The 57671-nt window shown below is 67.1% G+C and carries 46 protein-coding genes, 1 tRNA gene and 1 pseudogene (2 of these 48 only partly in view); 29 read left to right on the forward strand and 19 right to left on the reverse strand.

Annotation, left to right across the window (positions count from 1 at the left end):
* Positions 1–114, reverse strand: partial view of a hypothetical protein gene (locus tag AB4Y79_RS11310; protein ID WP_441861578.1) — the 5' portion only. 681 nt of this gene lie to the left of the window's left edge; only the first 114 of its 795 coding nucleotides appear in the window; the start codon lies at positions 112–114; its stop codon lies beyond the left edge, outside the window.
* Positions 115–174: 60 nt separating this feature from the next.
* On the opposite strand from AB4Y79_RS11310, the gene AB4Y79_RS11315 reads away from it, so the two are divergent.
* Both AB4Y79_RS11315 and AB4Y79_RS11320 read left to right on the forward strand, forming a co-directional pair.
* The gene (locus AB4Y79_RS11315) at positions 175–723 is read left to right on the forward strand and encodes a prepilin peptidase (RefSeq protein ID WP_441861580.1); all 549 of its coding nucleotides are present in this window, start codon (positions 175–177) and stop codon (positions 721–723) included.
* Between the two features lie 30 nt (positions 724–753).
* A pseudogene (locus tag AB4Y79_RS11320) lies at positions 754–1223 on the forward strand (NUDIX hydrolase).
* A 170-nt stretch (positions 1224–1393) separates the two neighbouring features.
* Here AB4Y79_RS11320 and AB4Y79_RS11325 read toward each other — a convergent pair.
* The 5 genes from AB4Y79_RS11325 to AB4Y79_RS11345 form a co-directional block, all read right to left on the reverse strand.
* Positions 1394–3082: an MDR family MFS transporter gene (locus AB4Y79_RS11325; RefSeq protein WP_441861583.1), complete on the reverse strand. Its 1689-nt coding sequence runs from the start codon at positions 3080–3082 to the stop codon at positions 1394–1396.
* Positions 3079–3750, reverse strand: a complete 672-nt coding sequence (locus AB4Y79_RS11330; RefSeq protein WP_441861586.1) for a TetR/AcrR family transcriptional regulator — start codon at positions 3748–3750, stop codon at positions 3079–3081. The genes AB4Y79_RS11325 and AB4Y79_RS11330 overlap by 4 nt, the downstream gene beginning before the upstream one ends.
* Positions 3751–3901: 151 nt before the next feature.
* Complete coding sequence (locus tag AB4Y79_RS11335; RefSeq protein WP_441861589.1) at positions 3902–5329, reverse strand: class II fumarate hydratase; 1428 nt, start codon at positions 5327–5329, stop codon at positions 3902–3904.
* An 87-nt stretch (positions 5330–5416) separates the two neighbouring features.
* Entirely contained in the window at positions 5417–6031 is a 615-nt protein-coding gene (locus AB4Y79_RS11340) for a carbonic anhydrase (RefSeq protein WP_441861592.1), read from the reverse strand.
* Positions 6032–6040: 9 nt separating this feature from the next.
* Positions 6041–6721 carry a DUF4245 domain-containing protein gene (locus tag AB4Y79_RS11345; protein WP_441861804.1) on the reverse strand — a complete coding sequence of 227 codons (681 nt, stop codon included), beginning with the start codon at positions 6719–6721 and terminating at the stop codon, positions 6041–6043.
* A 223-nt stretch (positions 6722–6944) separates the two neighbouring features.
* Here AB4Y79_RS11345 and glpX point away from each other — a divergent pair, with 223 nt between their 5' ends.
* Both glpX and AB4Y79_RS11355 read left to right on the forward strand, forming a co-directional pair.
* Positions 6945–7967, forward strand: a complete 1023-nt coding sequence (gene glpX, locus AB4Y79_RS11350) for a class II fructose-bisphosphatase (protein WP_441861807.1) — start codon at positions 6945–6947, stop codon at positions 7965–7967.
* Between the two features lie 91 nt (positions 7968–8058).
* Positions 8059–9102, forward strand: a complete 1044-nt coding sequence (locus AB4Y79_RS11355) for a lipid II:glycine glycyltransferase FemX (protein WP_441861595.1) — start codon at positions 8059–8061, stop codon at positions 9100–9102.
* On the opposite strand, the gene manA is transcribed toward AB4Y79_RS11355, so the two are convergent.
* The 4 genes from manA to AB4Y79_RS11375 are packed head-to-tail and all read right to left on the reverse strand — an operon-like array spanning position 9099 to position 13806.
* The gene (gene manA / locus AB4Y79_RS11360) at positions 9099–10343 is read right to left on the reverse strand and encodes a mannose-6-phosphate isomerase, class I (RefSeq protein WP_441861598.1); all 1245 of its coding nucleotides are present in this window, start codon (positions 10341–10343) and stop codon (positions 9099–9101) included. The two genes, AB4Y79_RS11355 and manA, sit on opposite strands and share 4 nt — an antisense overlap.
* A 31-nt stretch (positions 10344–10374) precedes the next feature.
* Positions 10375–12018, reverse strand: coding sequence for an LCP family protein (locus AB4Y79_RS11365; protein ID WP_441861600.1), 1644 nt, complete (start codon positions 12016–12018; stop codon positions 10375–10377).
* Between the two features lie 10 nt (positions 12019–12028).
* Positions 12029–12613, reverse strand: coding sequence for a 5-(carboxyamino)imidazole ribonucleotide mutase (purE, locus tag AB4Y79_RS11370; protein ID WP_441861603.1), 585 nt, complete (start codon positions 12611–12613; stop codon positions 12029–12031).
* A complete protein-coding gene (locus AB4Y79_RS11375; protein WP_441861606.1) occupies positions 12610–13806 on the reverse strand; it encodes a 5-(carboxyamino)imidazole ribonucleotide synthase in 1197 nt (398 codons plus the stop codon). Before AB4Y79_RS11375 ends, purE begins: the two co-directional genes overlap by 4 nt.
* Before the next feature lie 172 nt (positions 13807–13978).
* Here AB4Y79_RS11375 and AB4Y79_RS11380 point away from each other — a divergent pair, with 172 nt between their 5' ends.
* On the forward strand, positions 13979–14536 hold the full coding sequence (locus AB4Y79_RS11380; RefSeq protein ID WP_441861608.1) for a GtrA family protein: 558 nt from the start codon (positions 13979–13981) through the stop codon (positions 14534–14536).
* A gap of 12 nt (positions 14537–14548) precedes the next feature.
* Here the strand turns inward: AB4Y79_RS11380 and AB4Y79_RS11385 are convergent, their stop codons facing one another.
* Positions 14549–15250, reverse strand: coding sequence for a TIGR03089 family protein (locus AB4Y79_RS11385; protein WP_441861611.1), 702 nt, complete (start codon positions 15248–15250; stop codon positions 14549–14551).
* 388 nt (positions 15251–15638) lie between these two features.
* Between AB4Y79_RS11385 and AB4Y79_RS11390 the strand changes: the two genes are divergently transcribed.
* The 3 genes from AB4Y79_RS11390 to AB4Y79_RS11400 are packed head-to-tail and all read left to right on the forward strand — an operon-like array spanning position 15639 to position 21245.
* A complete protein-coding gene (locus AB4Y79_RS11390) occupies positions 15639–16166 on the forward strand; it encodes a WhiB family transcriptional regulator (RefSeq protein ID WP_441861614.1) in 528 nt (175 codons plus the stop codon).
* A 29-nt stretch (positions 16167–16195) separates the two neighbouring features.
* Positions 16196–19558: a glycosyltransferase family 2 protein gene (locus AB4Y79_RS11395; RefSeq protein WP_441861617.1), complete on the forward strand. Its 3363-nt coding sequence runs from the start codon at positions 16196–16198 to the stop codon at positions 19556–19558.
* Entirely contained in the window at positions 19551–21245 is a 1695-nt protein-coding gene (locus AB4Y79_RS11400; protein ID WP_441861620.1) for a DUF5719 family protein, read from the forward strand. Before AB4Y79_RS11395 ends, AB4Y79_RS11400 begins: the two co-directional genes overlap by 8 nt.
* 73 nt (positions 21246–21318) lie before the next feature.
* On the opposite strand, the gene AB4Y79_RS11405 is transcribed toward AB4Y79_RS11400, so the two are convergent.
* Complete coding sequence (locus AB4Y79_RS11405) at positions 21319–21831, reverse strand: metallopeptidase family protein (protein WP_441861623.1); 513 nt, start codon at positions 21829–21831, stop codon at positions 21319–21321.
* A gap of 117 nt (positions 21832–21948) precedes the next feature.
* On the opposite strand from AB4Y79_RS11405, the gene AB4Y79_RS11410 reads away from it, so the two are divergent.
* The 4 genes from AB4Y79_RS11410 (at position 21949) to AB4Y79_RS11425 (ending at position 25486) form a co-directional block, all read left to right on the forward strand.
* Positions 21949–22335, forward strand: a complete 387-nt coding sequence (locus AB4Y79_RS11410) for a DUF3499 domain-containing protein (RefSeq protein ID WP_441861626.1) — start codon at positions 21949–21951, stop codon at positions 22333–22335.
* Between the two features lie 79 nt (positions 22336–22414).
* A complete protein-coding gene (locus AB4Y79_RS11415; protein ID WP_441861629.1) occupies positions 22415–22642 on the forward strand; it encodes a Trm112 family protein in 228 nt (75 codons plus the stop codon).
* Positions 22643–22716: 74 nt separating this feature from the next.
* A complete protein-coding gene (ahcY, locus tag AB4Y79_RS11420) occupies positions 22717–24183 on the forward strand; it encodes an adenosylhomocysteinase (RefSeq protein WP_441861631.1) in 1467 nt (488 codons plus the stop codon).
* A gap of 64 nt (positions 24184–24247) precedes the next feature.
* The gene (locus AB4Y79_RS11425; RefSeq protein WP_441861634.1) at positions 24248–25486 is read left to right on the forward strand and encodes an Ig-like domain-containing protein; all 1239 of its coding nucleotides are present in this window, start codon (positions 24248–24250) and stop codon (positions 25484–25486) included.
* Position 25487: 1 nt separating this feature from the next.
* Here AB4Y79_RS11425 and AB4Y79_RS11430 read toward each other — a convergent pair whose 3' ends face one another.
* On the reverse strand, positions 25488–26288 hold the full coding sequence (locus AB4Y79_RS11430; protein WP_441861637.1) for an RDD family protein: 801 nt from the start codon (positions 26286–26288) through the stop codon (positions 25488–25490).
* A gap of 86 nt (positions 26289–26374) precedes the next feature.
* Between AB4Y79_RS11430 and AB4Y79_RS11435 the strand changes: the two genes are divergently transcribed.
* Positions 26375–27367, forward strand: coding sequence for a stage II sporulation protein M (locus AB4Y79_RS11435; protein ID WP_441861639.1), 993 nt, complete (start codon positions 26375–26377; stop codon positions 27365–27367).
* Between the two features lie 124 nt (positions 27368–27491).
* Positions 27492–28625, forward strand: a complete 1134-nt coding sequence (locus tag AB4Y79_RS11440; protein ID WP_441861642.1) for a TIGR01906 family membrane protein — start codon at positions 27492–27494, stop codon at positions 28623–28625.
* Here the strand turns inward: AB4Y79_RS11440 and AB4Y79_RS11445 are convergent.
* Both AB4Y79_RS11445 and AB4Y79_RS11450 read right to left on the reverse strand, forming a co-directional pair.
* Positions 28616–30445: an AMP-dependent synthetase/ligase gene (locus tag AB4Y79_RS11445; protein WP_441861645.1), complete on the reverse strand. Its 1830-nt coding sequence runs from the start codon at positions 30443–30445 to the stop codon at positions 28616–28618. The two genes, AB4Y79_RS11440 and AB4Y79_RS11445, sit on opposite strands and share 10 nt — an antisense overlap.
* 67 nt (positions 30446–30512) lie before the next feature.
* On the reverse strand, positions 30513–32237 hold the full coding sequence (locus AB4Y79_RS11450) for a dolichyl-phosphate-mannose--protein mannosyltransferase (protein ID WP_441861648.1): 1725 nt from the start codon (positions 32235–32237) through the stop codon (positions 30513–30515).
* A gap of 45 nt (positions 32238–32282) precedes the next feature.
* Between AB4Y79_RS11450 and rsmI the strand changes: the two genes are divergently transcribed.
* Positions 32283–33158, forward strand: a complete 876-nt coding sequence (rsmI, locus tag AB4Y79_RS11455; protein WP_441861651.1) for a 16S rRNA (cytidine(1402)-2'-O)-methyltransferase — start codon at positions 32283–32285, stop codon at positions 33156–33158.
* Between the two features lie 184 nt (positions 33159–33342).
* A complete protein-coding gene (locus AB4Y79_RS11460; RefSeq protein ID WP_441861654.1) occupies positions 33343–34842 on the forward strand; it encodes an NAD-dependent succinate-semialdehyde dehydrogenase in 1500 nt (499 codons plus the stop codon).
* 61 nt (positions 34843–34903) lie between these two features.
* Here the strand turns inward: AB4Y79_RS11460 and AB4Y79_RS11465 are convergent, their stop codons facing one another.
* From AB4Y79_RS11465 to AB4Y79_RS11475, 3 genes are read right to left on the reverse strand one after another with little or no spacing between them, the layout of a single operon-like run.
* The gene (locus AB4Y79_RS11465; protein ID WP_441861657.1) at positions 34904–37462 is read right to left on the reverse strand and encodes a transglutaminase TgpA family protein; all 2559 of its coding nucleotides are present in this window, start codon (positions 37460–37462) and stop codon (positions 34904–34906) included.
* Positions 37459–38922 (reverse strand): DUF58 domain-containing protein, encoded by a 1464-nt coding sequence (locus AB4Y79_RS11470; RefSeq protein WP_441861660.1) that lies wholly within the window; start codon positions 38920–38922, stop codon positions 37459–37461. Before AB4Y79_RS11470 ends, AB4Y79_RS11465 begins: the two co-directional genes overlap by 4 nt.
* A gap of 9 nt (positions 38923–38931) precedes the next feature.
* Positions 38932–40032, reverse strand: a complete 1101-nt coding sequence (locus tag AB4Y79_RS11475; RefSeq protein WP_441861662.1) for an AAA family ATPase — start codon at positions 40030–40032, stop codon at positions 38932–38934.
* Positions 40033–40195: 163 nt separating this feature from the next.
* Between AB4Y79_RS11475 and AB4Y79_RS11480 the strand changes: the two genes are divergently transcribed.
* The 5 genes from AB4Y79_RS11480 (at position 40196) to AB4Y79_RS11500 (ending at position 46350) form a co-directional block, all read left to right on the forward strand.
* Positions 40196–41098, forward strand: a complete 903-nt coding sequence (locus tag AB4Y79_RS11480) for a TatD family hydrolase (RefSeq protein WP_441861664.1) — start codon at positions 40196–40198, stop codon at positions 41096–41098.
* Positions 41099–41378: 280 nt separating this feature from the next.
* Positions 41379–42545 carry a transglycosylase family protein gene (locus AB4Y79_RS11485; protein ID WP_441861667.1) on the forward strand — a complete coding sequence of 389 codons (1167 nt, stop codon included), beginning with the start codon at positions 41379–41381 and terminating at the stop codon, positions 42543–42545.
* A 109-nt stretch (positions 42546–42654) separates the two neighbouring features.
* A complete protein-coding gene (rsmA, locus tag AB4Y79_RS11490) occupies positions 42655–43527 on the forward strand; it encodes a 16S rRNA (adenine(1518)-N(6)/adenine(1519)-N(6))-dimethyltransferase RsmA (RefSeq protein WP_441861670.1) in 873 nt (290 codons plus the stop codon).
* The gene (locus AB4Y79_RS11495) at positions 43524–44486 is read left to right on the forward strand and encodes a 4-(cytidine 5'-diphospho)-2-C-methyl-D-erythritol kinase (protein WP_441861673.1); all 963 of its coding nucleotides are present in this window, start codon (positions 43524–43526) and stop codon (positions 44484–44486) included. The genes rsmA and AB4Y79_RS11495 overlap by 4 nt, the downstream gene beginning before the upstream one ends.
* Before the next feature lie 34 nt (positions 44487–44520).
* Positions 44521–46350, forward strand: coding sequence for an ABC-F family ATP-binding cassette domain-containing protein (locus AB4Y79_RS11500; protein WP_441861676.1), 1830 nt, complete (start codon positions 44521–44523; stop codon positions 46348–46350).
* Between the two features lie 11 nt (positions 46351–46361).
* On the opposite strand, the gene AB4Y79_RS11505 is transcribed toward AB4Y79_RS11500, so the two are convergent.
* The gene (locus AB4Y79_RS11505) at positions 46362–46988 is read right to left on the reverse strand and encodes a TetR/AcrR family transcriptional regulator (RefSeq protein ID WP_441861678.1); all 627 of its coding nucleotides are present in this window, start codon (positions 46986–46988) and stop codon (positions 46362–46364) included.
* A 134-nt stretch (positions 46989–47122) separates the two neighbouring features.
* On the opposite strand from AB4Y79_RS11505, the gene AB4Y79_RS11510 reads away from it, so the two are divergent.
* The 8 genes from AB4Y79_RS11510 to AB4Y79_RS11545 form a co-directional block, all read left to right on the forward strand.
* Positions 47123–47194: transfer RNA gene (locus AB4Y79_RS11510), tRNA-Gln, on the forward strand.
* Positions 47195–47297: 103 nt separating this feature from the next.
* Complete coding sequence (glmU, locus tag AB4Y79_RS11515; RefSeq protein ID WP_441861681.1) at positions 47298–48776, forward strand: bifunctional UDP-N-acetylglucosamine diphosphorylase/glucosamine-1-phosphate N-acetyltransferase GlmU; 1479 nt, start codon at positions 47298–47300, stop codon at positions 48774–48776.
* A gap of 2 nt (positions 48777–48778) precedes the next feature.
* On the forward strand, positions 48779–49759 hold the full coding sequence (locus tag AB4Y79_RS11520) for a ribose-phosphate diphosphokinase (protein ID WP_441861683.1): 981 nt from the start codon (positions 48779–48781) through the stop codon (positions 49757–49759).
* Between the two features lie 257 nt (positions 49760–50016).
* Positions 50017–50628, forward strand: coding sequence for a 50S ribosomal protein L25/general stress protein Ctc (locus AB4Y79_RS11525; RefSeq protein ID WP_441861686.1), 612 nt, complete (start codon positions 50017–50019; stop codon positions 50626–50628).
* A gap of 103 nt (positions 50629–50731) precedes the next feature.
* Complete coding sequence (pth, locus tag AB4Y79_RS11530) at positions 50732–51337, forward strand: aminoacyl-tRNA hydrolase (protein WP_441861689.1); 606 nt, start codon at positions 50732–50734, stop codon at positions 51335–51337.
* 109 nt (positions 51338–51446) lie between these two features.
* Positions 51447–54182, forward strand: a complete 2736-nt coding sequence (locus tag AB4Y79_RS11535) for a LuxR C-terminal-related transcriptional regulator (protein WP_441861692.1) — start codon at positions 51447–51449, stop codon at positions 54180–54182.
* 52 nt (positions 54183–54234) lie between these two features.
* Positions 54235–56826 (forward strand): LuxR C-terminal-related transcriptional regulator, encoded by a 2592-nt coding sequence (locus AB4Y79_RS11540; protein WP_441861694.1) that lies wholly within the window; start codon positions 54235–54237, stop codon positions 56824–56826.
* A gap of 474 nt (positions 56827–57300) precedes the next feature.
* Positions 57301–57671, forward strand: partial view of a SufS family cysteine desulfurase gene (locus tag AB4Y79_RS11545; RefSeq protein ID WP_441861697.1) — the beginning only. Its footprint extends 955 nt past the window's final position; 371 of the gene's 1326 nt are visible here — the first part of the coding sequence; it begins with the start codon at positions 57301–57303; the stop codon falls past the right edge of the window.

The raw sequence follows: 57671 nt of genomic DNA on the forward strand, positions 1-57671 counted from the left end.
AGACTGCCACTTCCAGGGGGATGACCGGCACAGATTCCGAAACGCGGCGGCCGGGTCCACGGGCGTGCCAGGAGGGTCCGGAACCGTCCGGCGCCGGGACTCCCAGGTCGACATATCCACAGTTTACGCGGCGGCGCTACGGCCGGTACGGCCGGATCCAGTAGCATCCGAGGGGTGATTGTACGACTGGGCGACCTGTGGCAGGACACCCCCGTGGCCTTCTGGCTGGTACTGGCCGCCTGCCTCTACTTTGTGGTGATGGCTGTGCGGCTCACCGTTATCGACGTCCGGCACCACCTCCTGCCCAACCGCATCGTGTTCCCGTCCTATGCCGTGGCGGGGTTCCTGCTCCTGGCCGCAGCCGCGCTGGCGGCCTGGGGCGGGGCGGCGACAGCCGCGGGGGATCCGAACGGCAACCCGGTCGTGCCCGTCGTCAGGGTGGTGGCCGGTGCGGCGATCCTCTGGCTTTTCTATTTCGTCCTTCGCTTCGTTTATCCGCCAGGGATGGGGTTCGGGGACGTCAAGCTGGCCGGAGTGCTGGGCATGTACCTCGGCTACCTCAGTTGGGGGCACCTTTTCGCCGGTACATTCCTGGCGTTCCTGCTCGGCGGCCTGTGGTCCCTGGTGCTCCTGGCGGCCCGCAGGGGAACGCTGAAGTCTTCCATTCCGTTTGGCCCGTTCATGCTTGCCGGGGCCGCGGGCGCCATGCTGCTGCCGGCCTGAGACGTTCGTGGTCTTGGGTAGGCTGGCAGTATGCCTGCACCCGAATACGTCCTGAAACTGCGCAAGAAGATCGGCAACGACCCCCTCTGGGTTCCCGGCGTCCGGGGCGTGGTGGTCGACGACGCGGGCCGGATCCTGCTGGCCCAGCGGCGGACAACCGGCAGTGGGCGCTGATCAGCGGGATGCTGGACCCTGGGGAGCAGCCCGCGCGCGGCCTGGTCCGGGAGATCTTCGAGGAAACCGCCGTGGTGGCAGAAGCCGAACGCGTGGTGTCCGTGGGCGCGGTTGGTCCGGTGACCTACCCCAACGGGGACGTCTGCGAATTCCTCGACGTCGTGTTCCTGTGCCGTTACGTCTCCGGCGAAGCCAGGGTGAACGACGACGAGTCCCTGGCCGTTGGCTGGTTCGGCCGGGACGAGCTTCCCGAGCTCATGCCCGGGCACCTCACCAGCATCCGACAGGCGCTGACACCGGCAGGAGCCGTCCACTTCGAGCCCTAAGAATGGTGGCGCCCACTGGTATAGACGCCGGGCGGGGCACTGGGGATTAGATACGGAACAGGGACGCCGCAACCCCCAAGATTGCGGCGTCCCTGCTGGTTTTCCGGTCGGCCTGGGGCGGGTGGCCCCGCACCCGCCAGGCCACCGCTGGCCCAGCCTTCCGACGACGGTCAGCGGCCCGGGGAGACCAGCTCGCCGTCGTCGTCCCTGGCATGTGCTCCGTCAGGGTCAGGGGCGGCAAGCCCGGCCCCGGCGGCAGCGGGCAGCCCGGCAGCGAGCCGTTCTGCTTCCTCTCCGCCGACCGCCTCGCCGCGTGCCACCATACCGGCGGTGTCCGACAACGGGATCTGCTTCAGCGTGAGGGCCAGCAGGAGCGCCACGGCGATGAACGGCAGAAGGTACCAGAAGACCGGTGCCAGCGAGTCCGCGTAGGCATTCACGATGGCATCGCGCAGCTGTGCCGGGAGCTGGCTCAGCGCCTGTGGGTCCAGCGTCCGGGTGGACTGCCCGGCCTGCGCGGCGGAGGCTCCAGCACCGGTGAAGGCGTTGGTCAGCGCCTCGGAGAGGCGCGTGGTGAAGATCGACCCGAAGACGGCGACGCCCATGGCGGCGCCCACTTCGCGGAAGTAGTTGTTGGTGCTGGTGGCGGTGCCGATCTGGTCCGCGGGGACGGAGTTCTGGACCACCAGGACCACCACCTGCATGATCAGGCCCAGCCCGGCCCCGAAGACGAACAGCTGGAGGCAAATGACCCAGATGGGCGTGCTCGCGGCAAGCGTCGTCATCCACAGCATGGCGCCCATGGTGAATGCGGCGCCCAGGATGGGGAACATCTTGTACTTGCCGGTCTTGGAAATCCGGATGCCCGAGTAGATGGACGTGCCCATGAGGCCGGCCATCATAGGCAGCATCAGCAGCCCGGACTCGGCAGCGGACGTGCCCGAGGACATCTGCAGGAACGTGGGGACAAACGCGATGGCGGAGAACATGCCAAGGCCCAGGGTGAAGCCGATTGCGGTGGCATTGATGAAGATCCGGTTCCGGAACAGGCTCAACGGGATAATCGGGTCTTCGGCGCGGCGCTCCACCATGACGAACGCGGCGGCCGAGACCAGCAGGCCCGCTCCAAAGGCCCAGGTGAGGGGTGAATCCCAGCCTTCATCCTTCTTGCCGCCAAAGTCGGTGAAGAAGATCAGGCACGTGGTGGCCGCGGAGAGCAGAACCACGCCCAGGATGTCGATCCGCTTGTCGGCCTTCTTGTTGGGCAGCGTCAGCGCGAACCAGGCGATGACGAACGCTGCAACGCCCACCGGGATGTTGATGTAGAACGCCCACTCCCAGCTGAGATGGTCAACGAAGAAACCGCCCAGCAGCGGGCCGGCCACGGCGGACAGGCCAAAGATGGCGCCCAGCGGGCCCATGTACTTGCCGCGCTCCTTGGCGGGCACGATGTCGGCGATGATCGCCTGGGACAGGATCATCAGTCCGCCGCCGCCCAGGCCCTGGATGGCGCGGAAGATGACGAAGCCCCAGAAATCTGTAGCCAGCGCGCAGCCCACGGACGCGAGGGTGAAAAGCGCGATGGCCACCAGGAACAGGTTGCGGCGGCCCAGGATGTCGCCGAACTTCCCGTAGATGGGCATCACGATGGTGGTGGCCAGCAGGTAGGCGGTGGTGATCCAGGCCTGGTGTTCCACGCCGCCCAGCTTGCCCACGATGGTGGGCATGGCGGTGGAAACGATGGTCTGGTCAAGGCTGGACAACAGCATTCCGGCGATCAGCGCGGAAAAGATGATCCAGATGCGTTTTTGCGTTAGCAGGAGTGGCCCTGCCGGCGCCGTGGTGGTGGCGGTACTCATGATTGTCCTTCTGCGGCGGTAGTGTCCGGAATGTCGAATGGCTGGGAGAAGAGCAGGCTGGCCGCGGAGATGTTCTCCAGGAGCAGGTCCCGGTACGGGCGTGTGTTCCCGTCGGAGAAGTAGGCCATGCTGCTCTTCCGGGCGATGGTGCTCAAGAGGACCACGGCCATCTGCACCACGGGGTGGTCCGGGGCCACTCCTTCGCGGCGGGCCACGTCCTTGGCGAACTGGGCTTCCCGCTGCTCGGTGACGCCGATGATGCGGAGGATGAGTTGCGGTTCCTTGCGGACCACGCCTATCAGTTGCCGGGTGTCTTCCTCGGATGCCGTCATGTCCTCGGCCAAACGCAAGGAAAGCCGGATCAGGTCCCGGAAGAGGGTGGGCGAAATGTCGCCGGCTGGTGAGCCTGCGCCGCCGGCCACGAATTCGTCGATGATCCCGGACGGGATGTCATCATCCGCGTGGCCGATGATGGCGTCTTCCTTGGTGGGGAAGTAGTTGAAGAACGTGCGGCGCGAGATGTCCGCGGCGTCGCATACGTCCTCCACGGTGTAGCCGTTGAGCCCGTGCTCGGCGGTCATGCTCCGGGCGGCAGCGGTGATGGCGCGCCGGGTGGCAGTCCGTTTGCGCTCACGAAGACCAGGGTCCGAAGTTGCACTGTTATTCACAAAGTGAAGTTTTGCACTAAATTTCTTACAGTGCAACTTTAGGATGCGCTGCAGCCAGGGGGCCTAAAGTGCCGCCAGGGGGCTTAAAGTACGACGGCGGCCGGCACCTTTCGCACGAAAGGTACCGGCCGCCGTCGGACGCTGTGGCTGGTTAGGCCTTGTGCGCCGGAGCTGTCATGGTGGTGACGTCCAGGGCCTTGTCCAGATCCGCCTCGGAAACCTTGCCGTCGCCCTCGCCGACGAAGCCGAGCTTCACGGTGGCCTGGCGGATGGTCAGGCCCTCCTTGACGGCCGTCTTGGCGATCTTGGCGGCGTTCTCGTAGCCGATGTACTTGTTCAGCGGCGTCACGATGGACGGCGAGGCTTCGGCCAGGAAGCGGGCGCGCTCCACATTGGCGGTGATGCCGTCGATCATCTTGTCCGCCATGACCCGGCTGGTGTTGGCCAGCAGGCGGATGGACTCGAGCAGGTTGGCGGCCATGACCGGGATGCCGACGTTGAGCTCGAAGGCGCCGTTGGTGCCGGACCAGGCGATGGCGGTGTCGTTGCCGATGACCTGGGCGGCCACCATGATGGACGCCTCGCAGATCACCGGGTTGACCTTGCCGGGCATGATGGAGGATCCGGGCTGCAGGTCCGGGATGGCGATTTCGCCGAGGCCGGTGTTGGGGCCGGAGCCCATCCAACGCAGGTCGTTGTTGATCTTCATGAAGGAGATCGCGATGTTGCGCAGCTGGCTGGAAGCTTCGATCAGGCCGTCGCGGTTGGCCTGGGCCTCGAAGTGGTCGCGGGCTTCGGTCAACGGCAGGCCGGTGTCCGTGGCGAGGAGTTCGATGACGCGCTCGGGGAAACCTGCGGGGGTGTTGATGCCGGTGCCCACGGCGGTGCCCCCCAGCGGAACCTCTGCCACGCGGGGGAGTGAGGCGTTGATCCGTTCGATGCCGTAGCGGACCTGTGCGGCGTAGCCGCCGAACTCCTGGCCCAGGGTCACCGGGGTAGCGTCCATGAGGTGGGTGCGGCCGGACTTGACGACGTCCTTGAACTCGACGGCCTTGCGCTCCAGCGACTCGGCCAGGTAGCCCAGGGCCGGGATGAGGTCATTGATCAGCGCGGAGGTGGCGGCAACGTGGACGGACGTGGGGAACACGTCGTTGGAGGACTGCGAGGCGTTGACGTGGTCGTTCGGGTGGACAACCTTGTCACTGCCGGCGGCCTTCAGCGCACGAGTGGCCAGCTCTGCCAGCACCTCGTTGGTATTCATGTTCGAGGATGTGCCGGAGCCGGTCTGGAAAACGTCGATGGGGAAGTCGCCGTCGTACTTGCCCGCGGCCACTTCGTCGGCAGCGTCTGCAATCGCCTTGGCCAGCTCGCCGTCGAGCACGCCCAGTTCTGCGTTGGCCTGGGCGGCAGCCTTCTTCACCCGGGCCAGCGCCTCAATGTGGGTGCGTTCCAGGGTCTTACCGGAAATAGGGAAGTTCTCCACTGCCCGCTGCGTCTGCGCGCGGTACAGTGCGTTCACGGGGACGCGGACTTCGCCCATCGTGTCATGTTCAATGCGGAACTCTTCAGTGGAAGTCATGGGGCTAGCTTATGGCGATCAGGCGTCCCATCGAAAACCGTTAAGGGGGCCGCACGGGCGTCCCGCGCGGCCCCCTTAAGAGTGGGGTTACAGCTCGCCGATTCCGTAAACCAAGTCAGCGCGGCCTTCCGCCAGCCGGTAGGAAAGGCCGACGACGGCGGTGCGGCCGGCCTCGATTGCGTCGGAAATCACACGCGAACTGTCCGCCAGGCGCTGGGAGGTCTGCTTGACGTGCTCCACCACCATGTCGTTTACCTCGGGCTGGTCATTGCGCAGTGAGGTCAGCACGGAGGGCGTGATGCGCTCCACGAGGTCGCGGATGAAGCCCGCCGGCATCTCGCCGGTCTCCACGGCGTCCTTGGTGGCGGTGACGGCGCCGCAGCTGTCGTGGCCCAGGATGACAATCAGGGGCACGTTCAGCACGCCGACGCTGTACTCCAGGGAGCCCAGGACGGCGTCGTCGATCACCTGGCCCGCGGTGCGGACCACGAAAACGTCGCCCAGGCCGACGTCGAAAATGATTTCCGCGGCGAGCCGGGAGTCGGAGCAGCCGAAGATCACCGCGAACGGATTCTGCGTCTCCACCAGCGATGAGCGGCGCGACGCATTCTGGTTTGGATGGGAGGACTCGCCGTTTACGAAACGTTCATTGCCTTCGCGCAGGCGGCGCCAGGCCAGTGCAGGGGTCAGGTTAGTCGTCACGGCCCCACCTTACGGCGTCGGGGCCGCCGAGGGTGAAACTGTGACGGCCGGGCTGCTGTCCAGGGAGGTCACGACGGCGGCGGCCAGGGTGGAGAATTCGTCCAGTTGGGCGGCGCCGGAGAGGATGACGGTGCTGCCCCGGTAGTTCAGGATCATGGACTTTTCCCCCTTGCCGGTATCGCGCAGTTCCCAGTCCTTGCCGCCGGCGTTCCTGGTACCCGTGACGGGGGCGTTCTTTGTCTGCTGGAGGAGCCAGGTGGGGTTGGCGCTCGTGGTCTGCACCAGGGCGATGAAGGAGGTCTTGGGAGTCAGGTAGCCGACCTCCCATGTGGGTACGCCGCTGCCCGTCCCGGCCTCCCACCGTGCGTAGTTGGCGCGGAAGGCGTTGCCGGTATCCGGTGCAACAGGTGTGAATCCGGCCACATCCGCAGCGTTCCTGGCCACCGACGCAACATCGATGTCCGGCCGGTAGCCATCACTCTTCGGCTGCGGGTTCATCAGCACCACAGGCAGGAATGCGGCAATGCTGAGCACCAGGGCAATGATCATGCCGATCACCGAGGCGTTGGCACGCTTGGCTGCCGCCGCCGGAATGACGGGCTTAACGGGGGTATCCGCGCCGGCCCCGGCGGCCTCGGGCCGGCCTTCGGGCTTTGCCTGGCCGGAGCTGGGGCTGGTGGCTTCCTGCATGTCATTCACTTCTCTATAGTCGCCCATCCCGGAGCCGGAGTTCCATTCGGCGGCATCAGGCCCCGGCGGCAGGCGTCCGGCACATTGCGCTGCCGCGTCATGGGCCGCCCGCCGCGCGGCGCCGCGACTATGATCGATACCAGAGGAATCACCGCTCTGCTGCACCGGCAAGCGGGTTCAATGATCGCCACTCGAAGAAGAGGTTCACGTGTCACCAGCGTCCATGACCCAGAAGTACTCCACGATTTCACCGTCCCTTGCGGTGGGCCACGACGAGCCGGACCGCAACCTTGCCCTTGAACTCGTCCGCGTCACCGAGGCCGCTGCCATTGCCGGCGGCCACTGGGTTGGCTTTGGCGACAAGAACACCGCGGATGGTGCGGCCGTCGATGCCATGCGCTCCTTCCTGCAGACCGTCCACTTCAACGGCGTCGTGGTGATCGGCGAAGGCGAAAAAGACGAAGCCCCCATGCTGTTCAACGGCGAGCGTGTCGGCGACGGCACCGGCCCGGAGTGCGACGTCGCGGTCGATCCGATCGACGGAACCCGGCTGACCGCCCTTGGCATCAACAACGCCCTGGCCGTCCTCGCCGTGGCCGAGCGCGGCTCCATGTTCGATCCCTCCGCCGTGTTCTACATGGAAAAGCTCGTAACCGGCCCTGAAGCTGCGGACATTGTGGACCTGCGACTGCCGGTCAAGCAGAACCTGCACCTGATCGCCAAGGCCAAGGGCGTGAAGGTGAACCAGCTCAACGTCATGATCCTGGACCGTGACCGGCACCGCCCGCTCGTGGAGGAAATCCGCGAAGCCGGCGCACGCACCAAGTTCATCATGGACGGCGACGTCGCCGGCGCTATCGCGGCGGCCCGCTCCGGCACCGGCGTGGACGCCCTGATGGGCATCGGCGGAACCCCTGAGGGCATTGTGGCCGCCTGCGCCATCAAGTCCCTTGGCGGCGTCATCCAGGGCCGCCTCTGGCCCACCAGCGACGAAGAGAAGCAGAAGGCCATCGACGCCGGCCACGACCTGGACCGCGTGCTTTCCACGAACGACCTCGTCTCCAGCGACAACTGCTACTTCGCAGCGACGGGCATCACCGACGGCGACCTGCTCAAGGGCGTGCGCTACTCCAAGGACAAGGTCCTGACCCAGTCCATCGTGATGCGGTCAAAGTCGGGAACCATTCGCTTCGTGGACGGCGAGCACCAGGCCAGCAAGTGGGAGGGCTACGCCCGCAAGAGCTGATCTTTATCCGGTAACGGATACCAAAGCCCCGGGCGCCGTGCGTGCGCGCTCCGGGGCTTTGCCGTTAACGCCTTGGTATAGGGTTTAAGCCATGATTCCTGCCGTTGTGCCCTGTAGTGACCGCGCCCTCTGGGACGAATTTGTCGACCGGTTCCAGGGCCACCCGCAGCAGCTGTGGGGCTGGGGCGAGACCAAGGCGATGCACGGCTGGTCCGTGGACCGGGTGCTCGTCAAAGCCGGTGAGGACACCATCGGTTGCGCCCAGTTGCTGGTCCGGAAACTGCCCGTCCCGTTCCGCGCGCTGGTCTACATCCCGCGCGGGCCAATGTGCTCGGCAGGGAACACCCAGGCAGTACTCAATCGGTTGGCCGAGCACGCAGCCCTCCGGCACCGGGGCGTTGCCCTCAGCATTGAACCCGACTGGGACCGTGATTCCGCCTTTGCCGGTGCGGTGGCCGCCGCGGGCTTCCGGGAATCGACCAACACCGTGCTGATCCCCAGGACGCTCATCCTGGACCTCACCCGGTCAGACGACGAACTGATGGCGGAGATGTCCAAGTCAACGCGGGCCAACATCCGCAAGGCGATGCGCAGCGACGTGGAATTCCGCAAGGTCAAGAACGACTCCGAGCTTGAGCAGGTGCTCGCCATCTACCACGACACGGCCGAACGTGCGGGCTTCGGCATCCATGAGGACCAGTACTACCGCGACATCTTCCGGAACCTGGGTGACGCTTCGCCGATCATCGCAGCGTTCGACGGCGAGCAGATGCTTGCCTTCACCTGGCTTTCCCGCAGCGGGAGCACGGCGTTCGAACTCTACGGCGGGGTGTCCGCCGAAGGACAGAGGCAGCGCGTGAATTACGGGGTCAAGTGGGCGGCGCTGCAGTCCATGCGGGAAGACGGCTGCAGCCGGTATGACTTCAACGGCCTGCTGAACGACGGTATCTCCGACTTCAAGAAGCAGTTCGCCAAGCACGAGGACATGCTCCTGGGCACCTGGGAGAAGCCGTTGTCGCCGTTCTACCCCGCCTACTCCACAGCCATGCCGCTGGCGCGCAAAGGCCTCCAGGGGGCCCGCCGGCTCGTCAAGAGCGCGGCGGCCCGGGCGCAGGCGCTGCTACAGCGCCGCTAGAGGCCGGTGGTCACCGCGAAGGCAAGGGCAGGCTCACTGCTGCCCGCCGCGCGGTGGACGTTGACGGGGGCTTCGGCTGCCGCCACGAACGCGCTGGCACCACGGGACAGTTCGAGGTCGCCCTTGGGGGAGTCCAGGTAGACGGCACCGGCCACCACAATGACCACAGCGGCGCCGGACTGGGCCAACGGGACGGGGCCGGAGTCCGGGCCCAGCTCGATGCGCTGAAGCTGGAACTCCCCGAACGGCGGCCGGTACAGTTCCTGGTCCATCATGGTCTTCTCGGCACGAAGCATCGGTACTGCCACGGGGCGGAAATCGACGGTGTGCAGGAGTTCGGGAACATCCACGAACTTCGGCGTCAGGCCGCCGCGCAGGACGTTGTCCGAGGACGCCATGACCTCCACGCCGAGGCCGTGCAGGTACGCGTGGACATTCCCCGCCGGCAGGTAGACGGCCTCACCGGGCTGCAGCGAGATCCTGTTCAGCAACAGCGAGATCAGGACTCCGGGATCGCCGGGGTATTTTTCGTTAAGGCTGATGACGGTTCTGAGTTCGGATTCGTAGGGCGCCGGCGCATCCGCTGAGAGCAGAGCTGCCACCACCAGCGCCGTATCCTCCGCCACAGCCTGGCCGCCGGCGATCAGCCGTTCAAAGGCGTCGTGGAGGCCCGCGCCTTCGTCTGCCGCGGAGAGGTCGGACAGGAGGGCCTGCAGCAGGGCAGGGCACTCGTCCGGAGACGGGAAGGTCCCGGCAATGTGCAGCAGGATCTTCCGGGTCTCCGCGGCCGGACGAAACCCACACAGCGCCTCGAAGGGCGTGAGCGCGAAGATCATCTCCGGCTTGTGGTTGTCGTCCCGGTAGTTCCGGTTGGCCGCGTGGGGGTCGAGCCCGGCGTCGTTTTCCCGTGCGTACCCTGCCCGTGCCTGCTCCAGGCTCGGATGGACCTGGAGGGACAGCGGCTGTGCTGCGGCCAGGATCTTGGCCAGGAAGGGCAGCCGGGGGCCAAAGGCGGACACTGATTCCGCGCCCAGGAAATGTTCCGGGTCGGAAGCGATCAGGTCGTCGAGCGGGCGTCGGCCGCCGTCCTCGGGCACATGGGCCACCGACGGCGAATCAGGGTGCGCGCCGATCCACAGTTCGGCCTCGGGGCGCCCGGATTCGGGGCGGCCAAGCAGCGAGGCGATCGCCGTCGTCGAACCCCATGCGTAATCCCGAAGGACGTTCTCGATCTGGTACAAGGTGTTCCGTTTCCCTAGGTGTGATGGCTGGTTACAGTGCGGCGCACTGGCCGTTGGTGGCCACGAGGTTGCGGATGGCCTGTTCGTTGCCCTGGCGCTTGAAATCGTCCAGCATCTGCTCAGTAATCGGCTCACCGTCCGGGGTGGTGGTCACCGGGGTGAAGTCCGACGGCGCCGCGGACTCCTGCGGCAGTCCTCCGGTCATGGCCCGGGAGAGTCCGGCCGGCCCTGCGGCCTGGACGTGCCCGGCACCCGCTGCCGGTGCGGTGATGGCGTCGTTGTCGGCTCCGGCTGCCTGGGGCCCTGACGCGGACGCCAGAAGCTGGTCGACGCGTTCGTGGATCTGGTCGAAATCGGGGTTGGTGGAGAATGCGGGGTCGAAGTCCGGCGGGCCGATGGTGAGCCGCTTGACCTCCTTGCCCTTGGCTTTGATGGCCAGGTCCACAAAGCTGCCCAGTTGCGTGGAGGAGATGTTGGACTCCACTACTTTGGTGCCGGCGTTGGCAATGTCCTCGAACTTGGACAGCAGGGTGGCCGGGTCCAGTTGCTTGAGCATGGCCTGCTGCACGCACTGCTGGCGGGCGATGCGGGCGTAATCGTCCACGAACTCGCGTGAACGCCCGTACCAGAGGGCATGGTAGCCGTCCAGGGTGTTGTCGCCGGCCGGTATCCAGCCCAGCGGCATGCCGTGGATGCCGTTTGCCTCATCGATGGTTTCGCCGCTGATGGGCACCCAGCCGCCGGCCTTGATCCTGATACCGCCCATGGCATCGATCAGCTTGGAGAAGCCATCCATGTCCACCAGGACGTAAGCCTGGATGTCCATGCCCAGCGTCCCGGAGACCGCCTCAAGGGTGGCCTGGGCCCCCGGGTCCGCGACGCCCGGGTAGAGGTTGGCGTGCTCGTTGGTGACCTCGGTGTTGATGGCGTTGATCAGGCAGTCGTCACCGCAGTCGTAGCCGTCGGGGTAGATGGCGCGCATCGGGGAGTTGGCGCTGAACTGGGCGTTCTGGAAGTTCCGGGGGATGGAAATTATGGCTGTCTGGCCGGTCTTGGCGTCGACGCTCAGCACTGAGAGGCTGTCCGGGCGGCGTCCGGTCCGGTCGTCGCCGGCGTCGCCGCCCATCATTAGGAAGTTGTACCTGCCGTCCACGGGCTCAATGGCCGGCCCGGACGAGAAGATGCTGCCGATGGCGTTCCGGCCAACGTTCAGCAGGTATGCCGCGTAGCCCAGGGAGCCGCTGCCCAGGACCAGCGCCAGCACCAGGGCGATCCCGACGGCGGGGCGGGCCGGCGGTGCCAGCAGGACCGGACGGATGATTCGCAGGGTGTTGACGAACAACAAGGCCCAGCCAATCGCCAGTGCCGTCAGCAGGACCACCAGGACCAGCGACGTGATGGGGTTGGTGAAGACATTGATCACCAACGTCCGGTTCAGCAGCAGCACGACGCCTGCCAGGATCAGGAGTGCCCAGACCCCGAGCGTGACGCGCAACGCGATCCGGCCCAGCCTCCGGTCACCGGCCACGAGTTGGGCACTTCCCGGCACCAGCAGCGTCAGGAGGACCAGCACAAACGCCCGTTTGGTGCGGACCGGCGGAGACGCGCTGGCCGGGTAACGGACCGGATCAGTCAAAATCGCTCCGGTGCTTGGCTGCTGTGTGCTGCTGGCCATATCCGCCGCCCTAACGGCTGCCCCGACGGGAGCTGGACCCGTCAGGGAAGACCTCGCTCACTTTTTGCCGCAGGTTGGCACCCTTGCGGGAGGCGACGGCGTTGAGGTCGGCGGCGAAGTCCAGGAGGTCGGCGCGCAATGACGCGGCGAGTTCGTCCGTGCCGGAGGCAAGCATCCGTACGGCCAGGAGCCCGGCATTGCGTGCACCGCCGATGGATACTGTGGCCACCGGGACACCCGCAGGCATCTGGACGATGGACAGCAGGGAGTCCATGCCGTCAAGGGTCTTTAACGGAACGGGCACACCGATGACGGGCAGGGGCGTGACGCTGGCCAGCATGCCCGGCAGGTGCGCAGCGCCGCCGGCTCCGGCGATGATGACCCGCAGCCCCCGCTCGTGCGCCGTCTGGCCATAGCGGATCATCTCGGTCGGCATCCGGTGTGCTGAGACGACGTCGGCTTCGAACGGAATGCCGAATTCGGCGAGGGCGTCGGCCGCCGCTTCCATGACAGGCCAGTCCGAGTCGGAGCCCATGACCAGGCCCACCAGGGGGCTGGCAGCGGGACCGGCGGCTGGGGTGGCTTCGGCGCTCATGCGTTCTCCTCGAAAATAGGGGAAGGTTCCTCGGCACCGGCACGTCCATCACGGATGATGGCGGCCACCGCCGTTGCCCGGCGCCTGACCGAGTCAACGTCCGTCGTCGAACTTCCCACCAGGTTGACATGGCCGATCTTACGTCCAGGCCGCACGGATTTGCCGTAGCAGTGGACTTTGGCGGCCGGCTCGCTGGCGAGGGCCATCGGATAGGCCGAGAAAAGGTCCTGGTTTTCCCCGCCCAGGAAGTTCTTCATCACGGTCACGGGGGCCAGCGCATCGGTGGCACCCAGCGGCAGGTTCAGGACCGCGCGCAGATGCTGTTCGAACTGGCTGGTAATGGAGCCGTCCTGGGTCCAGTGACCGGTGTTGTGCGGCCGCATGGCCAGTTCGTTGATCAGGAACCCGGCGCCGGCACCGGGCGTCTCGAAAAGTTCAACAGCAAGGACACCGGTGACGTTGAGCTCCGCCGCGATGCGCAGCGCGGCGTCCTCGGCAGCGGCGGCAACCTCCAGGGGAATGTCCAGTGCGGGGGCGATCACCTCGTCACAGACCCCATCCACCTGGATGGTGTGGACCACGGGCCAGGCCCGGGCTTCGCCGTCCGGGGTCCGCGCCACCAGAGCCGACAGTTCGCGGGTGAACTCCACCTTCGCCTCGGCCAGCAGGGGACTCATGGCGGCGAACCACTCTTCGGCACCGGCCGCCTCGTCGGCGGACGAAATGATCCGGACGCCCTTGCCGTCGTAACCGCCGCGCGGCATCTTCAGTACCACGGGCCATCCCGTTTCCTCGCCGAAGCTGACCAGGTCCGCGACACCGGCCACGGACGCCCAGGCGGGGTTGGGCAGTTCCAACCGGTCGATAGCGGCGCGCATGACCAGTTTGTCCTGGGCGTGGACCAGGGCGTCAGGTCCGGGCTGGACATTGACCCCGGCTTCCTGGAGAGCCCTGAGGTGCGCCGTGGGCACATGCTCGTGGTCAAAGGTCATCACATCAAGGCCCCGGGAAAAGTCCAGGAGAGTTTGCAGGTCCTTGTAATCGCCCACCGGCGTGGCCGGTACGGCAGACACCGCGGAAACGTCGTCGCCTTCAGCGAGGACACGGAGTTCGAAGCCGAGTGCTGTAGCGGCAGGGGCCATCATTCGCGCAAGCTGGCCGCCGCCAACTACACCTATTACTGGAAAAGTCACGTATGCCAGCCTACCGAAGACGCGCCGAATCCCGCTTTTCCGGCCCGGCAGGACAAGGATATTTTCCGCTGCGGGACCGGGAGCAGGGGCAGTCCGGGGCCGGTCCAAAGCTTTGGGGGCTAAAATAGGTCCTTGGCCGAGTGGCCCACAGTTCGGACGGCCATGGAGGGTCATGTTTAGCGCACTTGCAGATCGTATCCGGGGGCTTGCCTCGCTCTTCTGGCGGGAAGTGGCCAAATTCGGGGCCGTAGGCGGTGTGGCATTCGTCATCGATAATGGGCTGACGTATTACCTGATGCACGGCCCGATGTCAGACAGCGAAGCAAAGGCGCGCTTCGTCGGCGCCACCGTGGCCACCGTCTTCTCGTGGGTTGCAAACCGTTTCTGGACTTTCCGGCACCGTCGCCAGGCCAACGTGCTTCGCGAATTCGTCATGTTCGTCATCATCAACGGCATCGGGATCGGGATCTCCACCGGGTTCACCGCGCTGGCCAAGTACGGGATGGGCGTCGACGACAAGAACCTGCTGTTCCTGGCGGGGGTCGCCGGCATCCTCGTCGCCACGGTGGTCCGCTTTTTTGCCTACCGCTTCCTGGTCTTCAACCAGGAACTGGACCAGGAACCCGAGTTCTCCCACGACCACGAACTCATCGAAGCCCATCCGCACCGCCAGCCCGCACGCGCGGAACGTCCGGCTTCCACGCCTGTCGACGGTGGCCCGAAGGCCTAGGACCCGCCGCTGCTAGCTGCCGTGGATGCGTTCGTCGGCCAGCAGTTTGTCCGTGAGTGCAACATCCGGGTGGGTCAGGACCACAGAACCGCCGTGCTGCCAGGCTCCCAGCGCGTTGGACAGCACCCACTCGAGCCCTTTGCCGGCGGGAATGTGGAGGCGGACGCCTTCCTCATGGGCCGCACCAAAATCCGTGAGCAGGTCTTTGTGTTCCACCGGGCGCCCGTCGCCGGTCAGAAGCGCACGGGCTGAGGGGTCCGGATCCGCGTGCGCCATGAACACGTCCCCGTGGGACCGCACCTCCGCCGCGTAGTCGATGCAGCCGCCCGGGAGGGTGCCTGCCCAGCGCATGGCGAGGGCAGGCAGCGCAACTGCAATCACGGGATCGTGCCCATTCATTGCTTCGCCAGGCGTGTCGGTCACCAGGAAGTCTGCCGGGCCGCCGTCGAGCACCGCTTCCAGGCCGAGCTGCCAGCCCGCCAGTGCCCAGACCAGGGCTTTCCAGTGCGCCGGAAGAGCAAGCCCGAGCCGCATGCCCGGCTCCGCGTCGAGCTCGTCCTGCAGCAGGTTGCTGGTCTTGGCCACCCAGTTGTCCAGGACCCGCCCCGACAATTCCACGCGTTCCGAATCCGGCCCGTACCAGGTCAGGCGCGGTGCCGTGGAGTTGCCGGAGCGGAGGCTGCCCATCAGGTTGATGGCGGGGATCGATGTCATGGCTTCATCCTGCCATCCTGGAATCCCCCGGGGCACCAGCGGGGAGGCGCTGTTCCCCATCCGCCGCCCACGTGATGTTTATCACTCCGGCTACTAAGCGTGCTTGCTATTTTTGCGTACAGCGGGTATTTTCCCCGTGGTGGCGCTGTTTTTGTGGCTTTCCCGCCCGGAAAGTGCCGCTTCGGGCCCGCGCCACGCCGAGGCCGGCAAAAAACCCGGGCGTGGCGTGCGCAAAGTTCTCAGGTTTCACTGTCTATTATTCCGGCGACGGCTTGACTCGCCCTAGTTACACGCGTGTAATTAGGTATCTAAAGCAATTGCGCAAATACCGGCACACAACCGAGTGTCCACGTATGAAGGCAGTGGCTGCAACGTCAGGAGGGTCGCCGTGGGGCAAGCAGAGCGTATCCAGGAAGATGCCGTCGTAGCCGGCCAGGCAACGGCAAAGTACCGTGCACGGGGAGTGCCAAGCGATTGGTACGTAGACCCCGCCGATCCTGATGCGGCGGAGCGGTACAAGAGGAATGCCGGCAGTGTCCTCGAGGACCAGGCCACTGCGTTCCTCGCGGCGCACGAGGCCTTGCTGGACGGTGCGGAGGCGGAGGAAGATCTGGATCCGCCCATGGAGCTGGCCGCCCGGAGCGCGCAGCCAGTATGGATCGGGCTGCCCCTCCAGCAGGATTTCGACGACGAAGGCGAACTTGGCTGGCAGACTGACGCCTTGTGCGCCCAGACTGACCCGGAGGCGTTCTTCCCGGAAAAGGGCGGTTCCACCCGCGACGCCAAGAAGGTCTGCGGCGCCTGCAACGTAAGGTCGCAGTGCCTGGAGTACGCGCTGGCCAATGACGAACGGTTCGGCATCTGGGGAGGCCTTTCCGAGCGTGAGCGCCGGCGGCTTAGGAAGCGAGCGATCTAATTCTTCAGGATGTCCATGTCACTGCCGTTGTGGTCGCCCACAATGGCAGTGCCTATCTGCCCAGAACCCTGTCTGCCTTGGCTGGCCAAACCCGGCCAGTTGACCGCGCCATCGGCGTGGATGCCGATTCCACCGACGACTCCTCCAACCTGCTACGGGAATACCTGGGCGACGCCAGCGTCCTGGCCTGCCCCCGGTCCAAGGGCGGCATGGGCGCGGCCATTTCCGCGGGGCTCGCCGGGCTGGTTCCTCCGGCCGGAGCGGGTGGCGGTGACAGGGCGGAATGGATCTGGCTGCTGCACGACGACGCCGCGCCGGCGCCGGAAGCACTCGCTGAACTCCTGGGGGCCGTGGAGCGTGCGCCCTCAGTGACCGTGGCCGGCTGCAAGCAGCTCGACTGGCACTCGCCGCGGCGACTCATCGACGTCGGTCTCTCCACCAGCCGGTGGGCTGAGCGGCTCACCCTGATTGACGCCGACGAGATGGACCAGGGCCAGTATGACGGCCGCACCGACACTTTCGCCGTCAATTCCGCGGGAATGCTGGTCCGCCGGGACGTCTGGGAACAACTGGGCGGTTTCGACCCCGCCTTGCCGGGCAGCGGAGACGACGTGGATTTCTGCTGGCGGAACCGGCTCGCCGGCCACCGGGTGGTGGTGGTACCCGCCGCCCGCATGTTCCACGTAGCGCACCGGCCCCATGCCCTGGGCAACCCGGCAGCAGCCCGCAAGGCGCAGGTACACCTGCGGCTCAAGCACAGTCCCCTCTGGATGGTGCCGGTCCACGGCCTTGGCGCGCTTCTGGGCAGCCTCTTCAAACTCGTCTTGAGCATCGTCGTCAAGGATCCCGGCCACGGCATCTCCCAGCTCCTGGCCACCTGCGCGGCCCTGGGCAGGCCGCAAGCCGTGGCCAAGGGCCGGAGGGCGGCCAAGCGGACGCGGCGGATCCGACGCTCGGTGATCCGTAAGCTGCAAACCCCGCGCCGCGAAGTGTGGAGCCACCGCCGGTCCCTGATGGAGGCGCTGGGATCGGACGGATCCGGCGCTGACCACCTGGTGCAGGATCCGCTCGCGCATCAGCCCACCGGCGACGCCGCCGATGATTTTGCCGCCCTCGCCACCGCCAAGAGGGGATGGGTGGGCAATGGGGCCCTGGCTGCCGTCATCATCGCGTCAGCCGCCTCCCTCCTGGCCCTGACCGGCCTGTTCCGTGCCGGTGCCGTGACCGGCGGCGGCCTGATTCCGGTGTCGGCCGGCCTGGGGGACATCTGGCACAACGCCTCCAGCTGGTGGATCAGCCTTGGCGCCGGACTTCCCGGCCACGGCGACCCCTTTGACTACGTGCTGTGGATCATCGGCGTCCTGGGCGGCGGCGATGCCAACCCTGCCATGCCCTGGCTGCTCCTTCTGGGCGCACCGCTCTCCGGACTCACCGCCTGGTTTGCTGCGGGCGGGCTGACGGTCCGGCGCCGGCTTCGCCTCGCGGCGGCCATCTTCTGGGCGGCCGCGCCGGCCCTGCAGGTTGCCCTCAACCAGGGGCGCGCCGGCGCGCTCATAGCGCACATTATGATTCCGCTGGTGGTCCTGGGCCTGCTTCGCGCTACCGGTTCAGCCGTAGGCCACGGCCGCTTCAGCCTGGATTCCCCTGCCGATGCCCGGCCCGCGGACCAACCACCCGCCAAAGCGGGAGTCAACGGCATGCCGTCCTGGACAGCCGCAGCCGCAGCCGGCCTCGCGCTGGCCGTCGCCTCAGCCTCGGCGCCCTCCCTGCTTCTCCCGGCCGTTGTGCTCATCGTCCTCTGCGGCGTCCTGCTGGGCCGGCGCGGGCGGACAGTGTGGTGGGCCCTGCTGCCCAGTGCGGCCCTGTTCGTCCCGTTCGCACTGTCCACCCTCGACCGGCCGCGTGCCCTCCTGGCCGACCCCGGCCTCCCGCTTGGATTCGATGCCGCGCCATTGTGGCAGCAAATCATCGGACAGCCGCTGGCATTCGACCCCGCCGGCGGCCTGCAGGGACTGGGATTATTCGCCGCCGGGGCGGTGCCTTGGGCGCTGCTGATGGCACTCCTCATTGCGGTTCCGGTACTGGTTCTGGCCGTCATTGCCCTCTTCTTCCCGGGACGCACGGCCCCGGCGGTGCGATGGTTCTGGGTTGCGGCGCTGGTGGCCCTGGCCGGCGGATGGCTGACCAGCCATGTGGCCACGGGCATCAATGCGGATTCCCTGGTGACCCCCTTCCCCGGGCCGGCAGTCTCGGCCGCCTCCTTTGCCCTGCTGTCCGCCGCCGTACTGGGAGCCGGCCAGGTCATGTCCGCCGTGGACCGAAAGGCCGCTGCCGGGTCCAAGGCCAACACTGCGGCGCGCGCCGGGCTGGCGTTGGGCCTGGTTGTACTCCTGGCCGGACCGTTGGCCGGCATGGCCGCCTGGTCTGCACAGAACCTGTTGCGTCCGGCCGCAGTTCCCCCGTCCCCGTCGGCGGCAGGCGGCACTTCCGTTCCATCCGGTTCCGGGACCGGGGGAGAGCTGGGCGCCCCGCGGCTGGTGGAGGCCGCGAACCCACGATCGCTTCCTGCTACGGCCATCGACCGCGGCACCGGGCCCGAACAGACCCGCACCCTGCTCATCAGCACCGGTGAGGACGGCACCTACAAAGCTTCCCTGATGCGGGGGGCCGGCACCACGCTCGACAACCTTTCGGCCATTGCCTCCGCCCGCAACATCATCGGTGGTCCCGGTGCGGAAGAGGTTCGTGACGACGACGACGTCACAGCCGCTGTCCGCCGCGTCGTGGCCACGCTTGTTGCCGGGCAGGGAGTGGACCCCCGTGCCGACCTCGAACAGCTTGGCGTGGGGTTCGTGGTGCTGCGGGCCGCGGACACTGCAGCGCAGCTGACGGCCAGCCGCATGGATGCAGTACCCGGCCTGGTGGCTGTGGGGCAGACCGACGTCGGCTGGCTGTGGCGCATCAGCCCGTCGAACCAGGCGGTCCTGCAGGCTGCAGATGTCGCCCACCGTGTCCGCATCGTGGATCCACGGGGTGCCACCACAACCTCCATCCCCTCGGGTACGGACGGGGTTGACGCTGCCGTACCGTCCGGCGCTGAAGGCCGGCTGGTGGTCCTCGCCGAGCGGGCAGACCCGGGCTGGAGTGCCTGGCTCGATGGCCGCAAGCTGACTTCCACGACCTCCGGCTGGTCACAGGCCTTCACCCTTCCGGCCTCGGCCGGCCAGCTTACGGTCCGCTACGAAAACCCGTGGGCTTTTTGGACCGCTGCCGGCCAGATCACGGTGATCGGCCTCACCGTCATCCTCGCCATCCCGATGCCGACGCAACGGCCGCGGACCGGACTCTCCCGCGACGAGGGCTCCCTGCGTAAGGAACACCAACATGCATGAGCAGACTCCGCCGGTGGCCGCCGAGGCTCCGGCCCCGGTCCACGCACCGGCCACAGTCCACGGGGGAAACGGCGGGGATGCCAAGCCGTCCGACGGCGGTTCAACCCGGGTGCCGCGCGGCAGGGGCCGGGCAGCCTCGGTGGCCGGAGTGGCGGCAGGGGTTCTCATCCTCGCCGGCGCCGGAGCCGTGGTGGCCGCCGGATCACTGGTGCAGGGGCCGGCGTCGAGCCGTGTTCTTCCAGCCGCCGAGGCAGCTGTGCCGGCAGGAGCCAGCGTTGGCGTGTGTCCCGGCCCCGCGAGGCTGTTGGAAGGTACGGGCACAGGTACTGATGCCCAGTTCCGGCCGGAGTCGGCCACCGCCGCGACCAAGGTCACCGCCGCCGTGCTCGGCGCGGGCGGCGTACTGCCCGCGAGCCGCCTGACCCGCCTGGACGGGGGAGCCGTCGTCGAGATCGCCAAGGACGCGGGGCAGGCTCCCACTGCCGGTGCACCGCAGGAGCTCCTCGCCGGAGTGGTGGCCGACCGGGCTGCGGACCAGGTCAACGTACTCAGCGCCAATGCGGTGGCCAACCAGAACGCATCGGCCGCAGGTGCCATGAGATACACCGCCACCGACGGCGACCTGCAAGGTAGCGCCGCGGCCACCTGCGGACAACCTTCGAACGACCAATGGCTGGCAGGAGCCAGCACCACGGTGGGCCGCACGTCCGTCCTGGCCCTGACCAACGCGTCCAGCACCCCTGCCACGGTGAGCCTTGAGTTGTACGGTGGCGCAGGGCAGATCCAGGCGCCGGGCAGCCGTGGCCTGCTGGTGGCGCCCGGCACCACGCGCAGCGTCGTTCTCGCCGGCCTGGCGCCCAACGTTCCGCAGCTCAGCGTGCGCGTCCGCAGCGCCGGTGGTCCTGTGGCTGCGTCGATCCAGCAAAGCGTCCTGCGCGGCCTGACTCCGGGCGGGGTGGACTTCATTGCGCCGGGGGCGGCTCCGTCTGTCCGCCAGGTGGTGACGGGCGTGGATATCCAGGACCCGGCCGGGGTCGCCGCGCTGACGTCCCGCAGTGGCTACGGGGATGCCGCGCCGGCGCTCCAACTGACGGTTCCGGGTGCTTCCGACGCCGTAGTGGAGATCAAACTGTACGGACGGGGCGGCCAAGCCGCGCTTCCCTCCGGCGGTGTGGTCACCGCAAAGGCCGGCTCCGTCACCGAAGTATCCCTGGCGGGAGTTCCGGCCGGCCAGTACACCATCGCCGCCTCATCGGACGTTTCCTTCGTGGCAGCCGCACGAATGAGCCGCGGTCTCCAGGCCGGGCAACCCTCGGATGTGGCCTGGGCGGGCTCCGCCGTGCGGCTGGGCAGCCAGCACGTTGTTCCCGTCCCCAAAGGCGGCCTCCGTCAGCTGGTGTTCGGGGCACTGGACACGAGGGCCACCATCACCTACGCCCCCATCACCGCCGACGGCAAGGTGCGGGCGGCCGCCACCGCGGACATCGCCGGCGGAACCACCGCCACCATCACCGTTCCGGAGCAAGCCGAGGGTGCTGACGTCGTGGGTTATGTGGTGTCGGCTTCGGGAGATGCCGCCTACGGTGCCGTGCTCCTGGGGCAGGACGGGCGCAACGACATCTCCAACCTGGCCTTCCTGCCGGCCGCCGCCGGACAGGAAACCGTCCCGGTCACCCTGGGCTATTAGGAGCCTCGGCAGCCAAGACCAGCCGGGTCAGCCCCGGGGGAGGGGCCGCCCCGCGGCAATCGTCGGGCCCGGGTCAGTAGCGGCGTCGGTAAACGGGGTCCAGGGTCTCCGGTGCCACTCCGAGCATTTCCGCCGTATGCTCCACCACGACGTCGTGGACCAGGTCCTGGAGCTCTTCGACGCTGGAGCATGCCTGCTCAACCACGCGGCGGTACACGGTAATCATGGGGCCATCCCCACCGGCGGCGGGACTGTAGGCCCCCATGGGCGGTGTGGTGCCGTTGGCAGCCAACTGTTCGAGGTCTGCCGGAATTTCGTCGACGCCGAACCTGACGCCGTCAAGGGTCTTGCCCCAGATGTCATGGAGCCGCTGCGCGGAGTCCAGCACCAGGTCGTCGAAGCGGTCGCCACGGGTCCGGTAACCGGGGTGGGTGGGGAGCATCACTTCGCCGCGAAGGCCGCGTCCGTGGCGGTTACGGCGCCGCCGCATAAAGCTCCTGCCGGTGGTTTCCATGCCCGGCGCGGCCGTGGCATCCGGGTCAGCCAACAGGACCGAAAAACCTGATTCATGGTTCGATGACTGCATATATTGACTCTAAACCCGGGGGCGGATTTACGCGATATATTCACTTGGCGTCCCGGGCGCGTCGGGAGGGCCGCCAATGCGCGGCTTTCGCGGGATATGGGGGTAGTCTGTGATGTCGTGGGAGCTATCCGTCAGTGTTCAAGGTCCGCCTGCCGCCAGTCGGCGGTAGCCACCTTGACGTACGTGTATGCGGACTCCACCGCCGTCCTGGGGCCGCTGGCCACCTATGCCGAGCCGCACTGCTACGACCTCTGTGAACAGCACGCGGGCTCGCTGACGGTTCCGCGTGGCTGGGAAGTGTTGCGGCTGGCCATGCCTTCCACCCCGCAGCAGCCCGGGCCGGATGACCTCCTGGCGCTGGCAAACGCCGTCCGGGATGCCGCGGCGCGCCCCTCGGAGCCTCAGCCGTCCGCCCAGCGCGGCCCCCATTCCGCCCTCGAAGCGCCGGCAGGTACCGAAGGGACCCGGCGGGGGCACCTGCGGGTCCTCCGGGAACCTTCCTGACCGGCATCTGGCGGTAGGCTGGTTGCTGCACATCTTTTCCGCTACCGGCGCGAGCGCGCCCGCCAGGGAGCAAGAACACATGCCAAAGATCAGTCCCGAGCTGTTGTCCGTCCTGCGCTGCCCCGTGACCGGCTCGCCCCTGGTCCAGGAAGGCGAAGAACTGGTGGCCACCGGCGCAGATGAAGCCGGGGTCAGGAACCGGTACGCCATTGAAGACGGGATTCCGTTGCTGCTTCCGCCGGAACTGCTGGCCGCAGCGGCGACGGCGGGCTCGGACCAGCACGATCCTGCCGCGGCGGGGCAATAGATCCAACTCCATCAGCCCGCACAGAGAAAAAGCAGAACGGGGACCAGGGCCCCGGACCAAGCAAAGGACCATTCATGACTTTTGAGTACAAAGTTGCCGACATTTCCCTGGCGGAAGCCGGACGGCACCAGATCCGCCTGGCGGAGCACGAAATGCCCGGCCTGATGTCCTTGCGCGAAGAGTTTGGACCGACGCAGCCGCTCAAGGGTGCCCGGATCGCCGGCTCCCTGCACATGACGGTGCAGACGGCGGTGCTGATCGAGACGCTCACCGCGCTGGGCGCCGAGGTCCGCTGGGCCTCCTGCAACATCTTCTCCACCCAGGACGAGGCCGCAGCGGCAGTAGTTGTGGGCAAGGGCACCGTTGAAGACCCGCGGGGCGTGCCCGTGTTCGCCTGGAAGGGCGAGACCCTCGAAGAGTACTGGTGGACGGCCGAACAGATCCTCACCTGGCCCGGTGCCGAGTCCAACCCCGAGCTGGGTCCCAACATGATCCTGGACGACGGCGGCGACGCCACAATGCTGGTCCACAAGGGCGTTGAGTTCGAGGCCGCGGGCAATGTCCCCTCCGCCGACCCCGAAGACTCCGAGGAGTACGGCATCTTCCTCGAGGTGCTCCGCCGCTCCCTCGCTGCGGACCCGAAGAAGTGGACGCGCACGGCAGCTACCATCAAGGGCGTCAGCGAAGAAACCACCACCGGCGTCCACCGCCTGTACCAGCTCGCGGACCAGGGCAAGCTGCTGTTCCCGGCCATCAACGTCAATGACTCAGTCACCAAGAGCAAGTTCGACAACAAGTACGGCATCCGCCACTCCCTGCCTGACGGTATCAACCGTGCCACCGACGTGCTCATGGGCGGCAAGGTCGCCGTCGTCTGCGGTTACGGCGACGTCGGCAAGGGTGCCGCGGAGGCCCTCCGCGGCCAGGGCTCACGGGTAATCGTCACCGAGATCGATCCCATCTGCGCGCTGCAGGCAGCCATGGACGGCTACCAGGTGGCCAAGCTGGAATCGGTCCTGGCCAAAGGTGACATCTTCATCACCACCACGGGCAACAAGGACGTCATCATGGCCCGGCACATGACGGGCATGAAGAACAAGGCCATCGTGGGCAACATCGGCCACTTCGACAACGAAATCGACATTGCCGGGCTGGCCCGCGTTCCCGGCGTGAAGAAGGTTGAGATCAAGCCGCAGGTCCACGAATGGGTCTTCGATGCCGGCAGCGATGCCGAGCGCTCCATCATCGTGCTCTCCGAAGGCCGGCTCCTCAACCTGGGCAACGCCACGGGCCACCCGTCCTTCGTGATGAGCAACTCCTTCGCCAACCAGACCATCGCGCAGATCGAGCTGTGGACCAAGAAGGACCAGGACGAGTACGGGAACAAGGTGTACGTCCTGCCCAAGGTCCTGGACGAAAAGGTGGCGCGCCTGCACCTGGACGCCCTGGGCGTGGAGCTTACCGAGCTGACCAAGGACCAGGCTGAATACCTGGACATCGACGCTGCCGGCCCCTACAAGCCTGAGCACTATCGTTACTGACACGTAAGGGCCCGGGCGCCGCAACGCGCCCGGGCCGTTATTTTCTGAACGTAGGATCAACACTATGGAGCCTGAGGTAAAGCCCCGCCGCCGGGGGAGCGTGACGAAAATTCTCGCCGTCGCTGCCGTGTGTGTCCTGGCTGCCGTGGGCGGAGTTTTCGCCGCCGTCGCGCCGGGCCTTGCAGGCGGTCCGCTCGAATCGGAAGCCGCCTCCGCACTGCGGACGACGCCCGGCATCGCTTCCCCCGTGGTGCCTCCGGTGACGCTGGATGCGGCGCCGGCCAACGGCGCCAAGCAGGTCAACCCTGCGGCACCGGGTTCCCTGAAAGTGGCCAACGGGACCATCCAGCGCGTTACCCTCACCAGCACCGCCGGGAAGATCGTCGAGGGCAGCATCGACCCCAACGGCACGGCATGGTCCGCCTCCGGCCCCCTGGAGTTCAACACCGACTACAGCTACACCTACGTGGTCAAGGACTCTGCCGGACGCGAAACCAGCACCACCCAGGCCTTCAACACAGTCTCCAGCTCGCATGAGGCGGACGCCGCCATCTACCCGCTCAACGGCATGAAGGTAGGCGTAGGACAGCCCCTGCAGATCATTTTCAGTGAGCCGGTGGTCAACCGCGACGCCGTGGAAAAGGCCATCAAAATCACCACCACGGCGGGCCAGAGCGGTGCTTTCCACTGGTACAGCGACACCATGGTCCGGTACCGGCCCGAAAACTTCTGGACGGCCAACTCCACCATCACCATGGACATGCAGCTCTTCGGTGTCGACCTGGGCAACGGCCAGATCGCGAACTTCAACAAAAAGGTCAACGTCTCGATCGGAGACAAGAAAGTGGCGGTCGCTGACGCCACCGCCCATACGTTCACGCTCAGCATCAACGACCAACCCGTCAAGACCCTGCCGGTCAGCATGGGGGACAAGCGGTTCCCTTCGGCCAAGGGATACGCGGTGCTGATGGAAAAGAACCGGTTCGACCACTTCCGTGCCTCCACCATCGGCCTGAAACCCGGTGACCCCGCCTACTACGGGGAAGCCGACGTTGAATACACCATTCGCCTCACCCTGAGCGGCGCCTACATCCACCAGGCACTTGAATCCGCCTACCCCTATATCGGAAACACCAACGTCTCCCACGGCTGCATCGGATTCCTGCCGGATGGCGCAGCCTGGGTGTTCGACAATATGGGAACCGGAGACGTGGTCCAGATCATCAACACCGAGGGCGATTACGCGGCCAACACCGACGGCTATGGCGACTGGAACATCCCGTGGAACGAGTACGCCAACTGAATCACTTGCTGAACGGGAGCCGCTGGAGCCGTTGACCCACCTCGGTATTCCGGTGGCGCGACTCTGAAAGCCTGGTGAATTCCCGGTTCCGCCGTTCTGCCACGACGGCGGCGAGGAAGTCGTCAGGCCCGGTCCCCGGCGGCGGGGCGGGTGATACGTGCGCCGAGAGTTCAGCGGCGATCGCCGCCGCCATCCCCGCCCTGGACTGCGGCGCCATCCGGCCGGCCTGGCGGATGAACTGCGCGGCCCTGCGCGCCGTGGCGTCCGGGATCCGGCCAATGTCCGCGGCCCCTGCCCAAGGCTGCAGGTGGGGCGGCACGAACACTCGGATTGCTTCGTCGGCGGGCACCCGGCTGCGGATCGCGTAGGTGCCGGCCAACATGTCGCCCAACCGGCGCGATTTGTCACTGAAAAGCGCTACGGCACACGCCAGGCCGCCGAACGTCAGGTAGATTTCGAGGAATCCGGTAAGCCCCCGGATCAGGGCGTGCCGGAACCTGATGCTGCCGCCGTCCTCGCGGACAACCCGGAGGCCGGTGGCCAGCTTGCCCAGCGACCTGCCCCGGCTCAGGGCCTCGACGCCCACCGGGACGACGACGAGGCAGAACACCGCTGCGGCCAGGGTCAGGGCACGTGCGGCGGCCTCGTCCAGGCCCTTGCCGGCGGCGGCCAGGCCAAACATGAATCCCACCAGGAGGACCACATGGAAGACGACGTCGATGACCAGGCCCAGTGCGCGGGCGGCGAAGGTGGCCGGCCGAAGTTCGAGGACGACTGCCTCGCCGGTGATGATCGGACTCACTGCGTCCCTGCCCTTCGCAGCTGGTGATGCGGAGGACCGCATGGTGTGGACGGTCAAAGTCTAATGCCGGGCGCTAGGCTGTAGCCGTGGATATGGACGCCTTCTCCGCCGTCAATGGGGACAAGTGGTCGCGGCTGAAGGAGCTCGCGGCCAAACGCAGGCTCACGGGCGCAGAGGCCGATGAACTGCTGGCCCTGTACCAGTCCGCGTCAGGGCACCTGTCGCTGGTCCGCTCCATTGCGCCCGAGAGCGCATTGTCCGCCTCCCTCTCCGCCACGCTCGCCCTGGCCAGGACCCGCTTCACCGGTGCGAGGTCCAACGCCACGGCCGACCTCGCAAGGTTCTTCGTGGTGGCCCTGCCGGCGGCGCTGTACCGCCTGAGGTGGCTCACCCTGGCCTGCGGAGGAGTATTCGTCCTTGTCGCTGCCGCCTACGCGGCGTGGATCGGGACGTCCCCGGAAGCGCTCCGGGCCGTGGCGTCTGAGACTGCCGCAGCGCAGTACGTCGACCAGGACTTCATCAACTACTACTCGGAGAATCCGGCAGCGTCCTTCGCCGGTGCGGTGTGGACCAACAACGCCTGGATCTGCGCGCAGGCGGTGGCACTCGGTATTACCGGGGTTTGGGTGCCGATGATCCTGTTCAACAACGCCCAAGGAGTGGGCATCGCGGCCGGGATCTTCGCGTCGGCCGGTAAATCCGACGTCTTCTTCAGCTACATCCTGCCGCACGGCCTGATGGAGCTCACCGCTGTGTTCGTGGCCGCGGCCGCGGGCCTGCGGATCTTCTGGGCAATGGTCTCACCGGGCCCGCGGACCAGGAGCCGCGCCGTCGCGGAAGAGGGCAGGTCTCTGGTCACGGTGGCCCTGGGACTGGTCCTGGTGCTGTTCGTCTCGGGCCTGGTGGAAGGCTTCGTCACCCCCAGCCCGCTGCCGGCCTGGGCCAGGATTGGCATCGGTGCGGCGGTTCTTTCGGCTTACTGGGTCTACGTCCTGGTGTGGGGCCGGCGGGCCTTCCTGGCCGGCGAACGCGGTGACCTCCGCAGCGAAGACGCCGGGTACACGGAAATCGCTGCCTGAATCGTTGTAATCCAGCCGGGGTGGTTCCTCGCCCGGCAGAAGTTCCGGAAGGTAGGCTCGAGGGCAGAATGAATCGCGCCGGCAGACTGGGACCGGTGCGGAACCCGACGGAAGTGACGCTGCTGTGAACGACGAAACACCGGCCCGCGCCAAAAGCGATGCGCCGCAGCCGGAACCACTCCTGGACAGCTCCGGGGATTCCGACGAGCCCGCGTTTTCCTGGCTGGCGCCTGCCGGCGGCAAGAACTCCGGCCGGGAAGAAGCCGTGGAAGAAACCAAAGCACCGCAGCCTGACAGCAGGGCCGGCCGCAGGGCGGCGGAAACCGCCGTCGGCTCCTCAAGCGCCGGATCGTCAGGGGCCGGGACCCCGGCCGCCGCGTCCACGCCGGAAGCTGCCGGCACCTCCGCCGATGAGCCCCGCGGAAGCGCCGGCCCGCAGGTGTTCAAGGAGCCATTGCCTACCTCCGCCCTGCATGTCCGCCCGCCCGAGGAAGAAGTGGAGCGCCGCAACGCCCAGCGTGAAAGCGCCGCCAACGCCAAGCCCGTGGCGCCCCGCGTCATGCAGGTCCTGCTGGCCATCATCTCTCCCGTGATCCTCCTCATCCTGGCCGTCCGGGCCGTGACCAGCCCGCTCTTCCTGTGGGTGGAGTACAACCGTCCCGGCTTCCCCGGCGACGGATACGGCTTCAGCAGCGACGACAGGATGACCTACGGTTCCTATGCCGTGGACTACCTGAGTAATTGGGCCGGCCCGCGGTACCTGGGAGACCTGGTGCAGCGCGGCGGCGAAAAGCTCTTCAAGGACGGCGAAGTCAGCCACATGGCGGACGTCAAGGTGGTCATCCTCTCCACCTTCGGCGCCGGCACAGCGCTGCTCATCCTCGCCCTGATCGCCATCTTGTACCTCCGCAAGCGCAGCACCGGTGGGATCCGGCGCGCCCTCTTCGCCGGTTCGATCATCACCCTGGTGCTCATCCTGGGCCTGGGTACGCTGGCGGCCCTGGGCTGGCAGCAGTTCTTCACCGAATTCCACCGGATCTTCTTTGCCGACGGGTCCTGGACCTTCAGCCTGGACGACACCCTGATCCGGTTGTTCCCGAGCCAATTCTGGATTGATGCCGGCATCGGAATCGGCGGCATGGTGCTCCTGGCGTCCATCATTACGCTGGTGCTGACCTGGCCCGCCCGCCGCCGTCGCGGTATTGTCCGGGAAGAAACAAGCGCCGCCGCGGAACCGGCAACGGTGGATCAGCCGTAGATCCTGGCGATCTCCGCCTGGTACTCCTTGACCACGGCGGCACGCTTCAGTTTCAACGACGGCGTCAGGTGCCCGGATTCCACGCTGAATTCGGTATTGAGCAGCGTAAAAGTCCGCACCGACTCGGCCTTGGACACCAACTGGTTGGCCAGGTCCACCGCTTCCTGCACGGCGGCCAGGACCTGGGGATCCCTGGTGGCTTCGCTGAGGGCGAGCGGGGGCAGGCCACGCTCAGCCCGCCAGTTGGCCACGCCTTCCGGATCAAGGGTGAGCAAAGCGGACACGAACGGCTTCCCGTCACCCACCACCACCGCATGGCCCACCAGCTGGTGGGTCCGGATCTTCTCTTCCAGCGGCCCCGGCGCCACGTTCTTGCCGCCCGCGGTGACCAGCAGGTCCTTCTTCCGGCCGGTGACGGTGAGGAAGCCGTCCTTGTCCAGCGCGCCAAGGTCTCCGGTCCGGAAGAAGCCGGCCACGAACGCCTCGGCATTCGCGGCCGGGTTGGCGTGGTAACCCCGGAACACGCCGATTCCCTTGACCAGGATTTCGCCGTCCTCGGCCACACGGATGGTGGTGCCCGGGACGGGGATCCCCACCGTCCCCACTTTGGTGCGGGACGGGGTGTTGGCTGTGCACGGAGCCGTGGTTTCGGTGAGCCCATAACCTTCCAGGACGGGAATGCCCACGCCCCTGAAGAAGTGTGCGTCTTCCGCAGCGAGGGGACTGGCTCCGGATACGGTGTAACCCACCTCGCCGCCCAGCGCCTGCCGCAGGCGGGGATAAACCAGCCGGTCGAACACTGCGTGCCGCACGCGGTTGAGCAGCCCGGGGCCGGGACCCTCTCCGCGGTTCTGCCGGTCCTGCTCCCGTGAGAACTCGATGGCTGCCGCCGAGGCCGCCTCGAACAGCCGGCCCTTGCCCGCCACCGCGGCCTTGTGCGCGGCCGTTGCCCGGACTTTCTCGAAGATCCGGGGCACCACCAACAGGAACGTCGGCCGGAACGAGCCAAGATCCTCCAGCAACTGCGCAGCGCCGGGAGTGTGCCCCAGGGTTGCCCCGGCGGTAAGGCACACCACCTGCACGGCCCGTGCCAGCACATGGGCCAACGGAAGGAACATCAGCGTGCGTGCCTGGTCGTTTTGCAGGATTTCCGGCAGGAACGCAACGATGTTCTTGGCTACCAGTGCGAAGTTCCCGTGCGTGATCTCGCATCCCTTGGGCTTGCCCGTGGTGCCCGATGTGTAAACCAGTGAGGCAAGATCGGCCAGCCCGGCGCGGCTGCGCTGCCGTTCCAGCTCGGCGTCGCTGACTCCGGCGCCGGCAGCCGTGAGGCTGGCAAGGTCCGGGGCCTCGCCGTCGTAATCCATCCGCACCACGTTGACCAGGCGGTCCCTGAGTTCGGCAGAGCCCGCAACAACGCCGGCCACCAGCTGCACCGTGGCGTGGTCGCCGGCGAACACCCGGCGGACCCCGGCGTCCTGGATGATCCACTCCACCTGGCTGGCGGAGGACGTTTCGTAGATGGGCACGGTGACGCCACCGGCGAACCAGATGGCAAAGTCCACCAGGGTCCACTCATAGGACGTGCGGGACATCACGGCCACCGTGTCGCCGGGTTCGAGGCCGCCGGCGATGAGCCCTTTGGCCAGGGCGCTGACGTCCTGGAGGAACTTCTGCGCGGAAACGTCCACCCAGCCGTTTGGGCCCTTGCGCCGGTACAGGGCGTGGGCCGGGTTGGCGGCGTGCTGCTCCAGCAGCAGGTCGGTCACGTTGCTGTTGGCATCAAGCTCAACCAGCAGTTCCGTGCTCGCTTCTCTCACAGCAGGTCTCCGTTTCCGCTGCTACGCCGCGGCGGCGGCTCTAACAGGTCTCTGTTGCCATCCTGCCCTAGATCCAGGATGGCATCCACATCCGGACTTTCCAGTCGACATAGGGGATGACTTCGGCGGTCCAGATCGGGTAGAAGAACGCCGAAAGCAAGACGGCCGCGGCAAGGTAGAGCGCCACCAGGTACAGGCCGGAGCGACGCCGCCAGGGCGGGTCGGTGGCGCGGCCCAGGACGAGGCCCAGGCAATACACCAGGGCAAGGATCAGGAAGGGCTCAAAGGACACCGCGTAGAAGTAGAACATGGTGCGCTCGGGGTACATGAACCACGGCAGGTATCCTGCCGCCACGCCCGCCAGCACCGCGCCCGCTCGCCAGTCCCGGCGGCCCGCCCACCAGAACAGCAGGACCACCAGGGAGATGGCGGCCGCCCACCAGATCAGGGGGTTTCCCACGGACAGGATGGCGGAGGTGCACTTTTCCACGTCGCAGCCCGGGGTGCCCTGCGGCGGGGACTCATAGAAGAACGACGTCGGCCGTCCCATCACCAGCCAGCTCCAGGGGCTTGCCTGGTATGGGTGTTCGGAGCTCAGGCCCTGGTGGAACTTGTAGGCTTCCAGGTGGTAGTGGATGAGGGACCGGACGGAATCGGGAAGCCAACCCCACTCGGTGGAGGGGTTGCTCTCGGCCCAGTGGCGGAAGTAGGCGTTGTCCGAGAGGAACCAGCCAGTCCACGTAGCCGAGTAGACGATGCCTGCCACGGGTACCAACGCGCCGAAGGCGGGGATGCCGTCACGGATGACACCGCCGCTGATCCAGCCCCGGATGCCTGCTGCCCGGCGCGCGTTGAGGTCCCACAGCACCGTGAGGATGCCGAACCCGGCGAGGAAGAAGAGGCCTGACCACTTGGTGCCCACTGCCAGGCCCAGGCAGATCCCGGCGGCGATCCGCCACCAACGGACGCCCAGCCAAGGCCCCGCCAGCAAGGCCCCGCCCGGCGGTTGCCCGCCGTTCGCGGCGGCAGTCCTCGCCAGCCGCGCTGCCAGCCGCCGGCGACCGTCGTCCCGGTCCATGAGCAGGGCGCCGAATGCGGCAAGGATCCAGAATGTCAGGAAGATGTCCAGGAGCGATGTGCGGGACATCACCAGGTGGTGGCCGTCGACGGCGAGGAGCAGCCCCGCGGCGCCCGCCAACGGAAGCGATCGGAACAGTTTCAAGGCGATCAGCGACACGAGCAGTACCGTGAGGGTCCCCGTCAGCGCCGCGGCGAAGCGCCAGCCGAACGGATTGTCCGGCCCGAAGAGCCACATGCCGGCGGCGATCATCCATTTGCCCACCGGCGGATGGACGACGTACTCGGGGGTGTTCAACAGGACATCGGGATTGCCGGTATTGAAGGAGTCGTTGGCCTTGTCCGGCCAGCTCCGCTCGTAACCGCTGATCAGGTAGGAGTACGCATCCTTGACGTAGTACGTCTCGTCGAACACCAGCTTGTGCGGCACCTCGAGGCGGACGAACCGGAGGACCCCGCCGATGAGCGCCGTCAGGACCGGAACCAGGACGAACCACAGGCGCAGCGACGCCGGGTAGTCCCGCCAGGACGAGTGCGCGCCCAGAAGCCGTGCCGTCAGGGCCGGGACGGTAAACGCCTCGTCCGGCCGGCTGATCCATCGATGGGCCTGCTCCTTGCGCTCCACGGCTGGTGCCGCAGCTCCGGCCGGGGACGGCGGCGGGGTGGGTTCACCGGCGCCGGCCGGCCGCGTCGAGGTCTGCGTCACGAGCCCCATGCTACCTTTTGCGGCTGGAAGACCCGGCAGCAGTAGGCTGGGTGGGTGGACCCGAACCCCAGCACCCTTCCTGATCCAGGCCCGTCGACGACGGGACGGATCGTCCTTGCCGCCACCCCGATCGGGAATACCGGTGATGCCTCCGCGCGCCTCGTGGAATTGCTGGGCACCGCCGACATCGTGGCGGCAGAGGACACCCGCCGCCTGCACCGCCTGGTCCAGAGCCTGGGGGTGGAAGTGGCCGGCCGGGTTATCAGCTACCACGAGCACAATGAGGCAACCAGGACGGCCGAGCTCCTTGACCAGGTGCGGGCGGGCAGCACGCTTGTCATGGTGACCGACGCCGGTATGCCGGCGGTCTCAGACCCCGGCTTCCGGCTGGTGGAGGGCGCCATCGCGGCCGGACTTCCGGTCACGGCGGTTCCGGGTCCCTCCGCGGTTCTCACTGCCCTGGCGCTGTCCGGGCTGCCCACGGACAGGTTCTGCTTTGAAGGGTTCCTTCCCCGCAAGGCAGGCGAACGGGCGTCGCGACTGGCTGACCTCTCCGCGGAGCGCCGCACCATGGTGTTCTTCGAGGCCCCGCACCGGCTGGAAGCCATGCTCCGGGCGCTGCGGGAGCGGTTCGGTCCTGACCGGCCCATCGCGGTGTGCCGTGAACTGACCAAGACGTACGAGGAAGTGATCCGCGGAACCATCGGCGAACTCCTCCTGTGGGCGGAAGGTAACGAGGTCCGCGGCGAGATCGCGGTGGTCCTGGGCGGGGCTCCGGAACAGGCGGCCGGGAAGCCGGAGGACCACGTCGCTGCCGTCAACGAGCTGGTGGCCCAGGGCATCAGGCTGAAGGAAGCCGTGGCCGCGGTTGCCGAGGACGTCCGGGTCAGCAAGCGCGAGCTCTACTCGGCGGTCCTCGCCGCCCGCTGATGAGCGCTCCCGGGAGCGCTTCTGCTTCTGTGCAGGTGCACAGTGGCGGACCGATTTAGCAGTGCGCAACGGCGTAGACCGGGGGAGGGGCCCGCAGTAGTCTGGCTGTTAATCAGCCCAATGATCCCGGTCACTCCGGCCGCGGCGCGGGGCTGCCAGAAACCCTACTGACGAGGGAGTCATCGTGACTGTCACTGCACAGCCGGCCGTTACCGCCGAGCGCGAAACCCGGCTTTTGGCCTCCGTTCCCACCGGGCTGCTCATCAACGGTGAGTGGCGCGACGCCGCTTCGGGCAAGACGTTCGACGTCGAGGACCCCGCTACCGGGAAGGTGCTGCTGAGCATCGCCGACGCCGGCCCCGAGGATGGTGCGGCAGCCCTGGACGCCGCCGCTGCGGCCCAGGAATCGTGGGCGAAGGTGCCGCCCCGTGAACGCGGCGAAATCCTTCGCCGGGCCTTCGACCTGGTGACCGAACGGGCCGAGGATTTTGCGCTGCTGATGACCCTGGAAATGGGCAAGCCGCTGGCCGAGGCCCGTGGCGAAGTAACGTACGGCGCTGAGTTCCTGCGCTGGTTCTCCGAGGAAGCCGTGCGGGCCTTCGGCCGGTACTCGGTCTCCCCGGACGGCAAGTCCCGGCTGCTGGTGACCAAGAAGCCGGTGGGCCCGTGCCTGCTGATCACGCCGTGGAACTTCCCGCTGGCCATGGCCACCCGCAAGATCGCCCCGGCCGTGGCCGCCGGCTGCACCATGGTGCTGAAGTCCGCCAACCTGACGCCGCTGACGTCCCAGCTGTTCGCCGCCGTGATGCAGGAAGCCGGCCTGCCCGCCGGTGTCCTGAACGTCATCCCGACCTCGACGGCCGGGGCCACCACCGGGCCGCTGATCAAGGACTCCCGGCTGCGCAAGCTCTCCTTCACCGGCTCCACCGAAGTGGGCCGGCGCCTGCTCTCGGACGCGTCCGAGACCGTGCTGCGGACCTCCATGGAACTGGGCGGGAACGCCCCGTTCGTGGTCTTCGAGGATGCCGACCTGGATGCCGCCGTGACCGGTGCCATGCTGGCGAAGCTGCGGAACATGGGTGAGGCGTGCACCGCCGCCAACCGGTTCATCGTGCACGAGTCCGTGGCCGCCGAATTCGCGGAGAAGTTCGCCGCGAAAATGAAGGACATGACTACCGCCCGCGGTACCGAACCCGAGTCCAAGGTGGGCCCGCTGATCGATGCCAAGAGCCGGGACAAGGTCCACGAGCTGGTCTCCGACGCCGTCGCCTCCGGTGCCAAAGCCGTCCTGGGCGGCGCACCGGTGGAAGGGCCGGGCTACTTCTACCAGCCCACAATCCTCTCCGGCGTCGCCGAGGGCACCCGGATCCTCTCCGAGGAAATCTTCGGCCCCGTTGCCCCGATCATCACCTTCAGCAGCGAGGACGAAGCGGTGCGGCTGGCCAACAACACCGAATACGGGCTGGTGGCCTACGTCTTCACCAAGGACCTCAACCGAGGCATCCGGATGGGTGAGCGGCTCGAGACCGGCATGCTCGGCCTGAACGCCGGCGTCATCTCGAACGCCGCGGCACCCTTCGGCGGCGTGAAGCAGTCCGGACTGGGCCGCGAAGGTGGCCTCGAAGGCATCGAGGAATACCTCTACACCCAGTACATCGGCATCGCCGACCCCTACGCGGGATAGCTCCGGCGGTTCCATTTCCACACGTGCCGGCCGGGACTTTTCCCGGCCGGCACTTTTTTGTTTACCGGCCGCCCGTCCCGCGAACGCCGTCGTCCGCCGTTGCCCCTGGACGTCCCCCAACCGGTGCTCCCTCCTGCGCTGCTCCCTCCTGCGCGGGGGAACGGCTGTTTCGGACATGGGCGGCCACGTGGAAGGCTTTCCGGATGCCCCTGCCGGCCGCCCGGAACGGCACGTCAACCAGCAGGCCCAACCTGCGGATGACCGACGGCGGAAGCCAGGCCGCCCGCAGGCGGCGGGGCAGGGTGGCGTTCTGCCGGAGGGAGTCCGCCAGCGCGGCGACTCCGGCCTTGATGTCCTGGACGGCCGGGTATACCCTCTGGCGGGTCGGCGGGGAGCCGTCGTCCGGGCGGCCGTACCGGTGGTGCTCGAAGGCGGAGGTGAGCAGTGCCACGGCCTGGTGCGCCTCACGGTCCATGCCGTCGGGTTCGCCCAGCAGGGTTTCCCGGAACCGGGCCGAATACGCCCGGGGAGTCTCGCTGGGTCCGGCCGGCACGCCGTAATCGGTGCCAAGGTCCGTCAGTTCATTCCACGCCAGCGGGACGGCCTGATCCGGTGATCTTGGGTTCAGCCGCCGCGTCCTGGTGGCGGAACGGGCCAGGTGCGGTGCGGCTGCCAGGAGCACCACCCCCAGCACCGCGGCTGCGCCGAGGAGCCACGGCATCACGCGGGCGGCATCGCCCTCGCCGCTGCCGGTGCCTCCGGGAACCGGCAGCGCCGTTGCGCTGGAGGAGGCGGAAGGCGCCGGGGCGGCATCCGGGACGAGGCCGTCATTGTTGCCCAGGGTATCCGGGACGGCGGGCGCCGGTCCGTCGACGGCGTAGTCCGGGACCACGCCCCGCGACGGCGTAGGTTCGAACGGCACCCAGCCCAGGCCCTGGAAGTACAGCTCGGGCCAGGCGTGGGCGTCGCGGGCGTCAGCCTCGTATTCCGGGAGCGCACCTTGCCCGGCCACCGTTATGGTCGCCCCGGTCAACCTGCCCGGGGCATAGCCCACGGCGATCCTGCTGGGAATTCCTTCCAGCCGCGCCATCACGGCCATGGCGGAGGCGTAGTGGATGCAGTATCCGCTCTTTTGCTGCAGGAAGTCCGCCAGGACAGAGAGGCCGTTTCCGTCATAGCCGCCCTGTATCGGGGACTGCAGGGAGTACGTGAACTCGGAGGAGCGCAGGTACCTCTGGATGGCCATCGCCTTTTGGTACGGCGTCCCGGCGGCACCGGCTACTGTTTTGGCGGTGGTTTTGACGATGTCCGGGACATTGCCCGGAATTCGGCTGAAGTCGTCAGGGATACCGCGGACGGGCCCGGAAGCCTGGGCAAGGAGGGCGGCCGAGAGCTTTGGCTCCGTCGACGTCACAACGTATTCCTGGCGCCGGGTAGTGGTGTCGGTACCTTTGATGCTCAGGGTGGCAGGGTCCCACGTCCACTCGCCGCCGAGGCCCCGGATGGTTTCCGGCGCATAGGGGACCGGCAGGTAGGGACTCGTGAAGGAACCGGTGTCGACGGCGGTGACCACGCGCACCTGCTCGTCCGCGAGGACTGCGTAACCGGGGTCGATCCGGCCGTCCAGCGGGACCCGGGACGCGGTGCGGTCGTCCGGGCCCCAGGAGTCGCCGTCGAAGTTGTCCACGGTGACCGAACGCAGGTAGACGGGGGTGGTCGAATTCGTGGCGTAGGTGATCCTCCCGCTCCCGTCCGGTGCACGGAGGCTGCTTCCCAGTGTGATCATTGGGTTCAGGCCGGTGGTGCCGCCCCACGGATTGAGCCTGGACCCTTGCGGGAAGGTGCCCTGGTCGAAGCCGGGAATGGCAAGTGGCAGCAGCAGGGTGGCCACCAGGGCCACGGCCCCGGTCAGCGCTGCGCGCCTGGCCAGGCCAGGGCTGCGGGGCGCGCCGGGCTGTATCCGTCCGTCCGGGGCAAACCGCTGGCTGCAGGCCAGGATCAACAGGTAGCCGGCCGCGGTGGCAGCGAAGCTCCATGCGCCCACGCTCTGGGGCTTGATCATGGCCGGAACCACCAGCAACGCCAGCAGGCCCGTCCCGGAGGCGGCCGGCATGCCGAGGGGCACTGCGAGGGCATCCACCAGGATGACGGCCAGGCCAAGCACGGCGCAGACCACCATCACGATTCCAGCGTTCGGAGCCACCGGCGCCGTCTCCGACAGGACGGTCTCGCCGGCCCGCCGCATCAGCCGGCCCAGGTCGGGAAAAGTGGCGCCGGTTGGAAAAACCCAGAGGAAACTTGAACTGCGGAAGAACGTCAGCGTGAGGACGGCAGCCAGCGAGATAAAACCGCCTGCCGCGACCAGGAGGGGCCCGGCGCGGACAGAACGCATGGCTGCCAGGGTCAAACTGACCGCCAGCACGGTGGTCAGGACGGGCCAGAACCAGTTCCAGCCCCTGAGGACCCCGTTCAGCGACAGAGCCGCCCCGCAGACAGCCACCGAAATCGCCACCGCCATCGCGCATGGATAGGCACCGGCCCCCGCACGGCCCGCAGGCGGTGCCGGATTGTTGCGGGCTTCATGTCCGCTGCCCGCAGGCCGGGCCGGTGCCATAGTCATTTGGCCACTCCTGCTCCGCGGCGGACCTCGGACGCCGGTGCCACGGGCAGGGCCGGGTCCTCGTCGAACTGCCCCCACGCTGCCGTGAGCCGGGCATGCGGCGTCACGGCGGCAGCACGCCAGCCGCGCTGCCGCAGTACGTCCAGCACGCCATGGAAGTCAGCCGGCTTGTCCACGGCAAGGAGGGCGAAGGCGTTGGTGCCGTACGCGGCCGCGGGTGCCAGCGCCGTCGCCTCCTCGGGACTGATCCTTCCCAGCACGGCGATCAACGGTCCGCGCATCCGGTGCACGCTCAGTTTGTCCATCAGGCGGTCGTCAAAAGCCGGCGGTTCCTGGTCCACGCCCGGAGCCTTCGTTCCGCTGACAGCCCGGTGCCTCCTGTTCCTGCCCGGGAGGTCCGGGACCCCACCGTCCCGCCGCAGGTGGGACGGCCCGGTCAGATGGATCGCGGCCAGGCTTTCGGCAATGGACTGCAGGCCGGAGGCGCCACTGAACTCTTCAGCCGCAGGTTCCGGGGAAGAGGGCGAATGCAGGAAGGCCGGATTACCACCGGCATCGAGGATGCGGAGGCTGTAATTGCGTTCCGCCAGATGGGCGCTGACGGACATGGCGGCGACGACCGACCACTCAAAGGTGTCGCTGGTGGCCAGCCCATGACCGTTTCGCCCGGGAAGCCCGGGCATTGTCGTCCCGGACGCGCCGCCGAAGGCACTGGAGCGATGGTCCAGGATGATGGTGGCTTCCGGCGTGGTGACTGATTCCTCCTGGCGGACCATCAGGGCCCCGTGCCTCGCGGTGGCGGCCCAGTGGACCCGGCGCATCGGGTCCCCGTGCCGGTATTCGCGGGTCATGACGTCGTCATCGCTCGGATTTGCGCGGATGCGGGTGGCGGTGACGCCGTCGTTGCCGCGCGCTCCGTCCAGCACCGTGGCAGGCAGCACGACGGCGGCCGGCGTCACGGTGAGGACATCGCCGTCGTCGATGGCCTGGCGGTGCAGCGATAGACCGAACGGGTCGGTGAACTCCGCCGTGACCGGTCCGATCCGGAACAGGCCGCGGTAGCCCGACGTCAGGTGGTACTCGTAGCGGCTGGTGCCGCCCGCAGCGGAACGGGAAGGAAACCGGAATGCCGGTGCCTGGCCAAATTGCGGGGGCAGCCGCTCCTCCATGGTCACGTGGCCCGTCCCCGGGCCCGTCCTGCCCACCGCAAGATGGACGCTGGCCGGGGCGGACGTTTCCACGGTCGAGGGATTGAATTCCCGGTACACCCGGAACTTCGGTTTCACCAGCCGGATCCCGGCCAAGGACACCAGCGGCAGCACCAGCAGCAGCAGTGCCAGGGTCAACAGGTCCCGGCGCCCCATGACCTGCGCAGCGGCCAGGGCGAACGTCCCCGCGGCGAGCATGCCCCAGCCGCGCCTGGTGAACAGGTGCCGGGGAAGCTTGTCCAGGAGCGCCATGGTCCGGCCCTAGCGGTTCCTGCCGCCGGCAGCCGCCGCAGGCCGCGCCGCCTGCCCCGGGGGCGCTTGCGGAACGGGCAGCCGGGAAAGGATTCTCTGCAGGACGCTGTGCGGATTTTCCCCCGCGCCGGCGGCTTTCCGGTCGACGATAATCCGATGCGCCAGCACGGCCTCGGCGACGCCTGCGACGTCGTCCGGCAGGACGAAATCCCGTCCGTCCAGCGCAGCCGTGGCCTTGGCCGCACGCAGCAGCTGCAGCATGGAACGGGGGCTCGCACCCAGCCGGAGCAGGGGGCTTTCCCTGGTGGCGCGGCCCAGCGACACGGTGTATTCCTTTACGGCTGCCGAGACGTAGACCTGCTGGACGGTGGTGGTCATGGCCGCCACTTCAGACGCCGTCACCACCGGGGTGACGGTGGCCAGTGGTGATACCGCCTGGTGGGTCTCAAGCATTTCGATCTCGGCGTCCTTGTCCGGATAGCCCATGGAGATCCGGGCCATGAAGCGGTCCCGCTGTGCCTCCGGCAGGGGGTATGTGCCCTCCATCTCAATGGGGTTCTGGGTGGCCACCACCATGAAAGGTTCGTCAAGCTTGTAGGTGTTGCCGTCCACCGTCACCTGGTGCTCCTCCATGCACTCCAGCAGGGCGGACTGCGTCTTGGCGGAGGCGCGGTTGATCTCGTCACCAATGACGATGTTTGCGAACACGGCGCCGGGCCGGAATTCAAAGAGCCGTGAGGCCTGGTTGTAGATGGACACGCCGGTCACGTCCGAGGGCAGCAGGTCCGGGGTGAACTGAATGCGGTTGACGGTGCAGTCGATGGTCCGGGCCAGCGTCTTGGCCAGGAGGGTTTTTCCGACGCCGGGCACATCCTCCACCAGCAGGTGGCCTTGCGCGAGCAGGACAGTCAGCGCCAGCTTGGCGGCATCCGACTTGCCGTCGATCACCGTGTTGACCGTGGTGAGGATGCGCTGGGCCGCGGCGTGGAACGCCTCCGCGTCCATCGCCGCGGGCCGGTGCCCGTTCAGCCGGCTGACGGCATCCGTGACGCCGGCGAGGTTGAGGTTCGGTGCGCTCCCATTGTTGGCAGTGCGTCGGTGGGGTTCCATCGGCAACCTTTCAGCCCGGGTTTCGCCTGGACGGGACAGCAAGCCTGCCTTCGCCCGTCGGTGGGCGTGCGCGTGTGTTCGTTCCAGACTACTAACACAACTGCCGTGCCTGACAGAGAGTTCCGGCAAATTTGCCACCGGTTTGGGCGGCTAGGCTGGTTGGATGTGCAATCCGCTGATTCCCGCCGCCTACCGGGCGCCTGACTCAGGGCCTACGGATCCGGAAGCTCCGGCCGGCAAGCAATATCCGCCCGCTCCCGAACCCCTGCCTGTACCGGTCATGGACAACCACACCCACCTGGACTTCCCTGATGGGACGGCGCCGGTGGGAATCAAGGCAGCGCTGGACGCGGCAGCAGCGGTAGGGGTACAGGGGGCGGTCCAGGTGGGCTGCGACCTGGCGTCGTCACGATTCACGGTGGAGGCCGTGGAGCAGGACCAGCGGCTCCTGGGAGCCGTCGCCCTGCACCCCAATGATGCCCCGCACTATGCCGCCAAGGGCGAACTGGAGGCGGCCCTCGCAGAGATCGAGGACCTCGCGATGCATCCCCGGGTCCGTGCAATCGGCGAGACGGGGCTGGACTTCTACCGAACGGAAGGTGAAGGGCTGCGCCACCAGGAGTATTCGTTCCGGCGGCACATCGACATCGCCAAGCGCTTGAACCTCACCCTCCAGATCCATGACCGGGACGCGCACGACGACGTGGTGCGGGTGCTGCGGGAGGAAGGCGCACCGGACAGGGTGGTGTTCCACTGCTTTTCCGGCGACGAGGAACTTGCCAGGACTTGCAACGAACAGGGGTGGTGGATGTCCTTCGCCGGGACCCTGACCTTCAAGAACGCCGCAAATCTACGCGCCGCGCTCGCCGTCGCTGACCGCCGCCTCATCATGGTGGAAACTGATGCCCCGTTCCTGACGCCGCATCCGCACCGGGGGCGGCCAAATGCCAGCTACATGGTCCCATATACGGTCCGGGCCATGGCAGAATTGACAGGCTCCGACCTCGCCGTGCTATGTAACGCCATCAGCGAAAATACCGTGCGGGCATACGGATCCTGGGCCTGAAAACCTTCCCCGTTCCGTGATCAATGGCCATACCTGGTATGCAAAAATGTTGGTTGCTTTATAACGCTACGGTTACAGTGGACAACTATTAGCCGGGGTCGGGGAAGGCCAACGGGTAATTTCGCTTCATTCGCAGCCGCACCGGGCACGTCAGTTCCCGGCCATGCCGCTGTGTGGAGCGTGGCGGTGCATCGATGCCCGGACAGTCTTTTTGAGGTTGCTCCGGGCATTTTATTGCGCGATTCCCCGTGCCCGGACGGACCTAGAGTTACGGGCAATCGTGATCAAGTTCTTCACATCGGACGGCAAGTTCAGCTATATCAAGGTTGGCGCCCAACTGCTGGTGCTCTGCGGTCTCGTCGCAGGCCTCGTGGCTTTCGTGGGCAATAACAAAACAATCACGCTCAACGTGGACGGCAAAACCTCGTCCGTGCAGTCCTTTGGTGGAACAGTGGCGCAGGTAGTCAAGAGTGCCAACCTGGACCTGAAGCCCAGCGACCGCGTATCGCCTTCGCTGGACGCTACCGTGCAAAACGGCACCGTCATCAACGTTAATCAGGCCAAAGAAGTCAAGGTCAGCCTCGACGGGGCCGAAAAAACGGTGAACACCACCGCCCAGGATGTGGAAGACCTCGTGACCGAGCTCGGCGTCGCCAGCGCATCGGCCGTCTCGGTGCCCAAGGATGCCACGCTGGCACTGGCCGGTTCCTACGTCTCCATCTCCACACCCAAGACCATCAGCATCGTGGCCGATGGCAAGGTGAACACCGCCACCACCACGGCTGCAACCGTAGGCAAGGTCCTCGAGGATGCCGGCGTTACCCTCGGCGCCAATGACCGGTCCTCCCAGCCGGCCAACGCCGACGTGGTGAACAACATGGTCATCAAGGTTTCCCGGGTGGACACCACCCAGACCGCCGTTACCAGCGAAGACGTGCCGTTCCAGACCGTTACCGCCGAAAGCGCCGACATGCTCAAGGGTGACAAGCAGGTAACCCAGGCCGGGGCGGCCGGAAAGATTGAGCGCACCTTCAAGCTGGTGCTCGTTGACGGCAGGGAAGCATCGCGCACCCTTGTGTCCGAGAACGTCGCCGTGCAGCCGGTAACCGAAAAGGTCACCGTTGGCACCAAGGCCAAGCCCGCCGTCGAAGCCGCACCCGCGGCAGCAGGTGCCAACACCGGTGCGGCCGCGCCGGCCATGATGAACGAAGCCATGTGGGACAAGATTGCCCAGTGTGAATCCACCGGAAACTGGAGCATCAACAGCGGCAACGGCTACTACGGCGGCCTCCAGTTCGACATCCGCACATGGATCGGAGCCGGCGGCGGGGCGTATGCCCCGAACGCCAGCCTGGCCACCAAGGCCCAGCAGATCGACATCGCCAACCGCGTGTACGCCCAGCGCGGTCTGTCACCGTGGGGCTGCGGCTGGGCAGCCAGCAGCTGATTCAGCGAACAAACACGAAGCACACAGCGCGGCCGGGCCCGGATATCCGGGCCCGGCCACTGCCGTTAAGCCGACCGGGCGGACCTGCCGAGCGGGATAGGATACCTAGGTGACTGAACCGATCCCCGCCGTGCCCGCACCGTTGTTCGGCGCCTCCGACATCCGACGGCTGGCAGAGGAAATCGGGATCAGGCCCACGAAAACCCTCGGCCAGAACTTCGTGATCGACGGCAATACCATCCGGCGGATCGTTGCAGCCGCCGGAGTGGGGCCGGAGGAAACCGTCCTTGAAGTCGGGCCGGGGCTTGGCTCCCTGACCCTGGGGCTGCTCGACGCCGCGGCCGCCGTCGTCGCCGTCGAAATCGATCCGGTCCTTGCCGCGAAGCTTCCGGAAACAGTCAGGGAATGGCGCCCCGCTGCCGCCGGGGCGTTCCACCTGGTCCACGCCGACGCGATGAAGGTCACCGGGTTGCCGGTCGAACCTACCGCCCTGGTGGCCAACCTGCCCTACAACGTGGCGGTCCCGGTGGTGCTGCACCTGCTGCAGCATTTCCCAAGCCTGCGGCACGGACTCGTGATGGTGCAGGACGAGGTGGCGGACCGCCTTGCCGCAGGGCCGGGGTCCAAGACCTACGGGGTACCGTCGGTCAAGGCCGCCTGGTACAGCCAGATGCGCAAGGCCGGCGTGATCGGCATGAACGTTTTTTGGCCGGCCCCCAAAATCCATTCCGGCCTGGTGGCCTTTACCCGGCGCGAGCCGCCGGCCACCACCGCCACCCGAGAACAAGTGTTTGCAGTGGTGGACGCAGCCTTCGCGCAGCGGCGCAAGACGCTTCGGGCCGCCCTCGCCGGCTGGGCAGGCGGTGCTCCGGAAGCGGAACGCTGCCTGGTTGCCGCGGGCGTGGACCCCACAGCCCGCGGCGAGGTCATCGATATCCAGGCCTTTGCCAGGATCGCCGAAGCCAGGGAATCACGGCCGTGAACGCCCCGGGAGGCCGCTTCGCGGCCAGGACCGTCCGCGTCAAAGCACCCGGGAAGGTCAACGTATCCCTGGCGGTAGGCCCGCTCCGGCCGGACGGCTACCACTCCGTCGCCAGCGTCTACCTCGCGGTATCCCTCTACGAGGAAGTTGCGGCCACCAGCACGGCGACTCCCGGGATCACGCTTAGCCTGAGCCCCGAAAGCACCCTGGACCTCGACGCCGTCGACATCCCCCTGGACAGCAACAACCTGGCCTACAAGGCAGCGGCGATCATGGCTGATGTTTCCGAGCACGCCACCGGCGTGCACCTGGAGATCACCAAGCGCGTCCCCGTGGCCGGCGGCATGGGTGGGGGATCAGCCGACGCCGCCGCCACGCTCCTGGCCTGCGACGCCCTTTGGAACAGCGGACTGTCGCGGGAAGAATTGGCCCATCTTGCCGCGGAACTGGGTGCGGACGTTCCCTTCTCGCTGCTCGGCGGCACCGCGGTGGGCCTGGGTTTGGGCGACAAACTTTCCCCTGCCCTGGCCAAGGCGCAGACCCACTGGGTGCTGGTGGCGGCCGACTACGGCCTGTCCACCCCGGAGGTGTACCGCACCCTTGACAGGCTGCGGGACGCCGAAGGCCTCACCGCGGACGAGCCCACCGGCGTCGACCCCCACATCCTGGCGGCCCTGCGCAGCGGCGACGCCGAGTCCCTGAGCCGCGTCCTGGTCAACGACCTGCAGCGCGCCTCCATCTCCTTATCTCCGGCACTGCGCGATACGCTGGGCATCGGCGAATCCCATGGCGCGATCGCCGGAATCGTGTCCGGTTCCGGCCCCACCGTGGCCCTGCTCGCCGACGACCCCGTGGCGGCCGAGGCACTCGCCGAGGATCTTCGGCACCAGGGCCTGGCGGCCCTCCACGTGCACGGCCCCGTCCCCGGGGCGCGCATCATCTCTGACACGCACCTCTAAACCCCTTTAGTTCGGCAGCAGAAAGCAGTTCCTTTTGGCACACCTTCTTGGCGGCGAGAACCTCACAGTCTCCTACGCGACCCGTACCGTCCTGGACGGCATCACCCTGGGCCTTGAGGAAGGCGACCGGATCGGCATGGTGGGCCGGAACGGCGACGGCAAGTCCACGCTGATGCGGCTGCTGTCCCTGCGGTCCACGCCGGATTCCGGCCGGGTGACCAAGCGCGGCGACGTCAACGTGGGGTATCTGGACCAAAGCGACGTGCTCGACGGCGACCTGACAGTAGGTGCCGCGATCGTGGGGGACCAGGCAGATTACGAATGGGCGCGCAACCCGCAAATCCGGGAAATCATGGGCGGCCTGGTGTCCGACGTCGACTGGCATGCCAACGTGCACGCCTTGTCCGGCGGACAGAAGCGGCGGGTGGCCCTCGCCAAGCTGCTGATCGAGGACCACGACGTCATCATGCTCGACGAACCCACCAACCACCTCGACGTCGAAGGCGTTGCCTGGCTTGCCCGGCACCTGAAGACGCGCTGGCGGGCCAACCAGGGCGCCTTCCTGGTGGTCACCCACGACCGCTGGTTCCTGGACGAGGTCTGTACTAAGACCTGGGAAGTGCATGACGGCATCGTGGACCCCTTCGAGGGCGGTTACGCCGCGTACGTCCTGGCCCGCGCGGAACGGGACAGGATGGCGTCCGTGGTGGAAGGCAAGCGCCAGCAGCTGGTCAAGAAGGAGTTGGCGTGGCTTCGCCGCGGCGCACCGGCCCGGACGGCCAAACCCAAGTTCCGGATCGAGGCCGCCAACGCCCTCATCGCCGATGTCCCCGCACCGCGCGACTCCATGGCGCTGAACAAAATGGCCACCGCCCGCCAGGGCAAGGACGTGCTGGACCTGGAAAACATCTCCCTGAACTTCCGGGGCGATGACGCCGGCCGGAAGCTCTTCGACAACATCACCCTCCGCCTGGCTCCGGGCGAGCGGCTGGGGCTCGTGGGCGTCAACGGGGCCGGCAAGACCACCCTGCTGAAGCTGCTCAACGGCGAGATCACGCCCGACGCCGGGAAGCTCAAGCGGGGAAAGACCGTGGTCACGGCGGTTCTCACGCAGGAGGTCAAGGAGCTCGACGACGTAGCGGACCTGCGCGTCATCGAGGTCATTGAGCGGGAGAAGCGTTCGTTCAACGTGGGCGGTAAGGAATTCACCGCGGGCCAGCTGGTGGAGCAGCTCGGTTTCACCAACCAGAAGCAGTGGACACCGGTGAAGGACCTGTCCGGCGGTGAGCGGCGCCGGCTGCAGCTGCTGAGGCTGCTGGTGGGGGAGCCCAACGTCCTGATGCTCGACGAGCCCACCAACGACCTTGATACCGACACCCTCGCCGCCGTTGAGGACGTCCTGGACGGCTGGCCCGGAACGCTGGTGGTGGTCAGCCACGACCGCTACCTGCTCGAACGCGTCACCGACCACCAGATGGCCCTGCTGGGCGACGGCAAGCTCCGCGGCCTGCCCGGCGGCGTGGACCAGTACCTCGAGCTGCGCGAAGCAGCCCTGGCCGGTTCGACCGTCACCGGCGGCGGAAACCCCGTGACAAGCGCCGGCCAGGCGCCCGCCGCAGACGGAACATCCGGGCCGTCCGAGGCCGAGAAGCGGGACGCCCGCAAGGCCCTCAACAGGATCGAACGGCAGCTCAAGAAGCTTGACCAGCAGGAGAAAAAACTCCACGACGACATGGTCAAAAGCACGGAGAAGTCCGATTTCGACGCACTCGCCCAACAGAACAGCCAACTCAAGGACCTGGCCGAGGAAAAGGACGCCTTGGAACTGGAGTGGCTGGAGTCCTCAGAACTCCTCGGCGACTGACGCCTCGACAGTCACCCTTCGCCCTGCAGCTCCGGGTCCTTCTTGAGGCCGGTGAGGCCGTTCCAGGCGAGGTTGACCAGGTGCGCGGCCACCGTCTGTTTGTCCGGCTGGCGGCTGTCCTGCCACCATTGGCCGGTCATGGCCACCATGCCGACGAGCATCTGCGCGTACATGGCGCCGTCCTCACCGCTGAAGCCGCGGCGCGAGAATTCGTCGGAGAGGATGTGTTCCACCCGTGCGGTGACGTGGGAGAGCAGGGTGGAGAAGGCGCCCTCGGGCTGGGACGGGGGAGCGTCCCGCATGAGGATCCGGAAGCCCTCGGTCCGTTCCTCAATGTAGGTGAGCAGGGCCAGGGCGGCGCGTTCGACAAGGACACGGGGCTTGGCTTCCTCGGTGAGGGCGGTATTAATGGCGTCCAGCAGAATATGGAACTCGCACTCCACCACCTGCGTGTACAACCCCTCCTTGGACCCGAAGTGCTCGTAGATGACCGGCTTGGACACTCCCGCGCTGGCAGCGATCTCCTCAATCGTGGTCCCTTCGAGCCCGCGGGCGGCGAAAAGGCCGCGGCCGACGTCGATCAGCTGGCTTCGCCGCTGCAGGCCGGTCATCCGCATCCGCGGCGGGTTGTTGCTCACGTTCCCATCATGCCCCACCGGCCGCGGGGCCAATTCCGCCCGGCCGGCGGCGCGGAATCGGCCGGTGTCGCGCGGTGCCCTGAACCCATGGCAAAATAGGGACTTGTGCCCGGGCCTTGAGTCCTCAGGCACGGTCCGCTCTGGTGTAATGGCAGCACCCCGGCCTTTGGAGCCGTGGAGTATAGGTTCGAGTCCTATGGGCGGAACTGCTGTGCGAGGAGCGTTCAGTAGGATGGCACCCGGTGCCGGGCGGACAGGCCCGCCGGACACCGCAAAGCGCCAGCACAACGTAGCAAGGAGAGCCCGTACGTGATCCCCGAGAATCCCGGCCCGGCCGCTGTCATCGTTCTGGCAGCAGGCGCCGGTACCCGGATGAAATCGCGTACACCCAAGATCCTCCACGAGATCGGCGGCCTCTCCATGGTGGGCCACGCCCTCCGTGCCGCCCGCAGCATCAATCCGCAGCGGCTTGCCATCGTGGTGCGCCACGAACGTGACCTGGTGGCCGGGCATGTTTCGGCACTGGACCCCGACGCCGTCATTGTGGACCAGGACGACGTGCCGGGCACCGGCCGCGCCGTGGAAGCCGCCCTTGAGGCGCTTCACGCGGAACAGGGCCTGACCGGTACAGTTGTGGTCACCTACGGCGACGTGCCGCTGCTGTCCGGGGAACTTTTGGACGAGCTCGTGGCCACCCACGAGCGTGACGGCAACGCGGTCACCGTCCTCACTGCCATCCTGGACGACGCCACCGGCTACGGCCGCATCCTTCGGGGCGAGGACGGCTCCGTCACGGGCATCCGCGAGCACAAGGATTCTTCCGAGGCCGAGCGGCTCATCCGTGAGGTCAACTCGGGAATCTACGCCTTCGACGCGGAAGTGCTCCGCGAGGCCCTGGGCAACGTCACCACCGACAACGCCCAGGGCGAGAAATACCTCACCGACGTCCTGTCCCTGGCACGCGCCGCCGGTGGCCGGGTTGCCGCCGTCGTCACCGCCGACCGCTGGCAGGTGGAAGGCGCGAACGACCGCGTCCAGCTCGCCGCCCTGGGCGCCGAACTGAACCGCCGCACCGTCGAAGCCTGGATGCGCGCAGGAGTGACGGTGGTGGACCCGGCCACAACATGGATCGACGCGTCCGTCACGCTCGACGAGGACGTCCGGCTCCTGCCCAACACCCAGCTGCACGGCGCCACCGCCGTGGCGAGGGACGCCGTCGTCGGACCGGATACCACCCTGACCGATGTCACGGTCGGCGAGGGCGCAACGGTGATCCGCACCCATGGTTCCGGATCGGTCATCGGCGCACACGCCGCCGTCGGCCCCTTCACCTACCTGCGGCCGGGCACCGTCCTGGGCGAACAGGGCAAGATCGGCGCCTTCTACGAAACCAAGAACGTCACCATCGGCCGGGGGTCGAAGCTGTCCCACCTGGGCTACGCGGGCGATGCCGAAATCGGCGAAGACACCAACATCGGCTGTGGAAACATCACCGCAAACTACGACGGCGAGAAGAAGCACCGCACGGTCATCGGCTCGGGCGTGCGTACGGGCTCCAACACCGTCTTTGTTGCCCCGGTCACCGTGGGGGACGGCGCCTACAGCGGCGCCGGCGCGGTGATCCGCAAGGACGTACCGGCCGGCGCTCTCGCGTTGAGCGTCGCCGCCCAGCGCAACGCCGAGGGCTGGGTCCCCGCGAACCGTCCGGGAACCCGCTCCGCCGAACTGGCCCAGGCGGCCACCAAAAACTCCTCCAGTACCCCGGCATCTACAGAAGAGGGCAAGTAACAATGAGCGAAATTACGGCGCGCGGCGAAAAGAAGCTGGTGCTCGCCTCGGGGCGGGCGCATCCGGAGCTGGCGCGGGAAATCGCCAAAGAACTCGGCACCGACCTTCTTCCGGTTGACGCCTACGACTTTGCGAACGGCGAAATCTACGTCCGCGCGGGTGAGAGCGTCCGTGGCACCGACGCCTTCGTGATCCAGGCCCACCCTGCACCACTGAACAACCACCTGATGGAACAGTTGATCATGATCGATTCGCTGAAGCGGGCCTCGGCCAAGCGGATCACGGTCGTCTCACCGTTCTACCCCTACGCCCGGCAGGACAAGAAGGGCCGCGGCCGCGAACCCATCTCCGCCCGCCTGGTGGCAGACCTCTACAAGACTGCCGGCGCGGACCGCATCATGAGCGTGGACCTGCACACCTCCCAGATCCAGGGCTTCTTCGACGGACCCGTAGACCACCTGATGGCGATCCCGCTGCTCGCAGACTACATCCGCACCCGCGTGGAGGCCGACAACATCACCGTTGTCTCCCCGGATACCGGCCGCGTCCGGGTGGCAGAACAGTGGGCCGAACGCCTGGGCGGCGCGCCCCTCGCGTTCGTGCACAAGAGCCGGGACCTCACCGTCCCCAACCAGGCTGTCTCCAAGACGGTGGTGGGCCAGATCGAGGGACGTACCTGCGTCCTGATCGACGACATGATCGACACCGGCGGAACGATCTCCGGCGCCGTCAACGTGCTGAAGAATGCCGGCGCCAAGGATGTCATCATCGCGGCCACGCACGCCGTCTTCTCGGAGCCCGCCGCCCGCCGCCTGTCCGAGTCCGGTGCACGCGAAGTAGTGGTTACCAACACCCTGCCGCTCACCGCTTCCCAGCGGTTCCCGCAGCTGACCGTGCTGTCCATCGCGCCGCTGATCGCCCGCGCCGTCCGTGAAGTGTTCGACGACGGTTCGGTCACCAGCCTCTTCGACGGCAAGGCGTAGCCCCTGGCGGTTGAGCGTGCCGAAAGCCGGGCTTCGGCACGCTCAACCACCGTTTTCAGGAATCAGGCCCCGCGCTGGTAGGCTTGATCCCGATACCTTGGCGAGGGAGAGCAATGTCTCCGTTATCGACTGGGTCTGCTTGTCCCTTGCTAAGAGGGACTGCCTTCTTGAAGGGCCGCCCACCGGCCGCCCGGCGTTGAAGGTCACACCAGACCTCCGCCCTTGCTGAACACCGATTCATCTTCAAGGAGATTTCCATGTCTGAGCAGAAGCTCGCAGCAGAACTGCGCACCGAATTCGGCAAGGGCTACGCCCGCCGCGCACGGATGGCCAACCTGATCCCTGCCGTCATCTACGGCCACGGCGCAGAGCCCATCCACGTCACCCTCCCGGCCAAGGCCACCACCCTGGCTGTCCGCACCGCCAACGCCCTGCTGTCCCTGGACATCAACGGTGAAGGCCACCTGGCCCTGGTGAAGGACATCCAGCGCGACCCCGTAAAGCAGATCATCGAGCACATCGACCTCCTGACCGTCCGCAAGGGCGAGAAGGTCACCGTTGACGTTCCCGTGCACGTCGAGGGCGAGACCGCTCCCGGCACCGTCCACAACCTGGAACTGACGGTTGTATCCCTCGAAGCCGAGGCCACCCACCTGCCCGAGTCCGTCGTCGTCAGCATCGAAGGCCGCGCCGCCGGCGAGCACATCCACGGCTCCGACCTGGTCCTGCCCAAGGGCACCGTGCTGCTGACCGACGCCGAGGCGCTGGTCGTGAACATCTCCGAGGCCATCGAAAACGCCGCGGAAGAGGCAACCGAAGCTGCGGCCGAGGAAGCTCCCGCGGCAGCCGAAGAAGCAGCCGCAGAGTAAGTACTCCGCACTCCCTGACAGTGGCCGGACCCCGCACGGGGCCGGCCACTGTCGTGTCCGCGCAGCGCCGTTCCCGCCCCAACCGCCCCCATAGGATTGATCCATGACTGATACCTGGCTGATCGTCGGCCTCGGCAACCCCGGGGCGCAGTACCAAGGCAATAGGCACAACATTGGCCAGATGGTCCTTGACGAGCTCGCCTCCCGGGTCGGCGCAGGCTTCAAGACCCACAAAGCCCGGGCCCAGGTCCTTGAGGGGCGGCTGGGAATCGGCGGCCCCCGGGTAATCCTGGCCAAGCCGATGAGCTACATGAACGTCTCCGGCGGCCCGGTCTCTGCCCTGGCCAACTTTTACGGCATCGCCCCGGACCATGTCGTGGCTGTCCACGATGAGATCGACATCCCCTTCAACACGGTCAAGCTCAAGCTTGGCGGCGGCGAAGGCGGCCACAACGGCCTGCGGGATATTTCCAAAGCCCTCGCCACCAAGGACTACCTCCGGGTCCGGGTGGGAGTGGGCCGTCCGCCCGGCCGGATGGACACAGCCGATTACGTCCTGCGCGATTTCGGCACCGCGGAACAGAAGGAATTGCCCTTCCTGCTCGATGACGCAGCGGATGCCGTCGAGTCCTTGCTCCGGGAAGGACTCACCGCCACGCAGCAGAAGTTCCACCCCGCCAAGTCCGGATCACGCCAGGCCGAATCGTAAAAGTTCCCTTGTGCCCTGTTTCCTTGTCTGTGGCAAGGGGTACTCTTCTTCGTATGCGGGGGAGCAATGGGGCTACATCCCGCTATTGCAGGATGTAGGGGACAAGTTCATGTCAATCGAGCCACTCAGCTGGGGACGTGGGTCAACACCTCAGGGTGATGGGCTGACCACGGGATCCTCCACTGTGCCGGAGGGCCAGCGATGGTCGGTGCCTGCACGAAGTGCCAACCTTGACGCCGTCCGCACAGCATTGACCAGCGAACACTCCTTCGGGGCAGTCATCACCGGCGCCCGCGGGGTGGGCAAGTCCTCCCTGGCCAGGGCAGCGGTGGCGGACCTCGGCCCGGACATCTGGTCCCTGCAGCTCCGGAGCACACCCTCCGGCTCCAATACCCCGTACGGCTGTCTTTCCTTCCTGCTTGCCCGGTTGCCGCAGGCTTACATGGGTTCACCCACCGCCATCCTGCGCGGGATCACCTCCCTGATCCGGAGCGACGCCGCCGGAAGGCCCTGCATCATCACGTTGGACACCTCCGGCGCCATCGACGACATGAGTGCCGGGGTGCTGTTGAATGTCTTGTTGACCGGCACGGCCAGGATCGTCGCCGTCGCTCCCAAAGCCAGCGACCTCCCTGCGGATTTCCACTGGCTCCTCACGGACCGCAAGCTCACAGAAGTCCGGCTCAGCAACCTGAACGAACTGCAGACCCGGCAGGTACTGCTGTCCCTGCTGGGGCACCGCGTCTCATCGTCCCTGGTCACCACTTACCACCAGATGGTTGGCGGCAACCCCTTGCTGCTCAAAGCCCTGGTTACCGAGCAACAGCTCTCCGGAAACCTGGTGCTGTCCGAGTCCGTCTGGACACTCCGGGACAAAGTGGTGCTCGACGGCGCCGCGAGCCTGGATGACATCGTCAGGTCCCGCTGGACACGGGAAACACCGGAAACCCGCGAAGTCATCGAAATGTTGTCCTGCGCCCGCCGGGTGGAACTGTCCAGGCTGACCGCCATCTATGGCGCCGACGTCGTAGCGGACATGGAGGATGCAGGACTGCTGGAGATCGACGACTCCGGGCACCGCTGGGTATCGCTGCGGGAAAAGTACATTGGCGACGTCGTCAGGACCTGGCTGAGCATTTCCCGGCGGCGGGAGCTCCGCAGCGTGCTGCTGGGCGGCACAGAGCCTGACCCCGCCGACATGACCGTCGAAGAACTGATGTCCTTTGCCGCCTGGACCCATGAATGCGAGGCGGAACTCAGCCCGGCGCTGGCGCTTGCGGCCGCCCAGGCCGCGGTTCAACTCTTCGACCCCAGGTTTGCGTTGACCTATGCGGAGATGCTGCAGCGGACGGACGCCCAGTGGGCATCCGCCCAGCGTCAAAAGGCTGCCGCGTACCTGCAGCTGGACATGGGGGTCCAGGCCCTTTCGGCCCTTGAAGACATCACCCACCCAGAACTTGAGGCCCTCGACCTCGAAGAGTACGCCCAGGTGGTGGCCGCCAAGGCAAGGGTCATGCTCTGCATTCCGGAGCAGGCCGGCAAGGTGGAAGAACTCTTCGCCTCGGCCCGCGAACACTTGGCCAAAGTGGGGGACCACTCCGCCTGGCCTGCGGCCGCAGCGGTGGCCGCCAACCGCATCTCGCTGGGCGAATTCGAGTACCAGGCGCACGTGGGCAGGTATACCGCTATGATTCCCGCACTTGAGCGCGCGGTTGACCCAGCCGCAAATCCGGACATCGGTTACCGGCTCCAGTGCGCGATCATCCTGATGAGCTCCCTGGCCATGACGGGCCGGGAGATGGACGCCCTGGGTCTCCTGCGCCAGATCGGCGGCCAACTCAGCGATGCCTCGCATGTTGTGGGCCTCCGTGAGCGGTATACCCGGGAGGCCTACTTTGTGCTGCTGATGGCCGGACAATGGCGGCGCTGCATCGACCTCATGGCCCCTTTTAGCGCCGGCCAGCCCTTCCGGCTCCCTTATCGCAGCGCGGCCACGGAGATCGCGGCCGGGGTCGCCTTCGCATTTTCCGGCCGCGGCGAAGCCGCCCTGGAACCCCTGATTTCGGCCGCCGCGCAGCTGGAGTTGCAACCGGTCCAGGGTGCGTTGCGCACCGCCTACGCGGCCACGGCGTTGGCCTACGCCCAGACCGGCAATGCCGCGCTGTCACGCAAATACCTGTCGAAACTCCAGAGGATGCCCGGCAGGTCAGGGTTTGCCGTGGAGAGCATCATCGAGTTCTGTGCACTGGCTGCCGGACGGTGGCTTGGCGACTCAGAAGCAGTCACAAGCCTCAAGCAGGCAGCCCGTGCGAACCTTGAAGCGGGCCGGTACACCGTTGCCGGGATCTATCTGCTGGCGGCAACGGTCAATGGCAGCGATGCCGACTTCCGCCTCCTGGAGGAGATCGCCGGCCACCGGCACGGTCCGCTGGCCGAGGTTTCCCGGCTGATAGCCGTAGGGAGCCGGACGAAGGATGCCAAGGCGCTCCTCGCAGGCGGCGAACTCGCGGCCACGCTCGAACTCGACGCCGTTGAAGCCCGGTGCATGGCCCTTGCCGTGGACTTCGCCCGCCAGGTGGGGGACGCCCTTTCGGCAAGGACCGCGCAGGCAAGGCTGGACATCCTCGCCGCCACGGTGGCGAATCTGCCCATTGTGCCCAGCAGCGGAAGCCCGCTGCTGACCAGCCGTGAACGGCAGATTGCGCGGATGGCCGGCCGCGGCGCCTCGAACCGCGACATCGCCCTGGAAATGGGTGTATCAGTCCGCACCGTCGAAGGCCACCTGTACCAGGTGTTCACCAAGCTGGGCGTAACTTCAAGGGGTGATCTGACTGGACTCGTCTAATGGCCACAAACCCACATCTGCCCACCGGCTCCTGACCGGACGGCGGGAACCTGTGGACCGGATCTGCAACCTGATCGGGAACGGCACACACCATGCCGTCTTCATCATGGCCGGCCCGGGGATCGGAAAGTCGGCGGTGACCGAGGCCGTCACCGAGCGGCTCGCCGGGCACCTGAACGTGGTGCGGGTCCACGCGAGTTCAGCCCTTGCCGGGGTGCCGTTCGGGGTCCTGACCCCCTATACCGGGGAACTCACGGCCGAGGAGTCGGTCTCGCCGGTCGCCGTGCTGCGGTCCATGTGGTCGTACTTCGAAAAGCTGAAGACCGGCAACGGCCTGGCAGTCCTGCTCGTGGTGGACGACGCACACCACCTCGACGAGGCTTCCGCGGGCGTCCTGGCTGAGCTGATTTCGGCGGGCTGGGCAACCGTGGTGGCGGCCGCCCGCCCCCGGCCGGGCCTCCCGCAGCCGCTCGAACAGCTCTGGTACGACGGCCTTGCCGAGCGCGTGGACCTGAGGCCGCTGAACCGGGAACAGATAGAGGAGGTCCTGGCCCACCTCCTGGACGGGACCATTCCCGCCGCGACGGTGGACGCGATATGGAGCGCATCGGGCGGAAATCCCCGAATCCTTGACGCCCTGCTGCATGACTCCGCCGAGGCCGGCGTCCTGGCCAAACGCAACGGAATCTGGATGCTGCTCGGCGAACTCCCCGCCGACGGGCCGCGGCTGGCGGCCGTTGTTGCCAAGGACCACCTGCGCCGGGGGCCCGAGGAACAGGAAGCCCTGAAGCTCATTGCCCTGGCCGGCCCGGTGGGCCGCAAAGTCATCGAAGACATCAGCGGGGCCGCGGTGGTCAGGTCCCTGGTGGATCAGCAGATGATTGTCGAGACCCCTGGGGTGCCATCGGAGTTGTTCATCTGGAACGCGCTTTTCGCCGGCGCCATCAGGAACACGGTATCGGTCTCCCGGAGCCTCCAGCTGTTGGAGAAGGTCAAGGCACACCAGGACCCCGGCCAGCTCCAGGGGGAAGGCCGGCTCCGGTCAGTGGAATGGGCCCTGGAGTGTGGCCTCCGCGTCAGCGACGATGAGATGCTGGCCGCCGCCAAAGTGGCGTTACTTCTGTACCGCAACCACAGCGCGCGGTCCATCGCGGCCAGGATCCGCAACCCCGCCATGGTTCCCCTGGCCCAGGCCATCCAGGCCCGGGCTTTCTACAACGAGGGCTCCTACCAGGAAGCCGCCACCCTCCTGGACGAATGCTGGCTCCCGCTGGCCGAAGACCCCCAGGGGCCGGCAGCCCTGGTGCTCAGGGTGTCGGCACACCAGGCCAACGGCCGGCTGCTGGCTGATGTGGCGGAGGACGTGGAACGGGCCTGCCCGCTGTCGGACCCGGATGGCAGCTGGCAGGCAGAGCTGCTGCAGGTGCTGCAGCTCGGTGCCGAGGTCAACTTCCAAGCACTCGGCGACGAGGTCGACCGGATCCGGAAACGCGGCGCAGCGGGTTCTGGGGGAGAGCCGCTGCGTGCCTTGGCGGAAGCGCTACTGGCCCATGCCCTGGCCGCTGCCGGGCGTCCCGTCCAGGGATTGGATGCTGCCCTGTTGGCGGCCTCGGAGCTCCCTCCGCTGGAAGGCAGCCTGTTCTTCTTCCCCGAGTTCGTGCTGGGGCGGCTGGTGTCCGACTACCTGGCCATGGGCGAGTGGGAATCGGCCGAGCGGGAGCTCAACAGCTACGCGGCAGGCCACGGCGCCGGCACGGCCACCTTTGACGGAAGCCTCAATGTGCTCCGCGGCTACTCCCTGCTCCGGCAAGGGCGGATGGAACGGGCCTACCAGATCCTGCTGCCCGCCGTGGAAGCGCTGCGGCTCAATGATCCGTTGCAGTTGTACCGCTTTGGGACGGCACTGGGCTATTACGTGGCGGCCCGGCTTGGCGATGTCGAACAGGCGAAACGGCTGGAACAGGATCACAGGGATGCCATCGCCGGCGGCCCCGCACACGACCTCCTGGCCGAGGCGTACGTGGCGGCGGCCGCGGAATACATGGCCCGCGACGGCAAGGGGCTGGCTGCGCTGCAGACGCTGATGACGACGACGGAGGCAGCCGCCAGGGCCGGAAACCTCCTCGAAGTCCTGGCCATGTGCTGGGACCTGGGGGACCCCTCGGTGGTCCCCATGGTTCAGACGGTTGCCCGCGGCGTGGAAGGCCGCTGGGCGGAGGCTCTGCTGACCCTGGCCACGGCGTGGGAAAACGCCGACGGCGACGCCCTGATGGCAACGGCTGCCTCGCTGGAGGAAGCAGCCTTTGTCAACCTGGCCCGGGAGGCATACGCCCGTGCCAGTACGGTGCTTGAGCAGGCCGGTGAACGCCGCCGGTCCCGGCAGGCGGTGGCCCAGCGTGAAAAGTGCGATCACGAACTCGGTGAACGCTTCCGCGAGGGACGTTTCATCGCCGCCGCACCCGCCGTCCACCTCACCCGCCGCGAACAGGACATCGTTGAATTGGCAGTCCAGGGCCTCACCGACCGGGAGATCGCCCAGCGCTTAATGGTGTCGGTGCGTACGGTGGAAGGCCACCTCTACCGCACCTACGTCAAACTCGGCGTACGCAGCCGCGATGAGCTGGAGACGGCCCTCCCCAAATAGCCCCGGCTGCGCTGTGCCGCGTGCTGCGCTGTGCCGTGCGCCGTGGGTGCCGTGTGCCGTGGGTGCCGCGCGCCGCGGAACCAGGCCGCGGGCTCAGTGTGCGCGCCCCTGAATGCACACAGTGCCGCGGCCCGGTAGTGGACCCCCACAGATTCGAGTACACCCTACTCGTGCACGGGAGGGCACTACCGGATTTACTTAAGGAGGCAAAGCAAAGCGGCAGGCTGGAAGCCGCGGAGCAGCCGATCAGGACATTGAGGCCCCTCAACTTTCCGGTCCCCCACGGACCGGGCACAGACGGGGCCGGCGACGTCAGAGTCTTCTGAGACCGAGACTCTCCCCCCAGCCGTCGCCGGCCCTCTGCTCCCTCGGCTGAAGCCCGGGGCAGCGGTGGCGGCTGCCCCTCCGGGCGGCCGCCACAGCCGTGTTGTGGGACAATTGGGTGTCAGACATTGGCAGCCCAAGGAGTTCGTTTTGGCCGTAATATCAACGCCAGCCACACTGGAACGCGCCCTGCCGGTCATGGACAACGCGGAAGTGCTGCGCATCCGCAACGACTTTCCGGTCCTGAACCAGCGGGTTAACGGGCAGCCGCTGGTGTACCTGGACTCCGGCGCCACTTCGCAAAACCCGGTGAGCGTCATCGAGGCCGAGCAGGAGTTCTACGAGCAACGCAACGCAGCCGTGCACCGCGGGGCGCACCATCTTGCGGTGGAGGCCACCGAAGCCTTCGAAGATGCCCGGCAAACCATCGCCGACTTCATCGGTGCCGGCTATGAAGAGACCATCTGGACCTCGAACGCAACCGAGGGGCTGAACCTCATCTCCTACGCGCTGTCCAACGC

Source organism: Pseudarthrobacter sp. YAF2, from assembly GCF_052113345.1.
Classification (GTDB): Bacteria; Actinomycetota; Actinomycetes; order Actinomycetales; family Micrococcaceae; genus Arthrobacter.

Coding starts and splice junctions, on each gene's coding strand:
- AB4Y79_RS11345 (WP_441861804.1), bottom strand. CDS start 6,721: ATGCAGGAAGCCACCAGCCCCAGCTCCGGCCAGGCAAAGCCCGAAGGC.
- AB4Y79_RS11425 (WP_441861634.1), top strand. CDS start 24,248: ATGGAGCCTGAGGTAAAGCCCCGCCGCCGGGGGAGCGTGACGAAAATT.
- AB4Y79_RS11365 (WP_441861600.1), bottom strand. CDS start 12,018: ATGGCCAGCAGCACACAGCAGCCAAGCACCGGAGCGATTTTGACTGAT.
- AB4Y79_RS11335 (WP_441861589.1), bottom strand. CDS start 5,329: ATGACTTCCACTGAAGAGTTCCGCATTGAACATGACACGATGGGCGAA.
- AB4Y79_RS11325 (WP_441861583.1), bottom strand. CDS start 3,082: ATGAGTACCGCCACCACCACGGCGCCGGCAGGGCCACTCCTGCTAACG.
- AB4Y79_RS11535 (WP_441861692.1), top strand. CDS start 51,447: ATGTCAATCGAGCCACTCAGCTGGGGACGTGGGTCAACACCTCAGGGT.
- AB4Y79_RS11520 (WP_441861683.1), top strand. CDS start 48,779: ATGAGCGAAATTACGGCGCGCGGCGAAAAGAAGCTGGTGCTCGCCTCG.
- AB4Y79_RS11380 (WP_441861608.1), top strand. CDS start 13,979: ATGTTTAGCGCACTTGCAGATCGTATCCGGGGGCTTGCCTCGCTCTTC.
- AB4Y79_RS11480 (WP_441861664.1), top strand. CDS start 40,196: ATGTGCAATCCGCTGATTCCCGCCGCCTACCGGGCGCCTGACTCAGGG.
- AB4Y79_RS11355 (WP_441861595.1), top strand. CDS start 8,059: ATGATTCCTGCCGTTGTGCCCTGTAGTGACCGCGCCCTCTGGGACGAA.
- glpX (WP_441861807.1), top strand. CDS start 6,945: ATGACCCAGAAGTACTCCACGATTTCACCGTCCCTTGCGGTGGGCCAC.
- AB4Y79_RS11465 (WP_441861657.1), bottom strand. CDS start 37,462: ATGACTATGGCACCGGCCCGGCCTGCGGGCAGCGGACATGAAGCCCGC.
- AB4Y79_RS11525 (WP_441861686.1), top strand. CDS start 50,017: ATGTCTGAGCAGAAGCTCGCAGCAGAACTGCGCACCGAATTCGGCAAG.
- purE (WP_441861603.1), bottom strand. CDS start 12,613: ATGAGCGCCGAAGCCACCCCAGCCGCCGGTCCCGCTGCCAGCCCCCTG.
- AB4Y79_RS11475 (WP_441861662.1), bottom strand. CDS start 40,032: ATGGAACCCCACCGACGCACTGCCAACAATGGGAGCGCACCGAACCTC.
- AB4Y79_RS11385 (WP_441861611.1), bottom strand. CDS start 15,250: ATGACATCGATCCCCGCCATCAACCTGATGGGCAGCCTCCGCTCCGGC.
- AB4Y79_RS11415 (WP_441861629.1), top strand. CDS start 22,415: ATGCCAAAGATCAGTCCCGAGCTGTTGTCCGTCCTGCGCTGCCCCGTG.
- pth (WP_441861689.1), top strand. CDS start 50,732: ATGACTGATACCTGGCTGATCGTCGGCCTCGGCAACCCCGGGGCGCAG.
- AB4Y79_RS11470 (WP_441861660.1), bottom strand. CDS start 38,922: ATGGCGCTCCTGGACAAGCTTCCCCGGCACCTGTTCACCAGGCGCGGC.
- ahcY (WP_441861631.1), top strand. CDS start 22,717: ATGACTTTTGAGTACAAAGTTGCCGACATTTCCCTGGCGGAAGCCGGA.
- AB4Y79_RS11450 (WP_441861648.1), bottom strand. CDS start 32,237: ATGGGGCTCGTGACGCAGACCTCGACGCGGCCGGCCGGCGCCGGTGAA.
- AB4Y79_RS11405 (WP_441861623.1), bottom strand. CDS start 21,831: ATGCAGTCATCGAACCATGAATCAGGTTTTTCGGTCCTGTTGGCTGAC.
- AB4Y79_RS11400 (WP_441861620.1), top strand. CDS start 19,551: ATGCATGAGCAGACTCCGCCGGTGGCCGCCGAGGCTCCGGCCCCGGTC.